Source organism: Acinetobacter sp. P37, assembly GCF_057480965.1.
Window position 1 is genome coordinate 57,672 of the sequence record NZ_JBLIYY010000011.1, and the last position, 57,671, is coordinate 115,342.

The window sequence follows — 57,671 nt, forward strand, 5'->3', positions numbered from 1 at the left end:
ATGTGTGATATGGATCCAATCATGCGGTTGGCTGAGGAAAAAGGCTTTTTTGTGATTGAGGATTGTGCCCAAGCGCATGGTGCAATGTACAAAGGCAAATCAGCAGGTTCAATCGGGCATATTGGTGCATGGTCTTTCTGCCAAGACAAAATCATGACCACGGGTGGTGAAGGCGGCATGGTCACTACCAATGACGAAAGTCTGTGGAAAAAAATGTGGTCGTATAAAGATCACGGTAAAAACTTTGATAGCGTCTATAACAAACAACATCCGCCGGGATTCCGCTGGCTGCATGACTCATTTGGCACCAACTGGCGCATGATGGAAATGCAGGCGGTGATTGGCCGTTTACAGCTCAAACAAATGCCCGAATGGACGGCAAAACGTAATGCCAATATGGCGCGTATCCAAGCGGCGTTTGAAAATAGTCCGTATTTTACTGTAGCCAAACCATCTGTTGAATATGTGCATGCAGCCTATAAATGCTATGTGCAAGTGAATATTTCAGCCTTGCCTGAAGATTGGTCGCGTGATCGAATCATGGCAGAAATCAATGCATTGAATGTGCCTTGTTTTAGTGGCTCGTGTTCAGAAGTGTATTTAGAAAAAGCATTTGATGATACGCCTTGGCGTCCTGCGCAGTCTTTACCGCAAGCTAAACAGCTCGGTACAACAAGTTTAATGTTCCTTGTACACCCAACATTATCTGAGCACAGCTTGCAGAAAACCGTGGATGCGATCCAAGCGGTGATCGCAAAAATCTAAACCTGAAAAGAGCGTATAATATGCGCTCTCATTCGCCTTATTGACCCCACTTGAGCATCTTGTGAAAGACTTTATCCGTTCTATAGCATCATTACCGCGTCGCCAAAAACAAATCGTTTTGGTGCTGATGGATATCTGTATTTTACCGTTAATGATGTGGCTGGCTTATGCCATACGTTTGGCACGTCCCAATGTTCAGGTCATGCAAGGACTGGATGCTTGGTACATGTATGTCGGTGTGGTTGGCATTCTGATTTTTGCTTTGCTCGGTATTTACCGTGCAATTGTGCGTTCATTTAATGAAGACTATTTGCTGCGGATTTTAATCGGGACATTTATTCAGATTGTGGCGCTGTACAGCATCAAAAAGTTAGGTCTTGCCTTCATTCCGATGAGTATTCCACTGATGTATGGCTTTATGCTGTTTTCATACATGTGGTGGAGCCGTGCCGTCATTCGCTATGCAACCCTCAAAACCTTTGCTAAAAAACAAAGCCGTAAACGCGTGGCGATTTATGGCGCAGGGCTGGCAGGTCAGCAAATTGCCGCAGCTTTAAACCGTTCAGATGATTATTTGCCTGTGTGTTTTATTGACGATAAGCGCTCCTTACAAGGTCAGTCACTGAGTGGTTTAAAAATTTATGCACCACAACGTGCAGCAGCTAAATTGGGTAAATTTGGTATTGAAGAAGTCTTACTTGCCATGCCTTCCGTTGGTCGTGCACGGAAAAAAGAGATTATTGAATCCTTTGAAGCCACCGACGTCAAAATCATGGAATTACCGGGTGTCACACAACTGGTCGATGGTAAAGTTAAAGTCTCTGATATTCGAGAAGTCGATATTATTGATTTGCTTGGACGTGATCCTGTGCCACCGAAGCCAGAGCTATTAGAGAAAAATATTAAAAATAAAGTGGTCATGGTGACAGGAGCAGGCGGGTCGATCGGCTCTGAACTTTGCCGTCAGATTGTGAAGCATCAGCCGAAATTGCTGGTGCTGTTTGAAATGTCTGAATTTGCTTTGTATTCAATTGATCGTGAATTGCAGACTTCGGGTGTACAAGTTATACCAGTATTGGGTTCTGTCACCAATCAGCAAAAATTAGAACGTATATTGCAACAGTATGCGGTACAAACGGTTTATCATGCAGCAGCCTATAAGCATGTGCCTTTAGTCGAGGCCAATCCTTTTGAGGGGATTTACAATACTTCGATTGGTACGCAGCGTAGTGTTGATGCAGCTGTAGCCCAAGGTGTAGAAACCTTTGTTTTAATTTCGACAGATAAAGCCGTACGCCCGACCAATGTCATGGGCGCTTCGAAACGGATGGCGGAACTCTACTGTCAGGGCCTAGCGTCGACGAATCCAAAAACGCAAATTAGTATTGTACGCTTTGGTAATGTACTTGGTTCGTCAGGTTCTGTCGTCCCTTTGTTTAAAAAGCAGATTGCTCAAGGCGGGCCTGTTACAGTAACGCACCCAGAAGTCACGCGTTATTTTATGACGATTCCTGAAGCAGCTCAGCTCGTGATTCAAGCAGGTGCGATGGGGACAGGCGGTGATGTATTTCTGCTTGATATGGGCGAGCCAGTTAAAATAGTAGACTTAGCTAAACAAATGATTCGTTTGAGTGGTTTTCGAGCAATCGATGAAAATGGTATAGGTGATATTGAGATACAATTTACAGGTTTACGTCCGGGTGAAAAGCTATATGAAGAGTTGTTGATTGATGAAGAAGGTATTGAAAAAACCGAGCATGAACGGATTTTAAAATCTTTTGAGAGATTTTACAGTTATGCTCAGCTATGCCAAGTATTTATTCAGCTTGATAAAGAATGCGAAAATGAAGATGCGGTTGTACTATTGAATATTCTGAAAAATCATGTGGATGGTTATAGGGATAAAATATAAAACATAATGAATTTTAAATTATGCAATTTTATATAAAAGCTTTAATTTAATAATTTTTTTACTAGAGTAAACACCATTTAAATATTTATAATTTGATAGGGAACTATGGAAAATAAGGAAATAAAAGTAATTAAGAATACCTTGTTTATGTTCTTGCGAATGTTCTTCGTTATGTTTTTAACATTATATTCAACAAGGTTATTACTTAAGATCTTAGGTTTTGAAAATTATGGAATTTATGATCTAATTTTTGGGGTTGTACTTCTATTTAATATTCTAACTGGATCTATAGCTACATCGCTGCAAAGATTTTATAATGTTACACAGGGTGATAGCTTCAAGCAAAGTTATATATATAGTGTTTCATTACAGATATTCGTTATTGTAAGTTTATTGGTTTTGGGTTTAGGATTGCTTTCTGCAGAAAGCATAGTTTATTCTTTGCATATTCCGCAAAATAAAATTTATATATCAGTTTTTTTCTTTAAATTATGTGTGCTAAATTTGTTTTTTATGATACTTAGACTGCCATATATAGCATTGCTAATATCAAATGAAAAAATGGGATTGTATGCTTTAGTATCTGTTATTGAGGCAATTCTAAAATTTATAGGAATATATGTACTTACATTCTGGTCCGGTGCTAATGATTTGTTAAGTATCTATGGACTAATTTTAAATATAGTTACATTGGTCGTAACAGTTTTATTTGTGCTGGCTTGTTTTATCAAAATTGATATGCCTAATTTTTATATAAAAAATGATAAGCAATATTACAAAGATGTTTTATTATTCTCAGGTTGGTCGTTGTTCGGGGGGAGTGCGGTATTATTATCACAGCAAGGCTTATCAATTTTATTAAATAAGTTTTTTGGGGTATTGATTAATGCATCAAATGCGATAACACAACAAGTTTATAGCGCAGTATATCAATTCGTAAATAGTTTTCAGACAGCATATAGTCCTTATTTAATGAAGACTTATGCTGATGGAGACTTTGAAAAGCTAAAAAAATTAATAATACTATTTTCGAAATTTTCAATTTTTCTATATTTGTTGATAGCAATTCCACTTTTCACTTTTACAGAACAGATTTTACGTATCTGGTTGCATGACATACCTTTACATACAGTAATTTTTGTACGGTTGACCATAGTAGTAGTATTGTTAGAAGTGATGTCTGGGCCGTTGTGGCTCACAATACAAGCATCAGGTATCATACATCGTTATCAGGTTGTAGTTTCATTGATTATGATTCTAAATTTACCAATAGCATACTTCTGTTTTATATACCTCAATAATCCAGTACTAGCATTTGTTGTAAAAATATTTACAGCTTTATTGGCATATGTATATAGGATGTATAAAGTTCGTGATCTGAATTGCTTAAATTTAAAAAAATATTCTAAAGCAATTATTTTACGAATGGTTTTGTTAATTTTTATTCTTTCGCCACTAATATATTATTTAAGTTTAAAAGATTTGAATATTTTTGAAATTTTTCTTAATATTGCAGCATTAATGTGCTTTCTTATAATAATGTCATACTTGTTATTAGTAGATAAGGTTGAGCATCAAAAAATGCGTGCTTTAGCATCTAAATATTTAAAAAGGGTAAAGTTGTGAATTCAAATGAGACTATCAAGCTCCTAAAATCTACAATTGATTCTAAGCTATCACCGCTGATTGACGCAGATTACGTTTATTGGGATTTACCATATCATATCAATATTGGTGACACATTAATTTGGCAAGGAACACTAGATTTTTTGGCTGATAAGCCTTACAAAATGTTGGATTTTGGCTCATCGTCAACTGCATCTTTAGAAGAGTTATCAGAAAAAACAGTTATTTTACTTCATGGCGGAGGTAACTTTGGTGATATTTATGCATCTAGCCAAGATTTTAGAAAACATGTTGTTAAAACGTATGAAAAAAACAAAATAATTATTTTGCCGCAAACAATTTATTTTGAAGATAAAGAAAAAGAAAAAAACGATTTTCAAATTTTTTCTAAGCATGAGAATTTATATCTCTGTGTCCGTGATCACGAATCCTACGAACTTGCTTTAAAGTATCTAAATAAAGAAAAAGTTTTACTGCTGCCAGATATGGCATTTTGCATTAAAGAAGAGACCTTGAAAAAAGGTGTGAGTACAGGCAAAAAATTATTAATGAAGCGCGTAGATTTAGAAGCGATTGAAGTTAATGATAAATATTTAAAGGAAGTTGATAAGCAGTCTGACTGGCCAACTTTTGAAAAACATACATTAAAAAGCTTGTATTTACGACTTTTATTAAGGATGAATAGAAAGGAATTTAATGCTGGATATGGGAAGAAAACACAGCTTTCTAAATATATAGATGACTACGCAATGAATTATTTTAGAAAGTATTTGCTTAAAACAGGTATTGGATTTATCAATAGTTATGATGTTATTTATACGACAAGATTACATGGCTGTATTTTGTCATTATTATTAAATAAAGAAATTATTTTGTTAGATAATTCATATGGAAAAAATAAGGCATACTATAATGTATGGCTGAAAGGCAGTGAAAATATTAAAGTGGAAAAGTCATGTTAGTTAGTGTTGTTCTACCAGCTTATAATGCTGAATTATACTTAAAAGAAGCTATTGACAGTATTTTAGTACAAACTTTCACTGATTTTGAACTGATTGTACTTAATGATGGATCAAGTGACTCGACCGAAGATATTATTTTATCTTACACAGATAGTCGTATTATTTATGTTAAAAACCAAGAAAATTTAGGTCTAATCGGAACTCTGAATAAAGGTATATCGTTGGCAAAAGGAAAATATATTGCACGTATGGATGCGGATGATATTGCCCTTCCAGAAAGATTATTTAAACAAGTAACTTTTTTAGAATCTAATACACAGTATGGTGTAGTAGGTTCCTTTGCACAAATTATCGATTCTAAGAATATTTATAAAGTACCTGTAACAAATGAAGCTATAAAAGCCTTTTTATATATTGATTCACCTTTTATTCATCCATCAATTGTCATACGCAAAGATTTGCTTATTAATAATTTGTACGATCATCAATACCATAGAATAGAAGATTATGAGTTATGGGTGAGATTATCTGTACAAACTAAGTTTTATAATATTCCAGAAGTATTACTCAATTACAGAGTGTTAGAAGGCAGTGAAAGTTCATTATTAAAGTCCAATTTAGAAAGAAAGCTACAATTGACTAAAGAAGTTATACGAAATCTTTTTTTGATAAATAAGATTGATATAGACGTCATGGAAATTGAAAATTATTGTATGTTGTTAAATAAAAATTTCTTTAATAATATTAATTATCCACTTTTATCTCAGACTTTAAGAAAAATAACCTCTCAAAATTCACATTCAGTTTCGTATTTATCCCGACGTTGGTTGGGGAGTTTGCTTATTAACCCCCAATTAATTAATATACGTTTTCTCCTTTTTTATAAGTGGTCGTATATTGGGGGAGCTGTATTGTTAAAAAAATAGGAAGTCTAATGAGAGATATTTATTTTGTCGTGCATTCATTGGATGAAAAAAATTCTGGTGGTGTTTTGAAGGCTACGACTGAAATAGCTAATAAATTATCAGAAGAAGATATAAGTGTTAAAATTGTATCTTTAGGTAATGTTGAAAAATTAGCTTTTGATACTGTTCCAGAAGTTGAAATAATTACTCTAGCGCAAAAAAAATATAATACGCTTTTTTATCAAAGTATATTTAAGTTAATTTGGTTTTTTCAAACCTTTATCTTACTTCTTGCTTTTACAAGGAAAATTGATAAATCAATTTTTATTGCTACATCTCCTCCATTGTGCATGTTGTTCGGTTTGATAAGAATCTATCACAGCCAGAATAAAATGTTTGGTTGGGATCACACAAGCACAGCTTATAAGTCTAAAGGCTTAGTCTCGATATTTAAGCTGTATTTATATAGTAAATTAGATGTTTTTGTTGCCTTAACACCTCAAGATCAGCAGTATTATCAGAATAAATCAGTTAAGGCTGTTTATATTCCTAATGGAATAAAGTTTATAGATGTTGATAGCTTAGTTAACAATCGCAAATATTTATTATACGTTGGACGTTTTTCTTCAGAAAAAAGACCATTACTTGCTTTAGATATATATAATCAATCTAAATTGTGGGAAAAAAATATTAAATTTAGAATGTTTGGTAGTGGTCCATTATTGGATGATATTTTGGATTATATAGAGGTTCATAATTTAAAATCATTTGTAGAAATTATTTCTGGAATAAATAACCCAGATGTTATATATCGTGATGGATATGGATTGATTTTAACCTCAAGTATCGAAGGTTTTGGCTTGGTTTTATTAGAAGCAGTAAGTAGGAATATTCCTTGTATAGCATTTGATGTGCCATATGGACCAAGAAGTATTATTAATAATGGTCTTAATGGGTTCTTGATCCCTGATAACTCGACAGAGAGTGCTGTTGAATTAATATCAAATAGTCTATTCAAAGATTTGTTAAATAAAGATTTAAGTTTATCGATTAAGGGTTATGAATTAAGTGGTATAAAGTCGAAATGGATGGAGGTTTTATCAAAAGATTTCTTGGAGATTTCAGAGTGAATAAAATTGTAATACTTTGGATTTTATTTTTATTTTTAACTTTTCCATTTTCACCATTTGTTTTTTTTATAGCAACAGTTTTTACTCTTATATTTTTACCTTTACATGATTATCCATTTTTAAGACCGTTGTTGTTAATATTTGGTGCATTTTCTCAGTTGTTTATATTTTATTCTATTGATTTTAGTGCCTCTACAATCATTGACTATCGTGTATATTCTGAGGCTAATGAAATTATTAAGAGTATGAGTCTATCGGAAGTTTTTTACGAGCCTTTTGGAATTGAATTTGGATGGGGGTTGATTTATTGGATATTAAACAAAATCGGAATTGAAATTAATGGTGTCAGTGTTTCATATTATAATTCGATAATATGTATTATGTTATTTATAACATGGTTTGAAAAGTATGGATTAAAAGATATAGATAAAAAATATCATGGTCTTGTTTCTGCATCAACACTAATATTTCTATCTTTTTTTACAATTACATTTTTACAACGACAAGCTATATCTGTAGCAATATTGCTTTTTGCAATAAGTAATCAAAATAATAGGAAATTTTATTTTTTCTTGTTAATTTCATCTTTATTCCATATCACAAGTTTGATTGTAGGTATTTTATATAAATATATAAGTAAAATTAATTTTACACCCAGAAGAATTTTTTATTTTATGGTTTGTATTTTAATTTTTAGATTGTTTTTTAGGCAAGTTATTCTATTTCTTGATCAGTTTTCGTTTTTGACTTATAAAACAAGTTTTTATCTTTCTTTAACAAGTTTTGAGATTGTTTCATTTAGGTTGGCACTATATAGTGTAATGTTATTTGTTATAGTTTTAATTTTTGGGAAGAATATTAATTCTCAATTTAAGAATATTATATATTTTACTTCTATTTGTTCGGTTTCATTGCTTGGCATCAATCTTGCTTCTGAGCGGCTTAATTTTATTCTAATATATCTTTATGGATATTTTTTATTTTTAATATTATACAGAAAACACCTCAATTTACTAATTTTTTTAAATGTGATTTTTCTGATAATTTTTGCTATAGAAAAGAGCTCCTTAATTAATGAGACTGCTAATCATTGGGTTTTATATCCTCCATTATCCAATGTTCCATTTTATTTTTTATTTAACTAAAGAGTTTTTGATATGTCTTTCTCAGTATTATTATCTTTATACTTTAAAGAAAGCCCAATATTTCTTAATAAATGTTTTCAAAGTATTTGGGATGAACAGTCATTACAGCCATCCCAAATTGTATTGGTGATTGATGGACCTGTAGGAAATGATTTACAGGAAGTTGTCAAACAATGGCAAGATAAATTGGGTGATATATTATTGATGTTGCCACTTAAAGAAAATGTCGGTTTAGGTAAGGCTTTAAATGAAGGCTTAAAACATTGTACTTATGAGTGGGTGTTTCGTATGGATACAGATGATATCTGTAAACCTGATCGCTTTGAAAAACAAATTCAATTTATTGGAGAAAATCCAGAAGTAGTTTTATTCAGTGGACAAATTTTAGAGTTTAAGGAAAATCCTTTAGATGCAGAGATCTTAAAGTGTGTTCCAACTAAATATACTGATATTGTTAAATTTTCTCAAAAAAGAAGTCCTTTTAATCACATGACTGTGGCATATAAAAAATCAGTCATTGAGGCTGTTGGTGGATATCAACATCATTTATTTATGGAAGATTATAATTTATGGTTACGTGTGATTGGTGCAGGATATATGGTAGGAAATCACCCAGATATTTTGCTTTATGCACGTGTTGGTAATGGTATGCATGCGCGACGTAAAGGTTTCGAATATGTTAAAAGTGAATTAAAATTACTAAAATTAAAAAAAGAACTTAAACTACAAAACTCAATACATGCTAACATATTTTTCTTATTACGGTCTTCATCTAGACTTTTACCTAGTGCGTTATTGGGTAAAATTTATAATACTTTTCTTCGAAAAAAAGTTCATAAATAAGAGTGGTAATTTTAGTAATGAAACGTTTCGTTGATGTTGTCATCTCACTAATAGCTTTAATCCTTCTCTCACCAATTTTTTGTGTTGTGGCCTTAAAAGTTCGTAAAAATTTAGGTTCACCTATTTTTTATCTTCAAGAACGCCCTGGAAAAGATAGTAAATTATTTAAAATGATTAAGTTTCGATCGATGAAAGATGCATTTGATAAAGAAGGAAATCCTTTACCAGACGATCAACGAATTACACCATTTGGGCATAAATTACGAGCAACAACATTAGATGAAATGCCACAACTTTTAAATGTACTAAAAGGTGACATGAGTATTGTTGGACCACGTCCACAAATGAAAGACTTTTTGGAACACTATACTTCTGAGCAAATGCGAAGACATGACGTAAAGCCAGGTATGACAGGGCTTGCTCAAGTCAGTGGACGCAATAATCTCTCATGGGAAGAAAAATTTGAGTTAGATGTACAATATGTTGATACGCATACGATATGGCTTGATTTTAAAATTATGTTTAAAACAGTCGAAGTCATGTTAAAGAAAGAAGGTATTAATGCTCCTGACCAAGAGGTTGGAGCTGTCCGTTTTTCAAGCCAAAATAATTCTCAGTCCGAATCAATTCGTAAATAATTTATTTTTATCACAATGAATCATATGATCAAAAAAGCCATTCTCCCTGTCGCAGGCCTTGGTACACGGTTTCTACCTGCCAGTAAATCTATTCCCAAAGAAATGGTCACCGTGGTTGACCGACCAGCGATTGAATATGTAGTTAAAGAAGCAGTTGCTGCTGGCATTGAACAGATTATTCTTGTTACCCATTCCTCAAAAGCATCCATTGAAAACTATTTTGATCGTAACTTTGAGCTGGAAACCACTCTAGAATATAAAAAGAAATTTGATTTACTCAAAGAAATCACTGAAATTTTACCGCGACATGTCAGTGTGATTAGCGTACGTCAACCACAGCCTCTAGGTTTAGGCCATGCGGTTTTATGCGCTAAAGCGGTTGTTGGTGATGATGATTTTGCTGTGCTATTACCAGATGTTCTTGTAAAAGATTCATCAGAGCGTAATGATTTAAGTTTAATGATTCAACGTTTCGATGAAACCCATGCATCACAAATTATGGTGGAAGCTGTACCTGATCATCTAGTGGACCAATATGGAATTGTGGATGTAGCTTCTACACCTGCCGAAGGGCATAGCATCGTCATGCAAGGTATTGTCGAAAAACCTGCTGTCGACGCTGCACCATCAAATTTATCAGTCGTTGGTCGCTATATTTTACCTGCCAAAATTATGCAATTACTTGAGAACACGCCTAAAGGGGCAGGTAATGAGATTCAGTTGACCGATGCAATTGCAGCTTTGCAAGCGACCGATACGGTGGAAGCCTATCGGATGAAAGGTCAAACTTTTGATTGTGGCAGTAAACTGGGCTATCTCAAAGCAGTTTTACATTATGGCGTAGACCATCCAAAATTAGGTGAGGAATTTAAAGCGCTGATCAAAGAACTAAAACTATAAAAAGAGATTGATATGAAGGTTGCAGTTTTTGGACAAACACTCTTTTCAGGTGTATTTGCTGCTTTGCTAGCAGAATGCGGTCATCACGTTTTTTGGTATGAACCACTGAAAACGTATGAAAGCGAACATGTGTATATGCAAGATGAAGCTGTAAAAAATCTACTCAATAAACAACAAAGTAGTTTTTTAAAATACTGCGACTTTAATGATATTCCATTAGATGCAGATGCCTATTTCTTCAGTTTTAACCCGGCCGAAGAAAAGCAATGTATTGAAATTCTTCAAAACATCAAACAACGTCCCATTATTCACTCTAAACTGATGATCAATGCGTCTACTTTAGGACTACATGGGACAGAAAAATTTGCAAAAATTTTGCATGAAGATGAGTGGGTCTATTTACCCGACATGATTCAGGAAGGAAACGCTTTACAAAGCTTTGCCCAAGCCAAGCAGTTGATTGTTGGAACTGCATCGGATATTGCTCAAATTAAAATTAAGGAACTCTTACGCCCTTTATTCCCACGTCAGCAGCAATATTTATTTATGCACATTTTAGATGCTGAATTTACCAAGTTGAGTATCTCTGGCATGTTGGCGACACGAATTAGTTATATCAATGACTTGGCAATGGTTGCTGAGAAATTAGGTATTGATATTGAGTCAGTTCGTCAGGGGATGGCTGCGGATAATCGTATTGGAGGATCTTATCTCTATCCGGGTGCAGGCTTTGGTGGAGAAAACTTTTCACATGATATTCAGACCTTGACGCATACGGTGTCTGGTGTGGGTGCAAATAGTCAATTGCTTGCTCAAGTGTGGGATATTAATGAGCAGCAAAAAGAAGTTTTATTCCGTAAATTGTGGAATTATTATCATGGTGATTTAAAAGGGAAAACTGTTGCAATTTGGGGCGCTGCATTTAAAGAAAAAACCTCCAGTACGCGACAATCTCCTATTCATGCCATGTTGGCAGCACTATGGGCTCAAGGTGTAAAAGTTAAATTACACGACCCTCAAGCCTTGGATGAAATTAAAAAAATATATGGTGAGCGACCTAATCTTATATATTGCACAGAGCAATATGAGGCAGTGCAAGATGCACATGCTTTGTGTTTATTGACTGCATGGAAACAATATTGGAGTCCAAATTATACCGAACTGCTTAAAACCATGCAGCATCCGCTTATTTTGGATGGGCGCAATATTTATGATCCAGCATATGTGAAGTCTCAAGGTTTTGTATATATGGGGGTAGGACGTTAATGGCTATGAAAACTCAACCCTATATGGTCGAACATTTAGATTCAGTTTTAGGCAGTCTTCATAGTTTGAAAACTGAATTTGAAAATAAGCATTTAACAGAACTCTTTGCTGAAGACCCTCAGCGATTCGAAAAATTCTCTGTAACTTTAGAGCCGGTGGTTTTTGATTTTAGTAAACATAGAGTCAATCAGCCCGTTGTCAAAAATCTAGTCCAGTGGGCACAGACACAAGATTTAACCTCGTGGATAAAGCGTTTATTTTCTACTGAAGAAATTAACTATACCGAACAGCGTGCAGCCATGCATTGGGCGCTACGGTTACCTAAAGATGATCAGTCTCATCCTGAATTAGCAGAACAAGTGCATACACAACTTGAGCGTATGTATGCTTTGGTAGAAAAAATTCATGCCGGTCAATGCCGCGGTGCAACGGGTGAAGTCATTCAAGACGTGGTCAATATTGGTGTCGGAGGGTCAGACTTAGGACCACTGATGGTGAGTCATGCCTTATCTGATTTCAAAAAATCCACACATAAGCCACTCAATGTGCATTTTGTGTCGACTATTGATGGTAGCCAGCTTTCAGATTTATTGCATCAACTTCGCCCCGAAACCACGCTATTTATTATTTCTTCAAAATCGTTCGGGACCATTGATACCTTATCCAATGCGCAAACAGTGCGGTTATGGCTTGAAAAAGCACTTGGGCAAGAATCACAAATTTTAAAGCATCATTTTGTTGGCGTATCTACCAAAGCAAATAAAATGACAGAATGGGGTATTGCAGCCGAAAACCAATTTTTGCTCTGGGATTGGGTTGGCGGTCGCTATTCACTTTGGTCATGTATTGGTTTACCGATTGCACTGACGATTGGAGTTGATGGCTTTAAACAACTGTTAGCTGGCGCATATGCGGTAGACCAGCATTTTCAGACGGCACCTTTCGAACACAATATTCCTGTATTAATGGGCTTATTGGGTGCGTGGAATAATAATTTCCTTGATATTCAGACCCATGCAGTACTGCCATATGATGGGCGTTTGAAATATTTCGCCTCTTATTTGCAGCAGTTGGAAATGGAGTCGAATGGTAAATCGATTCAGCGTAATGGTCAAAAAGTGGATTGGGATACTTGCCCGATTATATGGGGGGAAGTGGGACCAAATGCGCAACATGCTTTTTATCAATTACTGCATCAAGGCAGTCAAGCAGTGAGTTGTGATTTCATTGCGCCAGTGCAGCGTTATCAGGCACAACAATTTACCTATGTCGATAATGCAGAGGCGCTGGTGGAACAGCATCATTTGGCCTTATCCAATTGTTTGGCTCAATCGCGCTTACTGGCATTTGGTAATCAAGCTTTAAATCAACAAGAAGTACAAGATTTGCCGGAATATAAACAATATGAAGGCAATCAACCAAGTTCAACCATTTTATTGCAAGAGCTAAATCCATATAGTTTGGGCATGTTGATCGCAATGTATGAACATAAAGTTTTTGTACAGTCGGTGCTTTGGAACATTAACCCGTTTGATCAATGGGGTGTAGAAAAAGGCAAAGAAATTGCCAATCAGCTACTTCCAATATTAAATGGTAATCGAAAGGATATTGCGGATTTAGATGGTTCAACGCAAGGCTTACTACAAATATTATTAGGAAAAACCAATGGCTAAAATTTTAGTAACAGGTGGTGCAGGTTATATTGGTTCACATACTTGTATTCAACTTTTGAGCGCAGGGCATGACGTTGTTGTACTGGACAATTTATCCAACAGTTCTGTCGAATCTTTGGCCCGTGTTCAAGCGTTGGCAGCTAAAAAATTAGATTTTGTTGAAGGTGATATTCTCGATCAGCAAATTTTAGATCAAATTTTTCAGCATCATTCTATTGATGCAGTGATTCACTTTGCAGGCTTAAAAGCTGTGGGTGAAAGCCAAAAAGAGCCACTAAAATATTTTGAAAATAATATCTCAGGTTCTATTAGCTTAGTTAAAGCGATGGAGCGTGCTCAAGTCTTTAAGTTAGTCTTTAGTTCATCGGCAACAGTCTATGATGAAGCCAATATTTCACCCTTGAATGAAACCATGCCTACAGGTATGCCAAGTAATAACTATGGCTATACCAAACTGATTGTCGAGCAATTACTAGAGAAATTATCGGCTGCAGATGAGCGCTGGTCAATTGCATTGCTGCGTTATTTTAACCCTGTAGGCGCACATAAAAGTGGCCAAATGGGTGAAGACCCACAAGGGATACCCAATAATTTGATGCCTTATGTCACACAGGTGGCAGTCGGCCGTCGTGATAAGTTGTCAATTTTTGGCAATGATTATGACACGGTAGATGGTACAGGTGTGCGTGATTATATCCATGTAGTTGATTTGGCCAATGCACATTTATGCGCATTGAATCATCGTTTAAAAACGCAAGGATGCCGCGCTTGGAATATTGGTACAGGCAATGGAATTTCAGTAAAACAAATTCGGGATACTTTTGAGAAGGTAAATGGTGTTGAGATACCCTTTGAATATGTACCTCGTCGAGAAGGTGATGTTGCAACCTCATTTGCTGATAATGCCCGTGCTGTCGCAGAGTTAGATTGGCAGCCTCAATATAGTTTAGAAGATATGTTAAAGGATAGCTGGAACTGGCAAAAGCAAAATCCAAATGGATACAACTAAGATTTAAATTTAGTGTGTAAATTCATTAAAGACAGTATGGCGAATTTTGTATTTGCCATACTTCTCACTACTTAACTTAAGTCGTGAGTCGTGTATTGATTGTGCAAAAATGATGATAGATCTTATCTTTTGTTTGAAAAAAATCGTTATCATATGTGAAAGATAAATTGATTGAAATAACATATGAAATATCAAGCTCTTAGGGTTTTGTCATTTGCGATTTTTTCTTCTCTAGCTCTGCCGGTTTGCGCTCAAGGGATCATTTTGAATAATAATGATCTACGTACAGATCTAAATTGGCTGAATCAGCAAGGTGTGATTCAAATCAGCACTTCGACTTGGCCATTGAGTGGTGAAGAAATTCAGCGTGCATTATCTACTGCCAAAATTGAAAATAATGCTCAGCAGAAAGTTGTCAATTCGGTTATGGCAAATTTAGAAGCAGAAAATACCTCTATTAAGCTCGCTTTATTTGCTGAAACAGATCCACAAAACATCCCGCAAAAATTTGCAGATGAGCAAAAATCGCAATATCAAGCGGCACTTGAATTGAATGCAGGTGGAACGCAGTGGGATGCAAGACTGCGAGTCAATGCTGAAAAAGATCCAATCATTGACCATGGACATGATGTCAATTTAGAAGGTTCTTATATTGCAGGAAAATTGTGGAATCAATGGTTGATTGCGGGACAAATCCCAACCTATTGGGGACCTGGACATGAAGGAAGCCTAATCCGTGGTGATGCAAGCCGCCCAGTTTATGGTTTGACCATGCAGCGCGCTGAACAACAAGCATTTGAAACAAAGTGGCTGTCATGGATTGGTCCTTGGCAATATCAAGCTTTTGCTGGCCGATTAGATGATTATAAAGCCGTTCCTGATACGAATTTATTAGGCCTACGCTTAACTGCACAGCCATTGCCTTATCTTGAGCTCGGTGCCTCAAGAACTTTTCAAATTGATGGTCAAGGGCAACCAGGTAGCTTAAAAGCATATTGGAATGCTTTTGTTGGGAAAGATAATGGATGTAATGATGGTGTATGTGTTGGTGAAGACAATGCATCGAATCAAATAGCAGGTTTTGATGCGCGCTTGAATCTGAATCATTTTACAGGCATCCCCATGAGTATGTATGCTCAATATGTGGGTGAGGATGAGGCAGGACTTCTACCTTCTAAGAAAATGTATTTGGCTGGAGTTGATTATTCCTCTCAACTGAATAGCATGCCTTATCAAATTTATGCAGAGTGGGCAGATACACGAACCAATGGTGATGCGCTTGGTATTTCTTACGATCATCATATATATACAGATGGCTATTACCAACACGGCTTCCCGTTAGGGCATACCATGGGTGGGGATGGTCAAATGCTAAGTCTCGGTGGAGACATTCGCTTTGATGTTATGAATCGCTTAAATGGGCGAGTAATGGTGGCAAAAGTTAATCAGTCTAATTCAAGTACCAATCATGCATTTGCGCAAAAAGATGAAATTAAAGCTTTAGATCTTACTTGGACACATTACTTAAAACCAAATGCGCCATTGAAACTGAGTGGTTGGGTGAGTGATTCTGATGTCTATGGTCAAGATGCGGGAGTGTCTATCGGAGTCGAAATTCCATTGGATCGTTCACTATTTTAATCAGTCGTCAGCTTGGATAGAATTTCTTTCTAATTGAGCTAAAAAATAAACCATTCAACTTATTGAATAAGTTGAATGGTTTTTTAATAGCATGCAAAAAAATTTACCCTTGAATCAACTGCGTTAATTCATCGACATAATCTTGCATTGGTTTTGGATTTTGATCTTTTCGACTCTCAATATTTAAGCGCAATAATGGCTCTGTATTTGATGCTCGAACATTGAAGCGCCATGCACCAAAATTTAGACTGACACCATCCGTTTCATCAATCGCAGGATTTTGATCGGCAAAGTGATCAAAAATCTTTTGAATGGTGGCTTGAGTATCCGCAACTTTAAAATTGATTTCACCCGAACAAGGGAACTTTTCAATCATTACTTCAACCAGTGAAGACAATGTTTGCTGGGTTTCTGAGAGTACAGAAATTGCCAATAACCAAGGAATCATACCGCTATCACAATAAGAGAAATCACGGAAGTAATGATGTGCTGACATTTCACCGCCATACACTGCATTGTGCTCACGCATTTTTTCTTTAATGTATGAATGTCCTGATTTTGATTGAATCGCTTCACCTTGGTACTGTTCAATGACATCAAAGGTGTTCCAGACAAGGCGAGGGTCATGCACAATTTTCTCACCAGATTGTTTCAGTAAGAACGCTTGTGCCAATAGACCGACAATATAATAGCCTTCAATGAATTGACCTTTTTCATCAAATAAGAAGCAGCGGTCAAAGTCACCATCCCACGCGATACCCATATCTGCATGATGGTCAATCACCGCATTACGGGTGCTGTCACGGTTTTCAACTAAAATCGGGTTGGGAATACCATTCGGGAAGGTGCCATCGGCATCGTTGTGAATTTTGACAAATTCAACAGGCATATTGAACTGTTTAAATTTTGCTTCAATGGCATCAACCACATGACCAGCAGCGCCGTTACCCGCATTCATGACCAATTTGAGTGGGCGAATTTTAGCAGGATCAATATAAGACATTAAATGATCAATATATTCAGGCAGAATATTGTATTTTTCAGTTTTGCCTTTTGTGGTAACTTCATTAAAGTTGCCTGATTCAGCCAATAAACGAATTTCTTTTAAACCTGAATCCGCTCCAATCGGACGTGCATTTTCGCGGACCAATTTCATACCGTTATAGTCCATCGGGTTATGACTTGCCGTGATTTCGATCCCACCTTGAACATCTAGATGAAAGGCACCGAAATAGACCTCTTCAGTCCCGGTCATACCTAAATCTAATACATCAACACCCGCATCATTCAGACCTTTGATGGTGGCTTGTTTTAAATCTTCACTGCTGAGACGGATGTCGCAGCCCACCACAATCTTGTTTGGTTGATAAATTTGCCCATAAGCACGACCGATTTTATAAGCAATTTCTTCGTTCAGTTCTGTACCGAGTTTGCCGCGGATGTCATAGGCTTTAAAACAAGTAAGCTTTGTCATGTTATTTCCAACTATAGAAAAAAGGGCTGGAAATTCCAGCCCTTGATCAAAAATTATTATTCCACCGTCACAGACTTCGCCAAGTTACGTGGCTGATCGACATCAGTACCACGTAATACTGCAACATGATAAGAGAGCAGTTGTACTGGAATGCTATACACAATCGGCGCCAAGATTTCATTCACACTTGGCACATACACAACATGTTGACGATCTTTGGCTTTGATCCCGCTATTTTCATCAGCGAAAACAAATAACTCACCACCACGTGCTTGCACTTCTTCCATGTTCGATTTGAGTTTGTCCAACATGTCATCTTGTGGAGCTAGAATCACCACAGGCATATCATTATCAACCAGTGCCAATGGACCATGTTTTAATTCACCAGCCGCGTAGCCTTCTGCATGGATGTATGAAATCTCTTTAAGTTTTAAAGCACCTTCAAGTGCGATAGGGAACTCAGTTCCACGACCCAAGAATAGGCAGTGATTTTTTTCAACAAATAATTCTGATAGACGTAGAATCTCAGCATTATTTTGTAAAGTATCTAAAATCACTTTTGGTGTATGCCAAAGCGCTGCAATAATTTCAGAGACACGGTCAGTTGAAATGCTTTGCTTAATTTGACCAATTTTCAATACCAATAGCATCAATGCCGCAAGCTGTGTGGTAAATGCTTTGGTCGAAGCAACACCAATTTCAGGGCCTGCAAGCGTCAACAAACTGTAGTTGGTTTCACGTACCATCGACGAAGTTGCGACGTTACAAATGGTCATGGTGGTGATATTTAAACTTTTCGCTGCTGCGCGTTTTTGCGTATCACGCAGTGCAGCTAAAGTATCGGCTGTTTCACCTGATTGAGAAATACAAACATATAGTGTGTTATTCACAATCACAGGCGAGCGATAACGGAATTCACTGGCAATTTCGACTTGGCAAGGTACATCGATCAGTTGTTCAAACCAATATTTGGCAATCATGCCGGCATGGTAGCTGGTACCACATGCGATGATTTGCACTTGTTGAATTTGGCTGAAATCTTGAGCTGCATTGGCAAGGAAATCATCACGAAGCGCATTACCATTTAATGCTTGTGAAATCGTTTGCTTAATCGCTTCAGGCTGCTCATAAATTTCTTTGAGCATATAGTGTTTATATTCACCTTTTGAAGCATTGCTTACAGTCGCATCAAGCTCTTTGACTGGACGATTCACCAATTTACCATCGACGAATACTTCAATAGTATTACGTGTCAAACGTGCAATATCACCTTCTTCAAGGTAGATAAAACGGTTGGTAATTGGTAAAAGTGCCAATTGATCCGAGCTAATAAAGTTCTCGCCAATACCGACACCAATCACGAGAGGTGAACCTTCACGCACCGTGATTAATTCATCAGGATGGTCTGTATGTACGATACCCAGTGCATAAGCACCTTTGAGTTGAGGCACCACACTTTTAACCGCTTCTAAAAGACTCGGGGTGCTTTTTAAAGCGTCATTGACTAAATGTGCAACAACTTCTGTATCTGTTTGTGAGGTAAAAACATAACCAAGCGCTTCAAGATCATCTTTAAGCTCTTGATAGTTTTCAATAATACCATTATGAACAACAGCCACATTGCCTGAAATATGCGGATGGGCATTATTTTCAGTTGGTTTACCATGGGTTGCCCAGCGCGTATGTGCAATACCGACCGAACCTGCGATATCTGCTTCTTCAACGGCTTGTTCAAGATTTGCAACTTTACCTACGCGACGTTCACGTAGAACATGGCCTTTATTAATCAGCGCTAAACCCGCAGAGTCATAGCCACGATATTCAAGACGCTTTAAGCCTTCAATTAAAATATTGGTAATACTACGTTCTGCAACGCCACCGACAATACCGCACATAATTTAATCCTCTTATTTCTTCAATTTTTGGGGACGTTGATAGTTTTCTTTGGCAAATTGCTTCGAACGTTCTACCGCAAGGCTATTGTCTGCCACGTCACGTGTAATGGTTGAGCCAGCACCCACTGTTGCACCATGACCAATAGTGACAGGAGCGACTAATGAGCTATTTGAGCCGATAAAGGCTGAGTCACCAATGATGGTTTTAAATTTGTTTGCGCCATCATAGTTGCAGGTAATGGTGCCTGCGCCAATGTTTGAACCTGCACCGACTTCTGCATCACCTAAATAGGTAAAGTGGTTGGCTTTTGAGCCTAACCCGACAGTGGTATTTTTAACTTCAACAAAGTTACCAATATGTACTTCTGCAGCTAATTTTGCGCCAGGGCGTAAACGTGCAAATGGACCGATTTGAGCGTCTTCACCAACAATGGCACTGTCAAAAACGCTATATGGTTGAACTTTAGTGCCTGCCGCAATCTTGGAGTTTTTAATGATACAACCTGCACCAATTTCAACGTTATCACCGAGTTCAACATCACCTTCAATAATCACGTTGATATCGATACGGACATCTTGACCAACAGTCAGTGTGCCACGTAAGTCGAAACGTGCAGGATCAATCAGGTGAACGCCTTGTTGCATCAGTTGTTTAGCTTGGAATGCTTGAAATTCACGCTCAAGGGCTGCCAATTGTACGCGGTCATTGACACCTTCCACTTCGAAAGCGCGTTCTGGTTCAACAGATGCCACTTCGAGACCGTCAGCAATTGCCATTGCCACGATATCGGTCAGGTAATATTCACCTTGTGCATTATTATTGCTTAATTTTGGCAGCCATTCATGCAATTTGGCATTGCTCACTGCATAAATACCGGTATTAAATTCTTTGATCTTACGTTGTTCTTCAGAAGCATCTTTATGTTCAACAATGGCTTGAATTTTGCCATTTTCACGTACAATACGACCATAACCTGTCGCATCATTAACCGTTAAAGTTACTAAGCCAATACCTGTTTGAGTAGATGCATCTAATAGTTTTTGTAATGTTGCTTCAGTGATACAAGGCACATCACCTGAGAGAATCAAAGAAATCCCAGTTTTTGCTAGGACAGGGAGAGTCACTTTGACTGCATGGCCTGTACCCAATTGTTCTGCTTGTTCAACCCATTTGACATTTTCATGTGCAAACGCGTTTTGAACCAATTCACCGCCATGCCCATAGATGGTAATTATTTCTTCTGCATTTAATTTTTTCGCAGTGTTGATGACATGGCCGAGTAGAGGTTGTCCTGCGAGTGGTTGTAATACTTTGGGTAAACGAGAACGCATACGTGTCCCTTTACCTGCAGCAAGAATAATAACGCTAGTAGACATGTTTAATCCTAGGTGTTTCTATTACATAGACAAAATATAAAAATAAATACAGATGCAAAGCGCGGCCCAAAGACCTGCAATAATGTCGTCGAACATGATGCCAAAGCCACCACCGACTTGACGGTCAATGACACGAATAGGCCACGGTTTCCAGACATCAAATAAACGGAATAAAGCAAAACCAATCAATGCCCAAGTCCAGTTCATTTGCCCAAGATATAAAATTGGGAGGAAGGTAATGGACTGACCGGCAAATTCATCCCATACGATGCGGCCATCATCATGAACACCCATGACTTTGGCGGTTTGACCACAAATATAGATCCCAATAATCGACATGATGATCATGACTATAATGGAGTTAATAAATCCAATTGCAAGCCAACCAGGAATAAACAATAAAGCAAACGCAGAGCCAAATGTTCCCGGTGCTTTGGGAGCAAGACCAGAACCAAAGCCCACGCCACAGAATGCGATTATTCTGTTGGCCCAAGACATTTGTTTGAAGTTAATGGCTGGTTTATGCAAAATGCTGATATCCCTGAAATTTTAGTATATGGTCAACGCCGTAGTTTTTGTAACGCAGCCCGAGTGGCTCAGTAATTTTACCAATTTTATGAATGTTTACATCTAATTCTAGTTGCAGAATTTTTTGATAATTCTGCGGGCTTATTGTAAAGCATAACTCATAGTCATCACCACCCGCGAGTGCGTACTGCCATTGGGATTCTTGTTGTAATTGTTTTACATGGTCGTCGATAGGAAGTTGATCTAACTCGATTTCTGCACCCACTTTAGAGGCATGCAAAATATGTCCTAAGTCCTGAGCCAAGCCGTCAGAGACATCGATCATGCTATGAGCTAAGCCTTTGAGCTGTTGACCAAGTTGGCAACGTGGTGTTGGATAATCTAAACGCTTTTGCAGTGGGTGTCCTAAATGCTGTAATCCATACGCAGCATCGCCAACTTGACCGCTGACACAAATGAAATCACCAACTTGAGCGCCTGAGCGGGTTACTGCTTTGCCTATATCGACCCAGCCTAATGCTGTGACTGAAATCGTCAGATGTGGACTTTGAGTGGTATCCCCACCGATTAAACTCACACCAAATTGATCGCAACAATCATATAAACCCTGACTAAAGCCTTTGAGCCATTCATGATCAATTTGGGGTAGGCTTAATGCCAGTAAAATACTATGCGGTTTGGCACCCATTGCAGCAATGTCAGAAAGGTTGACGGCTACAGATTTCCAGCCAATGGCATGTGGGTTGGTGTCGAGAGGAAAATGACGTCCAGCAACGAGAGTATCGGCACAGATGACCAATTGTTGCTGTGGAGGAGGGGTGAGCAAGGCTGAGTCATCACCGACCCCTAAATCGACAGCACTACTGCTGTGACGATTAAAATAGGTATCAATGATAGAGAACTCAGCCATACAACGTACTACTTAATAAATTAATTAGCTTGTTGCTTTTCTGCTGCACGCAATGTAGTCGCTAAACGATCCAATACACCATTGATGTACTTATGGCTGTCTGCACCGCCAAAATGTTTAGCTAACTCGATCGCTTCATCGAGTACGACACGGTAAGGAATCTCAAGGTGTTCTTTGAGTTCATACGCGCCTAAACGAAGGGTTGCAAGTTCAACGCCATCTAAGGCTTCAACTTCGCGATCGAGTACAGGGATTAAAAGCGCATCCAATGCTTCATGATTGGCAACAACCTCGGTCAATAACTCGTGGTAATAGCCGAGATCTACCTTGTGCATGGCATTTTCCACACGCGTACGTGCTTCAATCTCATGCACAGGATTGCGGCTCATTTGCCATTCATAAATTCCTTGTACAGCAAAGCGACGTGCTTTACGTTTTGCTGCATAAGTTGCTTGAAGTGTTTGCGACATAGCGTTAAATAGCCTTTAACAAGTTAACCATTTCAATAGCAGTTAAGGCAGCTTCACTACCTTTATTGCCTGCTTTTGTACCTGAGCGTTCAATCGCTTGTTCAATACTATCCGTAGTCAATACACCATTAATTACTGGTAAGCCAGTGTCTAGACCAACAACGCCTAAACCTTTGGCACATTCGCCAGCAACAAAATCGAAGTGAGGCGTGCTACCACGAATCACTGCGCCAAGCGCGATGATGGCATCGAAACGATCTGAAGCTGCAAGTTTCTTCGCAACCACAGGAAGTTCCCAAGCACCCGGTGCATGAACAACAGTGATATTATCCTCTGATACGCCATGACGTTTCAATGTATCAACGGCACCTTCTAGCAAATGTTCAACAACAAAGCTATTAAAACGACCAACTAAAATCGCATAACGGTCTTCGTTCGCGAGATGTAACATACCTTCAATACGGCGAACTGCCATAGCAACCTCGATTATTTCTCTGATGTTTGATTTGCGGTGATGTATTCCACCACTTCTAAGTTAAAACCTGATAATGCATTAAAACGTAATGGCGAGCTAAGAAGCTTCATTTTTTCCACGCCTAAATCACGTAAAATTTGTGCGCCGACACCAATGGTTTGATACTGCTGAGACAGTGCTGCATTGGATTTAACATTTTTCGGTGCAGTTAAATTTTCTAAAGCAGGACCTAAGTCCTGTAAATGACGCTGACCAATCCATACTAAAACACCACGATCGCTTGATGCGATTTCTTTCAGTGCTTTATCGAGATTCCACGCCGGAGCGCCATCTTGTTTATTCAGTTTTAATAAGTCACGAACTGGGCTGAAACCGTGTACACGTACAGTGGTCACGCCTTGCTTTGGTTCGCCTTTCACAAGGGCTAAATGAATGTCTGGATTACCAATTTCACGGTAACGGAACAATTCAAATGTACCGTATTCTGTATCTAGTGTTTGCTGGTCTAGACGTTCAACCGTTTGTTCATTGGTCATGCGGTAGTGAATCAGATCTGCAATGGTTCCCATTTTTAAGCCATGCTTTTCAGCAAAGACTTCAAGATCAGGGCGACGTGCCATGGTGCCGTCTTCATTGATGATTTCACAAATCACAGATGCGGGTTCTAGGCCGGCTAAACGCGATAAATCACAGCCTGCTTCAGTATGACCTGCACGGTGAAGGACGCCACCAGGCTGTGCCATCAGCGGGAAAATATGGCCTGGCTGTACGATGTCAGCTGGTTTAGCATGTGCAGCTACCGCTGTTTGAATGGTGTGCGCACGTTCAGCAGGTGAGATGCCTGTTGAAATGCCATTTGCTGCTTCAATAGACAAGGTAAAGTTGGTACCGTGCTGCGCACCATTGGCATCAACCATGAGTGGTAAATTTAACTGTTGGCAACGCTCTTTGCTGAGCGTTAAGCACACAAGACCACGCGCATGCGTAATCATGAAGTTGATATCTTCAGGGCGTACGTGGGTCGCAGCGATAACAAGGTCGCCTTCATTTTCACGATCTTCATCATCCATGAGGATGACCATTTTACCTGCACGAATATCAGCTACGAGCTCTTCAACAGTATTGAGCGGCATCAATCTTCACCTTTTTTTGTCTCGAATGACATTTACTTGCATTGATTGTTGCATAGTCTAACGTTTTTTTGCGTTCTTTGCCTATGCTTATCATTTTCCTTTAATGGCTCATTGTTATACACAGTCGTCAGAACCTTGAAAAGAGGACTTTATTTGAATTGTGCCATTTATGCCCAATCTTTAAGCGATTGAAAAGCATAAAAATTGGCAACCTTATACGGATATTGAATAATTAAGCCATAGGGAGCTGACAGTTTATCGGAAGCATTTAATCGCATAACTACATGAAGGATCACATAAAATAATCGTCACTTATGCAGCTGAGTGAGCAGCTAAATAATCTTGAATGATCATTTTATTGGCCTGCAAAATGCTTTTTTGTAATTCGGGATCATGCATTGCCCGTGCAATTAAAACCGCACCGACCAATTGGGACATCATGGCCCAAGCTTTTTCTTCACTCGCCAAATGTGCGCTAAATAAAGCATGACCGCGCAGTAATTCCTTTTCATAGGCCTGTTTAATCGTGTCATCTGCACGAGCTACTTCGGTCGCAAGTGTCGGCAAAACACAGCCTTGTTCAGGATGTTCAAGGTGGGAAGGGGTTAAGTAACGGTCTAATTCAAAATTAATCCAGTCGGCTGCATTGTGATGCGGGTTGCTTTGCCACATGTTAAAGCTTTGCTGCAATTCATATTCAACCAATGCTTTGAGTAAATCCTGTTTTGACGAAAAATGTGAATAGAATGCGCCACTAGTTACACCTGCAGCTTTCATTAAGCCGTCAACACCTGTTGCAGCAAAGCCATTTTTTTTCGCAATTTGTCCCGTAATGTTGAGTAGTTCTTGTCGTTTTTGTTGTTTGTATGCGGGTTTGTAACGCATCTGCAACCCCCTTGAAAATAATATTGACGATAAATTAACCATAACATAGTATTCGTTATAGTAACGATCGTTATTCAATAAAATTGATCGCACATGGAATATAAAAACTATCCAGCACGAGGGGATTGTTATGGAAAATAATCATATATCTAAGCCTGTCAAAGGTGTGGCATTGATCATTGGTGCAGGAGATGCCACCGGCGGTGAAATAGCCAAACGTTTTGCCCGGGAGGGTTATATTGCTTGTATGACACGACGAAATGCAGACAAATTAAAGCCTTTAATTGCTGAAATTCAAACACAGGGAGGGACTGCTTTTGGCTTTGGTTCGGATGCTCGAAAAGAAGAGCAAGTGATTGAACTCATCGAGCATATCGAATCAAGCATTGGCCCGATTGAGGTCATGGTCTTTAATATCGGTGCCAATGTGCCATGTAGTATTTTGGAAGAAACAGCACGTAAATATTTCAAAATATGGGAGATGGCATGTTTCTCGGCTTTTTTAACTGGTCGGGAAGTGGCAAAACGCATGGTGACACGTGAACGAGGCACGATTATTTTTACTGGCGCAACAGCAGGTGTGCGCGGTGCGGCTGGCTTTGCCGCTTTTGCTGGAGCAAAACATGCGCTTCGTGCCTTGGCACAAAGTATGGCACGGGAACTAGGTCCACGTAATATTCATGTAGCGCATGTGGTGGTTGATGGTGCAATTGATACCGATTTTATCAAAGATACATTCCCTGATCTTTATGCTAAAAAAGAGCAAGATGGTATTTTAAATCCAGTACATATTGCAGAAAATTATTGGCATCTCTCACAGCAACCACGAGATGCATGGACGCATGAATTAGATCTGCGACCGTGGATGGAGCGCTGGTAAGCACTGATTTAAAAATATTAGGAAAAACAAGCAAAAAAAGGACGAAAAAAATGAAAGTCATTGAATTTTATTTTGATGTCGGCAGTCCATATAGCTACATTGGATTTCACCGTATTCAACAGATTGCGCAGCAGTATCAAGCCGAGCTGATTTGGAAGCCAATGCTTCTCGGTGGAGTGTTTAAAGCCACAGGCAATAGTAGCCCAATGGCGGTACCTGCGAAGGCACGTTATTCCATGATTGATCTTCAACGTTGGGGAAAGTTATGGCAGATACCCGTACAGATGAATCCGTATTTTCCAATCAATACTTTGCAGTTGATGCGTTTGATAACCGCAGTCCAATTATTTCAGCCTGAAGTATTTCTCAATGTACTGACGGGTATTTTTAACGCAATGTTTGGTCAGCCACGCAATTTAAATGATCTCACCACCTTCATGCAACTCTTGCAAGAACTGGGGCTAGGTGCAGAACAAGTGAAACAGTGGTTGGATGATGAAAAAGTCAAATCTGAGCTGAAAGTGGTGACCGAAGAAGCTATTGAACGTGGTGTGTTTGGGGCGCCAAGTTGGTTTGTCGATGATGAGTTATATTGGGGTGTTGATCATTTACATTTTGTTGAGGCGGCTTTACAGGCTTCATCACGATCAGCCTAATTGGACGAATACTTGAGTGAATGCTACTGAATATGAGCACCAGTTTTAGGGCGGGAATGCAGAAGTCATTGTAGATGTAAGTGGAATTATAGAATGGATCATGGCTGATTGTCTTACTTACATCTACTTTTACTCAGCTTTCATTTGTATTGAGTCTTATTTTTGGGGTACTAACTTAAAAAACTTAAGCTTTATTCCGTATATAAATAATGCTGACATTTGGTGCAATTTACGGTGCATGAATCGCTTGCATAAATACCTTTACGAAAGAATCGTTTATTGCCGCAAAAGATACAGATAAATTCATCTTTATGATTTTTAGCGCTTGGTAGCTCTTGGTAAACGAGTCTTAATCCATTGTCTTTATAACGATAATTTCGACCATAAATTTGTTTAGCAAGCCAATAGTCCAAACTTGTAAATTTTATGGCAATACAACTGATGATACAAAAAGGAAATAGCCATATAGATTCAAATGCTTTGGAAACAGACGCCCAACCTGAAAATACACTTGTGAAAGTAAAAAACATGACCGCGAAAGCACCAAAGAAGAAAAGATAGAATACTTTGCTTTGGAAAGAGCTTAATTTGTTTAAGTATTTGAGATGATGTTCATAGGTCGAAATATCATCTTGGTTGGGCACAAATGCGGGATAACGTGCTTGCTTAGGTTTGTCTGACACTTGATCACCAAATGAATGACCACAGGCACTACAAAAGTGATGTTGTACTAATGCTTTTTCTCCACAGGAGACACAATATTTCATAGCTATTTAAATATTTTTAATTAATAAAGTTATTTGTTTAGCAAGCATAAGAAAATTTGCAGCTTTTTAAAAGAAATTTCAATGAATTCTTTGAAGAGGCTTCTAACAAAAAAGCGAACCGAAGTTCGCTTTTTATCTCATGTATTGTTCAACGCTGCTTAGAAGAAGCCCATTGGCTTGGTGTCATAGCTCACCAAGAGGTTTTTGGTTTGTTGATAATGATCAAGCATCATTTTGTGATTTTCACGGCCGATCCCTGATTTTTTGTAGCCGCCGAATGCAGCGTGTGCAGGATAGATGTGATAACAGTTGGTCCATACACGGCCCGCCTGAATGGCACGACCCGCACGATATGAAGTATGTGCTGAACGCGACCAAACCCCTGCACCTAGACCATAAATCGTGTCATTGGCAATTTTAATGGCATCGTCGAAGTCTTTAAAGGTGGCAACTGAAAGCACAGGGCCGAAGATTTCTTCTTGGAAAATCTTCATGTCATTGGTGCCTTTGAAAATGGTTGGTTCAATATAGAAACCTGTACCGACTTCATTGCGTGGATCACCACCAGTAATGAGCTGTGCACCTTCATTTTTACCTGTCGCAATACAGCCCAAGATTTTATCTTGCTGCTCTTGCGATGCCTGTGCACCAATCATGGTATCGGTATCGAGTGGATGACCCGTCTTAATACGTTTCACACGTTCTACTGCCATTTCCAAGAATCGATCTGCAATGCTTTCTTGTACCAATGCACGTGATGGACATGTGCAAATTTCACCTTGGTTGAGCGCAAACATGGCAAAACCTTCGAGTGTTTTATCTAAGAACTCATCATCTTTGTCCATGATGTCTTCAAAGAAGATATTTGGTGATTTTCCACCAAGTTCTAAAGTCACAGGAATGATATTTTCAGTCGCATATTGCATGATCATTTGACCCACAGCGGTTGAACCGGTGAAGGCGATTTTTGAGATGCGTGGATTGGTCGCCAATGGACGACCGACTTCAACACCATAACCATTCACAATATTCAGCACGCCCGGTGGGAGTAGGTCTTGAATGAGTTCAGCCAAGACTAAGATGCTGACAGGCGTTTGCTCCGCAGGTTTCAACACGATGCAGTTACCCGCAGCCAATGCTGGAGCTAGTTTCCAAGCCGCCATCAAGATTGGAAAATTCCACGGAATAATTTGACCGACCACACCAAGTGGTTCATGGAAATGGTAAGCAATAGTATTTTCATCAATTTCAGAAATGCCGCCTTCTTGGGCACGGATACAGCCGGCAAAATAACGGAAGTGATCGATACAAAGTGGAATATCAGCGGCTAAGGTTTCACGAATCGGTTTACCGTTGTCCCATGTTTCTGCGACCGCAAGGAGCTCTAGGTTTTCTTCAAGTCGATCGGCAATTTTTAATAAAATATTTGAGCGTGTGGTTGGGGAAGAGGCGTTCCATTGGGCTTTGGCTTTATGCGCTGCATCCAAAGCCAATTCAATATCTTCAGCAGAAGAACGTGGCACTTTGGTAAAAACTTTACCGTCTACAGGGGAGATATTTTCAAAGTATTCACCTTTCACTGGCGCGACCCATTGGCCACCAATCAGGTTTTCATACTGAGCTTTAAACTGAACTTTTGAACCGGGTTGATTAGGATCGACATAACGCATATGAATTTTCCTTTGCTTGTTTATTATGATCTTGTTGGGCTGCCCATCTGTGGCAATCTACAGCTTTGGTATAAGGTACTTTTGTACATTATTTGATTAGCATAGCCTGTATAAGGTTGGAAAAAGGTTGGAGACAAGAAGGTTTACAATATTTTTTTTCAGTCTTAAAAACAAAAGCCGGGAAACGGATTTTTAGTCATGAATTGTTGTGAGAATAATGAATGATGATACAGAAGGATTTATCTGAAAAACGACAGAATGTCGAACGGTTAAGGCAGGGCATGAGTCTGTCAAAGCAGCAAACCTCGCAATTGAATGAGAGCATTGCGAGCTCTTGGCAGCGATCGGCGCAGGCGGAAATTCCGGAAAATCGGAGTGCTGCGCCTTTGGTGAATTTGAACCCTCAAAGTCAACAACAGTCGGCATTGCATCATGCCTTACAACATTGTGCAGAAGATTTAAAACACATAGCCGAACAGTCGTCGATGGTACTTGCCGTGGGCGATGTAGGTAGCACGATTATTTGGAGTGCGTCGAGTCGGCAAATGCAAAGTGCTGCGGAAAGTGTGCATTTTATTGCAGGTGGGCAATGGCGCGAAGAATTGGTCGGCACCAATGCATTAGCGTTGTCTTTAAAAACTCAGCAGTCGAGTTGTGTGTTTTCAAATGAACATTACATGCCATCAGTACATGAATGGGTCTGCTATGCAGCACCAATTATCGATCCACATACGCAGCAAATTTTGGGCGTGGTTGATTTATCTACCGTGTGGAAAAACCACAATAGTTTAGGGCTACTTGCGGCTGAACGCTGCGCTTCGATTATTCAATCGGCTTTACTCGATTTTCAAAAACAGCATTTGTATATTCGGGCCTTTGCTGTGCCGCAAGTGTTATTTAATGGCAAAGTGATGGTGCTGACCCCGCGGCAAATAGAAATTTTGACCATCTTGGCGCTATGTCCGCAAGGCATGACCTTAGATACTTTGCATCAAGCCTTATATGGTGAACGCAAGGTGAGTGTTGGGACTTTAAAAGCGGAAATGTCGCAGCTACGCGATATTTTGGGCGGCATGCTAGGCTCACGTCCCTATCGTTTACTGGCACAAGTCGAAGCCGATTTTTTGCAAGCCGAGCAAGCTTTAGATGCAGGTTATATCGATTCGGCCTTAAAACTGTGTTCAGGGGTTTTCTTGGCTAAAACTGAAAGCCCATTTTTAGGGGCATGGCGTGATTGTCTTGAGTCACGCTTGAGCCAAGCGATTTTTAATGCCAAAGAAACGGATGTTCTGCTCAAGCATGTCGCGCGTTTTCCTGAAGCCATTGATGCGGTTGAACGCCTGATTGAGCTGATGCCGAGATCACATCCCGTACATCAGACCTTGTTGAAATTAAAACAGTAAGTTGCAATGTCATACAGGCTATTAAAGGCCTTTATTGGCCAGCCATTGAAAGAGCTGGGTATAGACTTGTTCGCGTGCTGATTTCTCAGAAAGGACTAAGTCATGTAAACCATTTTGGATACTTTGAATGGTGACATCGCCTTGAATTTTTTTGGCATATTTTTGGATATCTTTTACACCCAAAATCACATCACTGGTCTGCGCTGCTTTACCCCATTTTTTGGGATTTTTAGTTTGATGTGAATGCATCACTAATACCGGTACATCAATCGTCACACCTTGATGAATTTCCTTTTGAGCCTCATAAATTGTCCGTACAAAACTTAAATACACCATTGGATAGCGGGTCTTTTTCCAGTCTAAATTGAAGCTCCATTCACCCTTGAGTTCACGGTGTAAGCTGGCGGTGTACCATTTATTTAGTTCACTTGGGAATTTTAGATTTGGAAAAGTCTTTGCCAATTTACTCAGCTGTGGAATACCCAGTGCGCGTTTCACTGGATTCATGTTGAAATCATAAAATGGGCTGTTAACCCAAAGGGCTTGAATTAAAGGATGATTTTGATGATGCGCCGCATACAAAGTGGTGGTTAAGCCACCGGTAGAATGACCACAGAGCAGCAAGGCATCATGACCTTCATCAGCAATGATCGTTAGGGCTTGATCTATTTCGGCATCGTATTCAGACAGTGCATGCACATTATAGTATTTTTGATGCGGGCGGATGGAGCGACCATATTTTCTTAAATCTAGTGCGTAAAAGTCGAAGCCATGCTGATTGAAGCGTTCCGCCATTTCGGTTTGGAAAAAATAATCAATAAAGCCATGGATATAGAGCACCGCTTTGGAGGTTGGAGCCGCTGCTTTTTTGCGAACCAGTGTGGCAACCACAGGGCCTTCATAATCATCAGGGAAGGTCAGCGTGGCTTGTTCATAGCCTGCGCCCAAAATGTCAGGCTGATACTGAATATGTGAATGGCTCATTATTATACTCATCAATATTATTGGACATTATGCTTTATCCTTGATGAGCCATAAGCTTTTGTCAAATGAATAATCGATGCTGTTATGCGGACTAAAAAAGAGTGACCTCAGTATGAAAGCGACCAATCTATAGTCGCTTTCCTGAAATAAAAGGTGAAATGGATTCAGTTGAGCCTACATCACCAGACTCAAAGGATAATGTAGGCACTTAGGTCACTTAAACATGAAGACCTTTAAGGGCTTAACTTAAACGGCCGCTTTGAAGTCGACCACAGAGGTATTGGCTTTAAGCGCTGCCTTGAAAATATCAACCACTTGAGCATGAGTCGCTTTACGTGGGTTGGTGAGCATACAGGCATCTTTTTGTGCATTTTCAGACATGATGCTGAGGTCTTGTTCTTTCACACCGAGTTCAGAAAGGCTCGATGGAATGCCAATCGAAGCAGACAGTTCACGGATTGCTGCAATCGCTGCATAAGCCGCTTCAGTCACCGTTAAACCATCGGTTGGCACACCCATGAGCTGTGCGATACGTGCATAGCGGTCAGGGCAGGCGATCAGGTTAAATTCGCAAACGTGTGGTAGCAGCACGGCATTACATACGCCATGTGGCAAGTTGTAGAAGCCACCCAGTTGGTGTGCCATTGCGTGAACATAACCTAAAGATGCATTGTTAAATGCCATCCCTGCTAAGTACTGTGCATAGCTCATCGCATCACGTGCTTCTAGGTTTTCGCCATTGGCTACGGCAGGGCTAAGCCATTCACTGATCATTGAAATGGCCTTTTCAGCACAAGCATCGGTAATGGGATTGGCTGCTGTAGAAACATAAGCTTCGACCGCATGCGTTAATGCATCCATACCGGTTGCTGCAGTGAGCGCCGCAGGTTTTGCAATCATCAGTTTCGGGTCATCAATGGCGATAAGAGGGGTACAACGCCAGTCGACAATCGCCATTTTAACGTGGGTGTCAGTATTGGTAATGATACAGAAACGGGTCATTTCTGATGCCGTACCTGCGGTGGTATTAATCGCAATGAGTGGAGTCATTGGGACTGTACTTTTATCAATACCTTCATAGTCACGAATATGACCACCACCTGCGGTGACTAAGCCAATGCCTTTGGCACAGTCATGAGAAGAGCCACCACCGAGAGAGACAATAAAATCACAGCCATTGTCATTGTAGGCATCTACACCGCTATGCACGTTGGTGTCAGTTGGGTTGGGTTCTGCGCCCGGGAATATATGACTTTCTACGCCAGCTTCAGTTAAATATGAGGCAATGGTGTCTGCCACACCAAATTTGTATAGACCGGCATCGGTCACGATGAGCGCTTTTTTAGCGCCAAGATTTTGCGCCTTTGCGCCAATTTCTTTAGCGCAGCCGGGACCAAAAAGTGAAACACAAGGGATATAAAAACCGTTTGTTTGATCTGCAATATTTTTAAAAGCCATGGTGCGATTCCTTCTACCATTCATTGTCATTTGTTATGGGTGATACTCACCTAAACTGAGTATTGCGAGGGATGTTTTAAATTCACACCTACCAAAGACCTACCAAAATTAAGGCTTTGTTTTGAATTTATTTAATTGATTGAAATTTAATCATTAATTATTTTTGTTATTTTCTAAGATTCGCTAAAAGTCGTATACATTTAAGCCAAAATAGGCGTTGCGATGATTGGATGCATGATCGAGTTATCAGATTATAAAATCTAACTAAAACTACTATCAATTTACTAAATGCCCCAAAGCGCTCGAATCAGGATAGGCTATAACAAATAACGAGATAGTCACTTTTGTGCATTTCGCTTTTTGCAGTGCGAAACAAAAGATTAATTAAACGAGTTAAATAATGCCTAGTGAAAATTTGAAAACGAAACGTCCTTTATATATTCCTTATGCCGGAAATACACTTTTAGAACTCCCACTTTTAAATAAAGGCTCTGCGTTTAATGAAGATGAACGTAAGAGCTTTAATTTGCACGGTTTAATTCCACACGTCACAGAAAGCATTGAAGAGCAAAGTCAGCGTTCTTATCAGCAATATTGTGCATTTAATAGTGATATCAATAAGCATATTTACCTGCGTAATATTCAAGACACCAACGAGACGCTGTTCTATCACTTAATTGAAAACCACCTCAGTGAGATGATGCCGATCATCTATACACCAACAGTGGGGGAGGCTTGTCAGCGCTTCTCGGACATTTATCGTCGTCATCGTGGGATCTTTATTTCATATCCTGACCGTGATCATATTGACCAAATTATTCATAACGTGAATAAAAAGAACGTGAAAGTGATCGTGATTACGGACGGTGAACGTATTCTTGGACTTGGTGACCAAGGCATTGGCGGGATGGGGATTCCAATTGGTAAGTTGTCGCTCTACACCGCATGTGGTGGGATCAGTCCAGCTTATACATTGCCGATTACTTTAGATGTCGGAACCAATAACCAACAGCTGTTGAATGACCCGATTTATATGGGATGGAGTCAGCCTCGCATCAGTGGTGAAGAATATTATCAATTTGTCGATGACGTGATTAAAGCCATTCAACAACGTTGGCCTAAAGCACTGATTCAATTTGAAGACTTTGCACAAAAAAATGCGATGCCTTTATTGGAAAAATATCGCGATAAAATTTGCTGCTTTAATGATGATATTCAAGGAACAGCAGCGGTGTCTGTCGGAAGTTTAATTGCGGCATCACGTGCAGCAGGCAAGCAGCTCAAAGATCAAATCGTCACATTCTTAGGTGCAGGTTCAGCAGGTTGCGGGATTGCAGAACAGATCATCAAGCAAATGGTGGCGGAAGGTTTAACCGATGCTCAAGCGCGTGCGCGGGTGTTTATGGTCGATCGCTTTGGTTTAATTACTGAAAATCAGCCGAATCTTTTAGATTTCCAACGCAAACTTGCGCAAGCACCGGATAACGTTGCTCATTGGGCAAATGCAGATTCAGTCATTTCGCTATTGGATGTAGTTACACATGCTAAACCGACTGTATTGATTGGCGTTTCGGGACAACCGGGACTGTTTAGCCAAGAGGTCATTGAAACGATGGCTGCGAATTGTGAACAGCCTATTGTGTTGCCACTGTCTAATCCAACATCGCGTGTCGAAGCGGTGCCTGCAGATATTATCGAGTGGACCAAAGGTAAGGCCCTGATTGCGACTGGCAGTCCATTTGCACCAGTGAATTATCATGGCAAGATTCATCAGATTTCACAGTGTAATAACTCCTATATTTTCCCGGGGATTGGTCTCGGTGTGATTGCATCTGGGGCGAAACGTGTGACGGAAAATATGCTGATGGCATCGAGTACGGCGTTGGCAGACTGTTCACCAAAATTGGCAGATCCAAATGCCGATTTATTGCCAAGTTTGGATTATTTACAGGATATTTCGAAGAAAATCGCATTGAAAGTGGCATTAGCTGCGATTGCTGATGGTGTTGCGCCAAATGTCAGCATTGAAGTGCTCGAACAGGCGATTGAAGAGAATTTCTGGAAACCTGAATATCGTGATTATGTCCGTGTGACTTATTAATTTGGTCTAAAGATGCTGATTGAACAGAATCGATTTTGCATCTAATCGAAAAATACCCTAATCCAGATTAGGGTATTTTTTTATGTATAGAGGCATATTTTTTTTAAAGAAATACGAAAAATTATCGAGCGGGGCGCTTTAAATATTTAAATTTTGCGTTTATCGAGCTGGTTGGAAATGTGATCTCCACAGGCTTGAACCAGCATCACGATCGCGACCAAGACCACTATCACTGCCAGCATGATTTGCATATCAAAGCGTTGATAACCCTAACGGTAAGCAATATCCCCCAAACCACCTGCACCGATCGCTCCTGCAATGGCAGAAGAATTAATCATGGTCACCAAAGTCACAGTAAAGCCCGCGACGATGCCAGGAAGCGCTTCAGGGAGCAGCACATGGCAAATGATTTGTTTGCGATTACAGCCGATGGCTTGAGCGGCCTCAATCAGACCTTGATCGACTTCACGTAAACTCACTTCTGCAATGCGTGCAAAAAAAGGCGTGGCCGCAAGGGTTAAAGGCACGACGGCAGCCCAAACGCCATAACTGGTGCCCACGATTAAGCGCGTGAGCGGAATGAGCGCCACCATTAAAATCAGAAAAGGCACCGAACGGGTAATATTGACCAGCCAACCTAGGGTGTGGTTTAGGCTTTTTGAAGGATAAATCCCGTGTTCAGCACTACACACCAATACGACCGCTAAAGGCAGGCCGATCAGAAAGGCCACAAAGGCTGAAACGCCGACCATCAGTAAAGTATCAATGGTTCCACTAATCAGTAAATCAATGAGTTGGTCGTGCATAGCCGAGTACCTCAATCTGTGCGATATGGTGTTTAAGTTGTTCAGATAAGGCGTTGATCTCTAAATGGCTGTGGTCTACAGCAACAATCAACGAGCCAATTAAATGCCCTTGAATACTATCGATATGACTTTGATACAGATGTACTGGCGCCTGAAATTGATCAAAAATAAACTTTAAGTCAGGCGACTGTTGTAGTGTCGATTCATATCGTAATTTTAAAATGATTTGATCATTTGAATCTGACGGTTGTGGCTGAATGTCGCTTGGTAAATCAAGTTGTTCAAGGTTGAGTAACTCTTGTGTGATCTGCTGTTGAGGCGTAGAAAACACTTTCCAAACCTGTCCTGCTTCTACAATTTCGCCTTGATCGATCACCACAACTTGATCGCAAATCTCGCGAATGACCTGCATTTCATGGGTAATCAACACAATGGTGATACCGAGCTTTTGATTAATTTCTTTAAGCAAAGACAGCACAACAGAAGTACTTTCAGGATCGAGTGCAGAAGTCGCTTCATCACAGAGTAAAATTTCCGGATGATGAACTAACGCTCGTGCAATCCCAACACGTTGTTTTTGCCCGCCCGAAAGTTGAGAAGGGTAGTGCGCTGCTTTATTTTCAAGACCGACCAACTTCAACACTTCATTCACTCGCTGAGCGATATCGGCTTGACTGAAATTGGCGATTTTAAGGGGCAGCGCGATATTGTCATACACGGTTTTGGCAGACATCAAATTAAAATGCTGAAAAATCATCCCAATACGCTGACGTAGGGCTATCAACTCTGCGTGATTTAAGCTTGATAATTCCTGTTGATGGATGTGAATACTGCCATCACTGATTTGTTCTAAGCCATTCAGCGTTCGAATCAGTGAGGATTTACCCGCGCCACTTTTTCCAATAATGCCGAATATTTTGCCTTGTGGAATATTCAGATTGATATCTTTTAAGGCATGAACCTGCTGTCCTTGCACATCATAAAATTTATTTAAATTTTTAATTTGGATATGGGGGACGGCAAATTCAACCGATGAACCGAAACTCACCATGAGTGACTCCTTATTTCCAACCAGGGAACCACAGTTTTGCACCAAAATCCGCGTCCAATGCCTGTTTAACTTTAGGTGAGTTTTGATAAATATCGACAAATTTACGCAGTTTATCGTCGCGATCTACATAGTCATCACGTACGGCAAATAAGATGGCAAAACGCTTGTCGGTATTGGAGTCAAACAGTAAGGCATTTTCAGGATCGGCAGTTTTTGCTAGACGTAAATAATGTGGATAGCCAAAAGCCAGATCGACATCATCAATCGCACGTGCCGTTTGAGGGCCTTCCACCTCAATAAATTGAAGCTGTTTAGGATTCGCTGCAATGTCATTTAAAGTCGATAAAAAGTTATCTGGTTGTTTCAGTTCAATGAGCTTGGCTTGCTGTAGCAGTTGTAAGGCACGGCCCTGATTGACCGGATCATTTGGAACCACCACTTTGGCTTTATGGGGTAAATCAGCAAAGTTTTTATACTTTTTTGAATACAGTCCGACATGGGTTGCAGCACCGACATCAAAGGCTTTGATTTTAAAATCCGTTTCTTTTTTTGCATTGTCTAGAAACGGCTGATGTTGGAAAAAGTTCGCATCAATATCGCCGTGGTTTAGAGTGATATTTGGGGTATTCCAGTCTGAAAATTCCACCAATTTAACATTCAGCCCTTGCTGCTTGGCTTCATCTGCAGCGACTTGTAAGGGTTTAGCAAAAGATGGGCTAATCCCAATCACCAATTCACTTTGATGACTTTTCTTTTGTTGATTCCAAATAACTAAGCCAATCACCAAGATGGCCACGATTACACCAATCAGTGTGAATTTAGATTTTGCTGTTTGTGCCATGGCACACCTCTATATTTCCAAATAATTAAATTTTTTGTCTAACATGTTGTTTTATAAATGCAGCTTATGCTGTCTCAACGTTTTTAAGTGCTGCCTGAGATGATGTGTCGGAAGTGCGACATCGGTAGCGATGAGCGGGATGTGTCATTGCTAAATGGTCACCTTGTTGAAACAGTTTTTGCCTTAAACTGCCAGTGTCATACGCAGTTTTATAGCGACCACGTTGCTGTAATTCAGGAATGACCAAACGGATAAAATCTTGATGTGACTCAGGTGCAACGGTGCGAGTCAGATTAAATCCATCGATGCCAGTTTCATCCAAATAATCAATCAACTGTTCTGCAACGTTGGCGCCACTCCCAACAAAGAGCGGATAACGCCCACCTAGAACGTGCTGATCACGCAAATCTTGGCGAGTGATTTTTTGCTCTTTAAATTTTTGATTGACCGATGCGATGCTATTGGTCTGCTGATATGGAATGGCTTCATCTTCTGCAAAGTTGGCGAGGTTCATACCAATCGAGCTGGAAAAGTGTGCTAGTCCCGCTTCAGGGTTGGCATAGCGAATGTATTCAGCCAATTTCTCTTGGGCGAGCTCATCGGTCTCTGCAGTCACTACCGTAATGCCTACAAAGAGTTTGATGGCTTGTGGGTCACGACCATGCGCTGCGGTTTGGCTGCGAATTTTTTGTACCTGATTTTTAACTTTTTCTGCGCTGTCTGCACCGATAAACATGCCTTCTGCATGTTGCGTAGCAAAAGCTAAACCACGTGGTGAAGCACCGGCCTGATACAACACAGGGGTGCGCTGTATTGAAGGGGAAACTTGAAATACCCCTTGGCTTTGATAGAACTTGCCTTGGTGTTGAATGGCATGTACTTTTTTGGGGTCGCTAAAGATGCGATGAGCTTTATCTTTTTGAACCGCATCATTTTCCCAAGAACCTTCCCAAAACTTATAGCAAAGCTGCAAAAATTCTTCGGCTTGTTCATAGCGTAGATCATGATCTTTCAAGCCTTTTTGCCCAATCAAGCGTTCTGCACTGTCTAGATATCCAGTCACGATATTCCAGCCGATTCGACCTTGGGTCAGGTGGTCTAGGCTGGCAAATCGACGTGCAAATTGATAAGGCGTTTCATAGCTCAAATTGACTGTTACACCAAAACCTAAGTTTTCAGTGACCGCAGCCATTGCAGAAATCAGAGTGCTGGGGTCATGGCTCGGCAGTTGGATCGACTCTTTAAGTGTGAGATCAATATTGCCTTCATAAACATCATAGACCCCGGTTATATCCGCAATAAATAGCCCGTCAAACAGCCCTTGCTCCAAGGTTTTGGCAAGATCGGTCCAATAGCTTAGTTCATTAAAGCGGTGTGACTCATCGCGTGGATGGGTCCATAAGCCATGATTGATATGGCCGACACAGTTCATGTCGAAGGCATTCAGTAAAATTTTCTTGGCAGAATGTGATTGGGTATCTGCTGTGGTGATTTGGCTCATTACAAGGTCCCTCGACGTGGGGGCAATACGCCATTTAGGAGGTAATTGGCAATGAAGAAATATTTCCAACGCCCTGCATCATGCAAGGTATGGACACGTGCATTACGCCAAAATCGATCTAGACCATCTTCACGCTGACTGCCACGGCTGCCTGCAAGCTCAATCAATTTTGAAGCAGCTTTAAGTGCGGTTTCAGTACTATGCGCACGCACTTTCGCGACATCTAGAGAAGCTTTTGCGATGTTTTCAGCATTGGGCTGTGGGCGAGCATCATCGATGGCACGAGCAGCTTGTTTCAGCAAGACCTCACTGGCGCGAACATCTGCGGCAATGCGACCGAGTTCGTATTTGGTTAAAGGATCTTCGCTTGCAAGATCAAGACCTGAATCAATCCATGGTCGAGCTTGGTGTACGCGGCTCAAACTTTCTTCAAAGGCTGCGCGGGCTATACCGACTTCAATCGCAGCATGCATAATTTGCGCAAATGGCCCAACCAATGTCGGCTCCGTAAATGCACGATCAAAGGGAATGACATCTATGGCAGGAACTGCAACTTGGTGAAATTTTACAGAGCCGCTACCCGTGGTGCGCTGTCCAAACCCTGTCCAATCATCGATCAACTCTAGACCTGCACTTTCACGTGCAATAAAGGCTAAATATTCACGACCATCAGGATCTTTGACCAATGTGGGAATACGATGCGCAAATAAACTGCCGGTGCAATAAAACTTTTCACCATTCACTACAAAACCATTGTCATGAGGGCGAATCGACGTTTGTTTTTGCGCAGCGGTTTTGGTTTTAAACTCGGCTAAGGCATTCCCAAAACGAGCGCCAGCAAGCACTTCGGCATAAAGCTTTTGCTTTTGTTCAGTTGTGCCGGTGTTTCGTAATACTTCCAATGCATAAAAATGGTTTTGTGGAATTTGCCCAATTGAGCCATCTACACCACTCATAAGCGCAATCACTTGCGCCACGGTATAACTTGAAACTTCGGCACCGCCAAATGCCTTGGGAACCGTGATTGCCCAGAGACCAGATTGGCTATAGGCCTCAATTTCATCAAACGGCAGTATGCGTTCGGCATCACGTTGCACCGCATTTTTTCTAAATTGTTCGGCTAATTGTTTTGCAATTTCAAGTGCTTCTGCATCGGACTGAATAATATGCGCAGGTGTTGTTGATGCGGCCTGTAGCGAATTAATATTTGGAAATGAGGTCATCAGAATTCTCCTTAAATCCACGCATGGCGTGCAGGTAATTTATGATTTAAGTAATAGTCGCCTAAGGTATGCAGCTTCCAGCGCACAGGATCATGTAAGGTGTGTACTCGGGCATTGCGCCAGTGTTGATCAAGGTTATGGGCACTCAAACTTGCACGGCTGCCGCCTAATTCAAGGAGTTTTTCAGAGATCTGTAAGGCTGCATCATTGGCATAGATTTTGGCTTCTGCGACACGAATCGAAGCCAGAGCAGCTTGTTGTTCACTCACCTGATCAAGCTGATCTAATTCATCGAGATAATCTGCGGCTTCATCTAAAAGTAAAATCGCAGCATCCAATAAAACTGCAGATTTACCCACCTCTTGTAGGGTGTAGGGCTCAAAACTGGCTTTCTCAACTTGTGCATCCACAATCGGACGGGCTTTTTGTACCGCAGAAAGGGTGTCTGCAAAGGCAGCTTCTGCAATCCCGACATCGATCGCGACTTGCATCAATTGTGAAAAGGCACCGCGATACGTTGGCCCTGCAGAAAGCTTACGTTCATCAAAAATTAATAGGGGGTCTACTGCCACATGGTTTAGTTTGACGGTGCCACTAGACGTTGTGCGCTGACCAAAACCATTCCAGTTATCAATCACTTCTACGCCTGTAGCGTGTCGATCAATGATGGTCAGGACAACATGACCTTCAGGGTGAACGGCTTTAATCGCCAACCAATCTGCAAAACTACTGCCGGTTGAATAGAACTTTTCACCATTAACAACATACTTTCCATTTTCAATGCGCAGCGTTGTGTTTAAGGTTTTAGTGTCTTTGGTGTTGCGCTCTGGCCCACCATTAGCTAAACGTTTTCCCTGTAAAATTTCATTAAAAATAAAGGCTTTTTGCTCATCCGTTCCCATGAGGTCAATCATATACAGCAAGGCAATTTGGTTTTGTGGAATTTGGCCCACGCTAGAATCTGCTTTATTGATAATGCGAAAAACCTGCGCCAGTGTCTTGTTGGACACGTAGGCACCGCCAAATTGCTTGGGTATACGAATGCCACCTAAACCTTTTTGACTGAATAAGTCGATTTCTGCAAAAGGCAGCAGGCGGTTCTGATCACGTTCATTTCGACCTTCCAAAGCAAAATCTGCAACATGATACGCTGCATGGATTGCTTCTAAGTCATTTTCAATAACATGAATATTTTCAGAGATTAAATGAGACATAATGACACCTTTAATAGATATCAAAACGCTACTCGTAAATCCGTGATTCTTTAAATGATGGATTATTCTTAACTTAGCAAAATGTCTGTTTAGCATTTAATCTGCATAAAAAATATGCAAATTTGATAAAATAAGTGTTTGATTTAAAACAATAGATGTAGGAAAAACAACAAGAGGATTGATGATGAAAATCTGGTGTTAGCAACTTTGTAGATATTCAACTTTAAAAATAATATATCTAAGACAGGGGCTTAGCTGTTTTTTTAATACTTTTTATTAATGGTGATCAATCAGCTTGAACTCCAATAGATGCTCAATATCATAGAGCTATGCAAAGATTAAAAAAGGGCTATAAATTGATTCAAATGTTTTTCATTCTGCAATAAAAAAGCCCCCATCTTTCGATGAAGGCTTTTTGAATTTGGAGCGGGAAAGGAGACTCGAACTCCCGACCCCAACCTTGGCAAGGTTATGCTCTACCAACTGAGCTATTCCCGCGGAGTCTATCCTGTTTTTTTACTAAAAAACTGAATCGAAAAAAATTTGGAGCGGGAAAGGAGACTCGAACTCCCGACCCCAACCTTGGCAAGGTTATGCTCTACCAACTGAGCTATTCCCGCGGAGTCTATCCAATTTTTTAAATGAAAAAACCGAATGAAAAAATTTTGAGCGGGAAAGGAGACTCGAACTCCCGACCCCAACCTTGGCAAGGTTATGCTCTACCAACTGAGCTATTCCCGCATAGCCACGTATAATACATTAAGGATTTTTCAGGTCAATAACTTTATGAAAATCTGTGCATCGTTTGCATAAAATAAAAACAATTTGTTTGAAAATTGGAAGATTTTTGCAGGTCGAAGGCTTCCATTTTGGTGAAATCATGCAATTCAGATGGTTTCTGCAACTTTGCGACACAAGAACTTGAACAAATACAGGCTATACTAAGACCAGTTGAACCTTTATTGAATTTGGGAGAGCCGTTTTGAGTTTAGAACAGCAATTAATTGAGCGTCTACAGACATTAGCTCCTACACATCTTGAAGTGGTGAATGAGTCCGCAGGTCATGGTGGTTATTTCCCAGGTAAAGAGTCGCATTTTAAAGCGGTGATTGTGAGTGAGGCTTTTGCAGGCTTACGTTTGGTGCAACGTCATCAAAAAGTCTATGCCGCAGCAGGTGATTTACTTAGTCCGGGGCAAATTCATGCCTTGGCCATTCATGCGTTTTTACCTGAAGAGTGGAAAGGTCAAGACACCACTAGCCCTGAATGTGCGCATGCACCAAAGTCATCTTAAGGTAAACCATGGAAACGCAATTAATCATTAAAATCATTCATATGTGTGGCGTGGCTTTAGGCTGTGCCGCCATTTTCATTCGTGCTTTTACGCTATTTAAAGGGACGCAGGGCAATTTACCGAATCCATCAGGTCGTAAGTTTTTTGTTGCATTGCAACATGGCTCAATGGCTTTAATTGCTGTAACAGGAATTATCTTATTGTTTATGAAGAACTTTGACGTGCAGCCATGGTTCTATGCCAAAGTTGTACTGTTTTTGGCCTTGCTGTCTTCTTTATCTAAAGCGTATAAAAAAGATGACAGTGTTTTATTGGTTCAGCGCCGTGCGGGCTTATTTATTGCAGCTGTTGCACTTATTTTCATCATTACATTGGTTATAATCAAACCAGTTTTTGGATAAATGGCTTATCCACATGGTCGATTTCAAGGCTTGAGTAGAAAAACAAAGATTAGAGGGTTTTGAATGCGTACGCGTGTGGTATTTAACCAAAAAGGTGGTGTGGGGAAATCGAGTATTACGGTCAATTTAGCGGCGATAAGCGCGCACCAAGGTTTAAAAACTTTGGTGATTGACCTCGACCCTCAAGCCAATTCAAGTCAATATTTGTTGGGGGATGATGCGACGTACTCAGCAGATAAGCCCGCACTTGAACCCAATATTGAAAATTATTTTGAAGAAGTCTTGGGGACGCAACAAAGTAAAGGTTTGTTGGGAAATGCCATTGGTTCGATTTTAAAAAATCGTACTAAAGGTCTAGAAAGCTATGTACATCAATCACCGTTTAAAAATTTAGATGTAATTCCTGCAAGCCCAAATTTGGGTGCGTTGGCACATGCCTTAGAATCTAAGCATAAAATTTACAAACTGCGTGATGCTTTGCAGCAGATGAGCGGTCAATATGATCGAGTGTTTATTGATACACCGCCGGCCTTTAACTTTTTTACTTTATCTGCGCTGATTGCGGCAGATCGCGTGCTGATCCCATTTGACTGCGATGTGTTTTCAAAACGTGCCTTACAGACCCTGATCGAAAATGTGTTAGAAACGCAGGATGATCATAATGATCATTTAGAAATTGAAGGCATTGTGGTCAATCAATTTCAGGCACAGGCGAAGTTGCCGCGCGAAGTTGTACAACAACTCAAAGATGAAGGTCTTCCTGTATTGGACAGCATGTTACCGCCTTCAGTGCTGATGAAAGAATCTCATCATAAAAATCAACCTTTAATCCATTTGGCTGCAGATCATAAATTGACGCAAGCCTATCAATCATTGTTCAATGAAATTGAGCAAAAGTAGTATCGAGAAAAGTATGAATGCACTTAAATGTGGTCTAGTTGCTTTCACTGCTGTTGTATTGGGTGCATGTGCAAGTACGCCTAAACCTAGCTATGTTTCACCTACACAGTATCAGTCTTTGAGTTGCCAGCAATTGCAAAGCGAATACAACCGAATCCACGACTATATTCAAAATGGTGTAGAAACGCCGAAGCGCACAGGCGTTGGTGTGGGTGTTGGCCTCGGTGGTGGCTGGGGCAGCCGTGGAGGTTGGGGAATTGGTCCGAGTATTTCGGTCAATATGGGACAATCTTCAAATACTAAACGTACCGAACTTTCACGTGTTTTAGGTGAGCAAGAAGCGATCGTACAGGCAGCAAAATTTAAAGGTTGTCCGATTATCGTTCGCACAAATTCGGCTAACGCAGCAAAATCATAAGCGGATCATGAGCAGGGGCTCAGGCCTGTGCTATGAGAAAAGTGTAATAAAATTTGTCAGTAGGCGAGGCGTCTACTGGCATTTTTTTTGAGTCAAATAAACTGCACTATTTAGAGCCAATAAAATATTTAAATCTATGAAAAAATTAAATTAAATATTATTGGCGTATTTCAATACCTCCTTCTGGTCTTGAACATTCAGCGTGAGTGCATTGACTTGTACAAGGATAAAACTGACCTAGCGCGTACTTGTTTTTTTAAATTCATTTCGGCTAAGGTGTGCGCTTTGAAATATTGTCTGGGTATTTATGATTGAGAGTTGGCTTTTTGTATTGGCAATGATTGCGGTGATGATGACGCCGGGACCTAGCAATGCACTAATGGCAAGCTCTGCACATCAACAAGGCATTGCAAAGACCTGCATGCTGATTCCTGCAGAATTATTGGGCTATTTCTATGCTATTAATTTGTGGGCGTTGATTATTCATTTAAGTGCCCCAGTGTGGCCGAATTTAATTCACTTGCTACATTTTCTCAGTATTGCCTATGTTTTATGGTTGGCTTTTCATTTGTGGAAATCGACGCATTTACATCAGTACAATCAAAAACATCCTTCAATTCAACCACGTGAATTATTCATTTCCTCCTTAAAAAATCCGAAAGCGTTGCTTTTTGCTGCAGGTATTTTCCCGATTGAAACTTGGGCTAGCCCATTAAATTTTATTTTGGTTTTCGCTGTATTTAGTGTGGTTTTGCTGCCTGTTGCGTTGTTTTGGATGTCATTTGGACGGACGATTTTGGCCGGTAAGACCCAAAAAATTAAGGCCGATCTTCTGTATAAAGGATCGGCCCTGATGCTGATTTTATGTATGTTCCCTGTGGTTTTGCGCTTTTTTGCTTAAAGGTGTTCACCACATCGGTTTATTTCTTTAATTTTGCTCGAATAAAACCAATTACACCCGGTAAAACACTAATAATAATGATGCCGAAGATCAGATGGGTGAAGTTATCTTTCACGATTGGCATATTGCCAAATAAATAACCCAAAGTGATAAATGAGCCAACCCAGCAAATCGCACCAATCATGTTAAAAGTCAGGAAGTACTTGTAGTTCATGCTGCCTGCACCTGCGACAAAAGGCGCGAAGGTTCGTGCAAAAGGAATAAAGCGGGCAAAAATAATGGTTTTACCACCATGTTTTTCAAAGAATTTTTGCGTATTCACCAAATGTTGACGGTTAATAAAGCGTGATTCAATTTCAAAGACACGAGGGCCAATATATTTACCAATATGGTAATTCAGCGTGTCGCCCAAGACTGCCGCGATAAACAGCAAAATCACCAAAACCCACGGATCCATGGCACCTGTCGACGCAGCGAGAGCACCTGCAGCAAACAGAAGACTGTCACCCGGTAAAAAGGGCATGACCACCAAACCGGTTTCAACAAAAATAATCAGGAACAGAATTGCATAAATCCATACGCCATAATTGGTAATGAACTCGAGTAAATGGTCATCAACATGTAGTATAAAATCAATCAGTTCCATGGGGCTTATATGCGTAAAATAGTGGTCTGATGCTATCAGTCTGGGGCAGCAAAGTCAGTATTAAAACGTAATTAATTATCAGTAAAATCGTTCTATATATGGAATGATGAGTATTATAAAAGCATATTTAAAGAGAATAAGAAACGACCTAATCTAAGCACATCTTTTGAACAGTATTAAAAATAGGTTTCAGTATGTTTAATCCAAATCTTATAGTGAAAAATCTGAGTCAACAGCCTCAAATCAATGCAGTAATCAGTCTCGTTGCACGTATATTAATGGCTTATATTTTTATTGTGGCAGGTTGGGGCAAAATTACCGCTTACACTGCAACCGCAGGTTATATGGAGTCAATGGGTGTACCGGCAGGGCTACTTCCGATCACCATTTTAGTTGAGTTGGGTGGTGGCTTAGCTTTATTGTTTGGTTTTCAAGCACGTTTTGCGGCATTGGGTCTAACCGTATTTAGTTTAATCACTGCATTTTTATTCCATGGTGGTGCTGAAGATGGCATTAACTTTATGAAAAACTTGGCGATGTCTGGCGGCTTATTATTTCTCATGCTGCATGGTGCTGGTAAATTCAGTTTTGATCATTGGATTGAAAAATCAAAATAAAGTTGTCATGAGTCCGAGCATCCATCAAAGCGGCGTTCTGCTGCTTTTTTCATGTCTACCGCTGATTGAAAGCGGATGGGTAAAGTCCTGAAATGTGTTGTAAAAAACACCGTTTGGCTTGGGATTTTTGCCCCTGTCCGAATAGTGTGCGAAAGTCCAAGAAAAATGTTAGAATACGGCGCTTATATTCGTTGCCTGCATAGTTGTTTGCCATGACTACCAATACCCAAATTACTGAAGACCGTATCCTGATTTTGGATTTCGGTTCTCAATATAGTCAGCTTATTGCACGTCGTGTACGTGAAGCTGGTGTTTATTCAGAAATGTACGCATTTGATATGTCTGAAGAAGACATTCGTGCATTTAACCCAAACGGGATCATTCTTTCAGGTGGTCCAGAAAGTGTTCATGAAGAAGGTAGTCCGCGCGCACCACAAGTTGTATTTGAACTTGGTGTACCTGTTTTAGGTATTTGCTATGGTCTACAAACCATGTCAGAACAGCTTGGCGGTAAAGTTGAGCCAGGTACTGTACATGAATTCGGTTATGCAGAAGTTGATATTAAAGTCCGTGATGCTTTAATTGGTGATCTTGAAGATACCAAAGACCAATTAAAAGTATGGATGAGTCATGGCGATAAAGTGACTCAAATTCCTGAAGGTTTCCAAATCACTGCCAGCACACCAAGCTGCCCAGTGGCGATGGTTTCTGATGAAAAACGTCGTTTCTACGGTATCCAATTCCACCCTGAAGTGACACACACTGCGAAAGGTGCTGAGTTATTGTCTAACTTCGTACATGGCGTATGTGGTTGCCGTAACTTGTGGAACTCAGAAAACATCATCGATCTTCGCGTAGAACAACTTCGTGAGCAAATTGGTGATCAAAAAGTTCTATTGGGTCTTTCAGGCGGCGTCGATTCATCTGTTGTAGCTGCACTTTTACACCGTGCGATTGGCGACCAATTGACTTGTGTATTTGTAGATAACGGTTTACTTCGTTTGAACGAAGGCGAACAAGTGATGGACATGTTTGCGAAAAACATGGGTATCCGCGTGATTCGTGCCGACGCTGAAAATCGCTTCTTAACAGCACTTGCTGGTGAAGTTGATCCAGAGAAAAAACGTAAAATCATCGGTCGTGAATTCATTGAAGTGTTTGCTGAAGAAGCACGTAAGCTTGACGGTGTGAACTTCCTTGCTCAAGGTACTATTTACCCAGACGTAATTGAATCTGCGGCAAGCAAACAAGGTAAAGCACATGTGATTAAATCACATCACAACGTGGGTGGTTTACCAGAAGATTTAGCATTCGAATTGGTTGAGCCAATCCGTGATTTGTTCAAAGACGAAGTACGCCGTTTAGGTACAACTCTTGGTCTTCCATTTGAAATGCTTTACCGTCATCCATTCCCAGGCCCAGGTCTAGGTGTACGTATTCTTGGTGAAGTGAAAAAAGAATATGCTGACATCCTTCGTCTAGCAGATGACATCTTCATGCAAGAACTTCGCGCAAGCGGCTGGTATGACAAAACTGCACAAGCATTTGCCGTATTCCAACCTGTGAAATCTGTGGGTGTCGTAGGTGATGGCCGTCGTTATGCATGGGTAATCGCGCTTCGTGCTGTAGAAACTGTGGACTTTATGACTGCACGTTTTGCACACCTTCCTTATGATCTTGTAGACAAGATTTCTACACGTATCATGAACGAAATTGCTGAAGTTTCTCGTGTTGTTTATGACGTATCGTCTAAACCACCTGCTACGATTGAATGGGAGTAATTTAGGGATTTCAAGAAGCGAAGCTTCTTGCCTAAATTACGCCAAGAGCTATGCTCGCGGCAGTTTTGGATTTCAAGAAACAACGTTTCTTGCCTAAATTACACCGAGAGCTATGCTCGCGGCGATCTAGGGAAACCTAGATATTTCTAAGAAAAAAGGACGCCTCGGCGTCCTTTTTTATATCTCAACATTCTATTTATAAACAATTGACCAACTACTATCGCTTTCATTATTCGGTTCAGCTTTAGGCTTCGCTTTATGGGTAAAGCTTTGCCATGACTTTGTCGATTTACGTTCGGGTTTCATGCTTGAATCATAGCGCTCTACACGGTTACGGCCATTTTCTTTTGCCTGATATAGTGCAATATCCGCTTGCTTAATCAGTTCAGTTAAATTTTGTTTATGTGATTTAAGCTGTGAAACACCAATGGAGACGGTAAATTGGATCGGGTGATTTGCGACATTTAGCAATGATTGATTTTGAAGCGTTAAACGAATACGTTCTGCGATTAACATTGCATCCTGTATTTGCGTTTCCGACAGCAGCACAATAAATTCTTCACCACCAAAGCGAGCCAAGACATCTTTTTGGCGCATTTCTTTGCGGGTGGTTTCAGCGATACATTGCAGTACTTGGTCACCAACATCATGCCCGTAATTATCATTAATATGTTTAAAATGATCGACATCAAACATCAATAAGCAAGTACTTGCAGGCGTTGGCCATTCATGGATACGGTGCTCAGCCAACTGAACAAACTGACGACGGTTGTATAACTGGGTGAGCTCATCTGTATGCGCTAAATTTTTCAGTGTATGCATATTCCAGTCGTCAAGTAGGGTACGTAAAAAATGACGACGTGCATTGAGTGTATTGTTCCAACTCATATGCAGGCTGATCATCCAAACAGGAATAGACACCACCACAAAAATCAGTGCTTCTTGCCATGATAAAAGCTGACTCACCGCAAAATACACCAATAGCGAAATGAGGCCCGAACAATACAAGGCTGGCTTAAATTGTGTTTGTACGCAGACATTGGCAATTAAAATAAAGATCGACGCACCATAGATATAGGACGAGACCATTGGGCTATTTGAAGCCAGTAATAAGCCAATCCAAATCGCGGTACTGCAGACTGTCCCAATCGGTAAGATCATGTCGAGCACACGAATATCTTTTTTGTATTTAAACAGATAGAAGCTGACCAATAGGGCAGCAATAATCATGGCCACTCGAGAAAGACCTGACCAAAAGAACATGTCAGGGATAATAAAAATGTCAGCAAAGAAATAAAGAAGAAACGTAATCTGCGCCATGTAATTCACTTGACGTAAATAAGGTAACTGATGGGCATACTGATGTTGTAGAAAATAGTTTCTAAACTGCGTAGGAATACGTGCAAAAGGATCTGCAATGGCTTGTTCAATCTCGGCACGATTGGCAAGATCACACTCAGAAAGTTTCAAAGTATGAGTATGATTTTTACGAACTTCCTGAGCAGACGAATTAGTCCGAGAACTCATTCGTACATCAACAGACATGTCCCTTCTCCATAAATGGCTTAGGAAAATTATGAATAAAAAACATACAAAAATATCTACCTGAAACTTGGGATTTTTCGAATGAATGATAAAAAATCGTCTGTTGAATGTTACAAAATATATTATTAACTTGCTGTTTTATAAGTTGATATTTGATTTCTTCCTGCAGATTTTGCTTGGTAAAGTGCCTGATCGGCCATGCGAATTACACTTTGTAAATCTCGGTTTTTTTGACCAAATTCGGCAACACCAATTGAAACGGTAAATTTAAGTTTTTGTAGTGTATCAAGTTCTAAATAATCATCGGCTATTGCCCGTCGCAGACGTTCGGCAATATCTTGAGCCTGACGCAGGTGTGTCTGCGGTAAAAGGATAATAAATTCTTCACCACCGAAGCGGGCAATGATGTCTTGGCTACGTAAAGTATGTCGGCACGTTTCGGCAATTTGTTGTAAAACATGATCACCAATATAGTGCCCAAACTGATCATTAATATTTTTAAATTTGTCGACATCAAAAATCAGTAATGAAAGTGGCTGTAACGGTTTGGACTGATGCTGAATATGATAATTGGCAAGTTGAATAAATTGACGTCGATTGTTTAAGCCGGTCAGCACGTCGGTATGCGCCATAATATTGAGCGCTTCTCGGTTCAACTGATCGAGTTTACTGTGTAAAAACACAATTCTGGATTTTTGTGTTGAATTCCAACTGATATACAAACTAAATAACAATACGGGCGAATAGATCAAGATAAACAGTTGCAGTTGATGGATATTGCCAGAAATGGCGAAATACACCCCAATCAGTAAAATTAGACTGATACATAGAGAAATGAGCACAGCAGCCTTAAAGCGGATTTGCACACATAAATTGGCTAACACAATAAAAACCAAAGATGCATATAAATAGATCGGCACATCGGGGCTATTGGATAAATTGAGTAGGCTAAACCACAGCGCAGAAGCGCCAACGATCGATAGGGGAAGCATCAAGTCAAAGAGTAAAATGCTCTTGCTATATGTATAAATGACCCATGTGATGCCCATCATCAGTAAGGTATAGGCCGTTTTTAAGCCTATCGCGAGCAAACCCACATCGGGCAACATAAACCAATCCGCTATGGCATAAGAGAGATAGGCCAATTGTGCAACGATGTTGACTTGGAAAAAGAATTTAAAAAGTTGACGACGATGGTAGTGGAAAAATTCTTGACGAAATTGAGCAGGAACGCGAACAACGGTTCCTTTCAAGGCTTTTTGGATCAGTGCACGTGATTCTTTCTTATACTCATTGATCATGCAAGATTACCGACGGGTGAGCATGGTTTGTATGTAATTTTATGTAACTCAAATAATCTATATCATTTTTGTTTAAAATTAAACACGTTATTTCAATGATTTGTGAATTATTTGGTATTGTTTGGTCAAAAGTGAGTGTTAATTTATGTTACTTAAATTTACATTTCACGTGATTTGAACAAGTAATTTCGCATTGGATGTTGTCTAAATAAGCATCGAAAACTGTTATGCTGTATGTCATATTAGGCAACAAAAAAACGATTGTCCTATCTCTGTGATTCAGCGTATTAATGACAGCTGAAGAAGATTGAGTTAATGCAGATATAATGGAAAAAATGCATAGCTCTAGCCGATAGTCCTTGCATCGGCTTAGCCAAATTTAGGGTAAGAATATGACCAATACCAATTACACAGAAATATCTCATTCCGACGATTGTGAAAAATACGTCAATCAGTTCATTCAAGAATTTCCACTGCGCCGTGCTGAAATTGGTCAAGGCACAGTGATTAAACGTGCTTTACCAAGTCGTCATAAACGGATGATTGGTGCATGGTGTTTCCTTGACCATGCCGGTCCAGTGCATTTCCCTCAAGGTGATGGCTTAGATGTTGGGCCGCATCCACATATTGGTTTGCAAACATTTACCTGGATGATTGATGGCACCATGATGCATACCGACAGTTTGGGCACACATCAGTTAATTCAGCCCAAACAAGTCAATCTCATGACAGCGGGTTATGGTATTTCGCATACTGAGGTTGCTCCAGAGTCTGAAACGCAAATGCATGCTGCGCAGCTTTGGATTGCATTGCCAGATGACAAAATCAATATGGCGCCCCAGTTTGACCATTACCCAGAGTTGCCTGTGGTGACACAAGAGGGGATTGAATTGACGGTATTGGTGGGTGAATTTTTACAGACTAAATCGCCGGTAAAAGTACATAGTGAATTATTGGGTGTCGATCTGCGTAGTTCGGAAAGTCAAAGTACCGTCCTGCCGCTCAATCCAAAATTTGAATATGGCTTTATGGCCCTCGAAGGGACTGCCAGTATCAATGGTCACGAGCTAAATGAAGACAATATGGTGGTACTTGAGCCGGGCTTAACCCAAGTCAAAATTGACCTACATGCAGGTGGCCGTGTTTTATTATTAGGAGGCGAACCTTTTGAATCACCGATTCTGCTGTGGTGGAATTTTGTGGGGCGCACACAAGAAGAATTGAATATTGCCCGTGAGCAGTGGATTAATCAGGACGAACGCTTTGGCTCTATTCCAGACTATGATGGTCCACGACTAGAAGCACCGGCTTTCCCTGATAAAATGCGTCCATCACGTTAACTTAAAAATAAAAATGAACAGCCGTACCTGTGGTGAAAATGGTGCGGCATAACCATGAGGGAGTCATTATGGGTATCGTCGCAACGGCAACAGTAAACACCTTACAAGCACCGTGGTCAGGTGAAATTCAGAGTGGAAAACATCAACTTATTACCGATAAGCCCGAATCATTTGGCGGCGGGGACTTAGGTTTAGCACCGTATGATTTACTGTGCGCATCTTTAATCTCATGCACCATGATTACCTTGCGCATGTATGCAGCACATAAACAAATCCAATTGGGTGAGTTTCGTGTCGAGGCAGACTTTTGTGCGAACCGTGAAGGAGCTGAATGGGTTGAGCGACGCCTGCATTTTCAAACGTCCTTGGATGCAGAATTAGAGCAAAAAATCTTGTCCATTTGTGAAAAAACCCCAGTGACAAAAACTTTATTGCGCAGTGTAGACATTAAAACTACTCTAGTTTAATTTAAAAGCAGGTCGCTGCTGTACTGTGCAAAATTTAGTTTTGATATAGCCCTAAGCAGTGATCTGACACTTTTTATGATTTAAGTACTTCAAAATAATAATGGCTTGCCAGAAATAAGAAAATTTTAGACTTCATATAGGAGATGAACCCATGCGGGTGCTACATCATCTAGAAAAATCTCGTTCATTTCGTATTTTATGGGCAATGCAGGAATTAGGACTGGATTATCAGGTTCAGTTTTATCTGCGCCAGCCAAATTTGTCTGCTCCCCCTGAGCTTAAAGCCATCCATCCTTTAGGGAAGTCGCCCATATTGCAGGATGATGGACTGGTCTTGGTAGAATCTGCAGCGATCTTGGAGTATTTACAAGAGAAGTATGATCGGCATGATTTTTTTGCAGCCAAGGCGGAACATTCAAAACAACAATATCGCTTTTGGATGCATTATGCCGAAGGTTCTCTAATGCCGTTGTTGGTGATGCAGTTGGTCATGAGCAATGTGCCACGCCATGTACCTTGGGTCATCAAACCCGTAGCTAATCGCATTTGTGATGGGGTCAAAAAAGGTTTTGTACGACCTCGCTTAAAAGAACATATCGAGTTTTTAGAAAACCATTTAGCGGAAAATGAATATTTTGCGGGACCGTTTAGCTTTGCGGATATTCAGATGACGTTTCCATTAGAAGCCGTCATGACCAGAACTCAAGGGCGATATCCACAAATTCAGGCTTTCTTACAACGGATGCAACAGCGTCCTGCATATCGCCGTGCCAAACAACAAGAACAACAGTTGGAAGCACAGCAAGACCGGCAGGATAATTCCGCTTAGCTCACATGATACAAGCGTTCTTTAGGGAAGACGACTTTAAACAGCGAACCACGGTTTTCTTTGGACTCAATTTCAAGGTGTGCCTGATGTTGCATCAAAACGTGTTTCACGATGGCAAGACCTAAACCTGTTCCTCCCGTTTGGCGACTACGTGCGCTATCCACACGGTAAAACCGTTCCGTTAAACGGGGTAAGTGTTTCGGGTCAATCCCGATACCTGTATCTTCAACGGTAAAATAACCATGCGTACCATCATCATGCCACCCAATGGTCACAGTACCGCCTTTCGGGGTGTATTTAATTGCATTGGTGATGAGGTTACTAAAGGCACTTGCCAATTCCATATCTGATCCGATCAGGTCACAGTGACTATCAATCTCGAGATTCAGTGTATGTCCATAATCCACATTGTAAGCATGTGCATCGTCATATAGTTGGTTCATTAGGCTGGGCATTTCAATGATTTGATTTTTAGCAACTTTTTTATCATTTTCCAGACGAGATAATAATAACAAGTCATTAACCAAAGCATTCATACGGCGGGTTTGAGACTGCATTTGATCGAATGCGCGTTTCCAGCGTGGATTTAAATCTTCCTGATCGGTAAAGGTTTCGATATAACCACTTAAAACCGTGAGCGGTGTGCGTAACTCATGTGAAATATTATCGACAAAGTCTTTACGCATCTGCTCAAGGTTATGCATACGTGTGACGTCATAGGCCACTAGTAAACGACTTTCTCGACCAAAACGGGTCAATTTGACTTGCACATAATGGTCTTCGAGCACTGATGATTTCATTTTCAAACCATCGGGGGCTAAATCGATATTGGTAAAGTATTCGATAAAACTGGGCTGTCTTAAAATGCTTAAAATATTGCGGCCTTGATCAAGCTGTTGAATCCCTAAAAGCTTTTCTGCGGCAGGGTTCCACCATTCGATTTGGTGTAATTCATCAATCAATACCACAGCTTCAGCAAGCGCCACCAAGGAAGATTGAGCGCGGTCAATTAGGCCGACCATTTCAGCTTGTACGATGCGTTCTTGACGCTGCGCACGGTATACATTAAAGAGTAAAGCCCCCCAAATACCGTCTAAATTTGGCGGGACATCATAGGGACGATTTGAAATCCATTCGTTAACCAAGTACAGCGAACGCATTTGCAATGCAAAGAACACTGCAAAGGCGATTAAGATGCAGATCCATAAGTACCCGATACCAAAGCCGATGAGTGCAGCAATGAGTAGGAAAAAAGCCAGAAGTCTCAAATCCTGCTTGGCAAAAGTCCATAAACTGCTGTAACGGAATTTTTTATGTTCACTGGCAAGTTCAGGGACGGGATACGGTTCGTACATAGAAAATTAAAGACCTAAAATGACTAACCCATCACAGCGTCTGCACGGGTAGAGAAACGGTAACCTGTACCACGAACAGTTTGCACATAACGATCGGCTTGGAAAGGTTCAAGAACTTTACGCAAACGACGAATATGCACGTCAATGGTACGGTCCTCAATATACACGTTTCCACCCCAAACCTGATCTAATAATTGAGCACGGGTATAGGCACGTTCAGGATGAGTCATGAAGAAGGCCAGTAGACGATATTCAGTCGGTCCCATATCTAAAATGGTGTTACCAAAGCTGACACGTTGGCTGACTGGATCGAGGATTAAACCATTGGCATCAATGGTTTTTTCACCACCCAATGCATTTGAGCGACGCAGCACAGCTTTAATGCGTGACACCAACTCACGGGTGGAAAAGGGTTTGGTCATGTAGTCATCTGCACCCGCGTCCAGACCTTGGACTTTATGGTCTTCTTCGCCGCGCGCAGTGAGCATGATGACTGGAATTTCTGACAAATTTTCATCGCGTTTTAAACGACGACATAGGTCTACACCACTCACGCCACCAGGCATCATCCAATCTAATAAAATCAGTGCAGGGCGCTGATCTACAATCATTTGGTGCGCTTGTTTGGCATCTTCAGCTTGCTGACATTGAAAACCAGCCATATCCAGTGAAGTATGGATCATTTCCCGAATCGGGAGTTCGTCGTCGACGATTAAAATATAGTCATCTTTCACAGCGCAATACCCTATTTTATGTAAACGGTAGACCGTTTTATATTTATGACAGGCTTATTACAAAGATTAATTATGACAGTATCATTGCAAAAATGATCTTTCATTGGGGTTTAGAAAGAAATTGTGACAATTTAAATCCTGAAATATTCAACAACATGGGCTTTGCATCATGTTGTTGTCACAAAAAAATCATTCAAAAAATTGTAAAGATCAGTGTTGAGCTCAGAATTTATTTCCTGGGTTTTTCAGAAAAAGCATCCAACAAGGCCAAAAAGACCACGCTACATGACGATAAAACTTCGTCAATCGGTTGTTTATAACCACTCATGACCCAGCGAATCGCGATTTGGGTGACATAACCATTGAGACCTGTTGCGACCATTGAAATTTCGCGTTCTGAACGATCAATATTCGGCATCATGAGCATGACAAAGGCATGAATCATACGGTCAAAGCGCATCATGGTTTCATGAATTGTGGCTTGGTTATGTAGCTCTTGTACCAACATGGCATCGATGTAAATGATGCGCGCCATACGGGGATTATTTTTTAAAGTTAACAATAGGGCGGTTAAACCCGCTTCAATCATTTTTTTAGAATCGGTAGATGCTTGCATGATGGCTTGCATCACGTTTTGTTGCAGTTCATCGATTAATTTTAAAAAGATGGTCTGGAACAGTTGCTCACTTTTCTTAAATGATTCATAAAAATAGCGTTCGGTCAGCTTGGCTTCCAAACAAATATCTTTCACAGTCACTGAAAAAAAGCCATGTGTTCCATAGGCTTCTATACCGGCTTCAATCAGTTTTTCACGTCGTGCTTGCTTACGTTCACTGAGAGAAAGCCCTTTAAATTGACGTTCCTTCACATTTTTTGCCTGTTGTTGTTCTGTGTGATTTGTTGCATCTGTCATGAAAATATACGCTGAACTAAAGCAGAATTTTGTCTTATTTTAGCAATAATTTCAGTTTAAACCTATGTTTAAGCATTGGCGATTTCAACAGCTTAGCACGTCCTAAGATGAC

General features: G+C 40.3%; 52 protein-coding genes, 3 tRNA genes and 1 pseudogene (1 of these 56 only partly in view). 28 read left to right on the top strand and 28 right to left on the bottom strand.

Translation table 11 applies throughout. The features are described from left to right. The 14 genes from AC25JC_RS11325 to AC25JC_RS11390 all read left to right on the top strand — a co-directional run. A protein-coding gene (locus tag AC25JC_RS11325; protein WP_486924054.1) for a DegT/DnrJ/EryC1/StrS family aminotransferase crosses the window boundary here: on the top strand, positions 1 to 765 show its 3' portion. It extends 405 nt beyond the left edge of the window; only the last 765 of its 1,170 coding nucleotides appear in the window; its start codon lies beyond the left edge, outside the window; the stop codon is at positions 763 to 765. 61 nt (positions 766 to 826) lie between these two features. Then, a complete protein-coding gene (locus tag AC25JC_RS11330) occupies positions 827 to 2,677 on the top strand; it encodes a polysaccharide biosynthesis protein (protein ID WP_486924055.1) in 1,851 nt (616 codons plus the stop codon). A 105-nt stretch (positions 2,678 to 2,782) separates the two neighbouring features. After that, on the top strand, positions 2,783 to 4,303 hold the full coding sequence (locus AC25JC_RS11335) for a lipopolysaccharide biosynthesis protein (protein ID WP_486924056.1): 1,521 nt from the start codon (positions 2,783 to 2,785) through the stop codon (positions 4,301 to 4,303). Next, positions 4,300 to 5,265 carry a polysaccharide pyruvyl transferase family protein gene (locus tag AC25JC_RS11340; RefSeq protein WP_486924057.1) on the top strand — a complete coding sequence of 322 codons (966 nt, stop codon included), beginning with the start codon at positions 4,300 to 4,302 and terminating at the stop codon, positions 5,263 to 5,265. The genes AC25JC_RS11335 and AC25JC_RS11340 overlap by 4 nt, the downstream gene beginning before the upstream one ends. Continuing rightward, the gene (locus AC25JC_RS11345) at positions 5,259 to 6,191 is read left to right on the top strand and encodes a glycosyltransferase family 2 protein (protein WP_486924058.1); all 933 of its coding nucleotides are present in this window, start codon (positions 5,259 to 5,261) and stop codon (positions 6,189 to 6,191) included. The genes AC25JC_RS11340 and AC25JC_RS11345 overlap by 7 nt, the downstream gene beginning before the upstream one ends. 8 nt (positions 6,192 to 6,199) lie before the next feature. Next, the gene (locus AC25JC_RS11350; RefSeq protein ID WP_486924059.1) at positions 6,200 to 7,300 is read left to right on the top strand and encodes a glycosyltransferase; all 1,101 of its coding nucleotides are present in this window, start codon (positions 6,200 to 6,202) and stop codon (positions 7,298 to 7,300) included. Next, positions 7,297 to 8,445 carry an EpsG family protein gene (locus tag AC25JC_RS11355; protein WP_419282503.1) on the top strand — a complete coding sequence of 383 codons (1,149 nt, stop codon included), beginning with the start codon at positions 7,297 to 7,299 and terminating at the stop codon, positions 8,443 to 8,445. Before AC25JC_RS11350 ends, AC25JC_RS11355 begins: the two co-directional genes overlap by 4 nt. Positions 8,446 to 8,457: 12 nt before the next feature. Next, positions 8,458 to 9,288 (top strand): glycosyltransferase, encoded by an 831-nt coding sequence (locus AC25JC_RS11360; RefSeq protein WP_486924060.1) that lies wholly within the window; start codon positions 8,458 to 8,460, stop codon positions 9,286 to 9,288. A gap of 17 nt (positions 9,289 to 9,305) precedes the next feature. Further along, entirely contained in the window at positions 9,306 to 9,926 is a 621-nt protein-coding gene (locus AC25JC_RS11365; RefSeq protein WP_486924061.1) for a sugar transferase, read from the top strand. Positions 9,927 to 9,950: 24 nt separating this feature from the next. Then, positions 9,951 to 10,826, top strand: coding sequence for a UTP--glucose-1-phosphate uridylyltransferase GalU (gene galU, locus AC25JC_RS11370; RefSeq protein ID WP_439736952.1), 876 nt, complete (start codon positions 9,951 to 9,953; stop codon positions 10,824 to 10,826). 12 nt (positions 10,827 to 10,838) lie between these two features. After that, on the top strand, positions 10,839 to 12,092 hold the full coding sequence (locus AC25JC_RS11375) for a nucleotide sugar dehydrogenase (RefSeq protein WP_486924062.1): 1,254 nt from the start codon (positions 10,839 to 10,841) through the stop codon (positions 12,090 to 12,092). A gap of 5 nt (positions 12,093 to 12,097) precedes the next feature. After that, positions 12,098 to 13,765, top strand: coding sequence for a glucose-6-phosphate isomerase (gene pgi, locus AC25JC_RS11380; RefSeq protein ID WP_486924083.1), 1,668 nt, complete (start codon positions 12,098 to 12,100; stop codon positions 13,763 to 13,765). After that, complete coding sequence (gene galE / locus AC25JC_RS11385; protein WP_486924063.1) at positions 13,758 to 14,774, top strand: UDP-glucose 4-epimerase GalE; 1,017 nt, start codon at positions 13,758 to 13,760, stop codon at positions 14,772 to 14,774. Before pgi ends, galE begins: the two co-directional genes overlap by 8 nt. Positions 14,775 to 14,957: 183 nt before the next feature. Continuing rightward, positions 14,958 to 16,415 (top strand): capsule assembly Wzi family protein, encoded by a 1,458-nt coding sequence (locus AC25JC_RS11390; protein WP_486924064.1) that lies wholly within the window; start codon positions 14,958 to 14,960, stop codon positions 16,413 to 16,415. Positions 16,416 to 16,518: 103 nt separating this feature from the next. On the opposite strand, the gene AC25JC_RS11395 is transcribed toward AC25JC_RS11390, so the two are convergent. From AC25JC_RS11395 to AC25JC_RS11435, 9 genes are all read right to left on the bottom strand, one after another. Then, on the bottom strand, positions 16,519 to 17,889 hold the full coding sequence (locus AC25JC_RS11395; protein ID WP_486924065.1) for a phosphohexomutase domain-containing protein: 1,371 nt from the start codon (positions 17,887 to 17,889) through the stop codon (positions 16,519 to 16,521). Positions 17,890 to 17,945: 56 nt separating this feature from the next. After that, entirely contained in the window at positions 17,946 to 19,784 is a 1,839-nt protein-coding gene (gene glmS, locus AC25JC_RS11400; protein ID WP_427987671.1) for a glutamine--fructose-6-phosphate transaminase (isomerizing), read from the bottom strand. A gap of 12 nt (positions 19,785 to 19,796) precedes the next feature. Then, positions 19,797 to 21,161 (bottom strand): bifunctional UDP-N-acetylglucosamine diphosphorylase/glucosamine-1-phosphate N-acetyltransferase GlmU, encoded by a 1,365-nt coding sequence (gene glmU / locus AC25JC_RS11405; RefSeq protein WP_486924066.1) that lies wholly within the window; start codon positions 21,159 to 21,161, stop codon positions 19,797 to 19,799. A 21-nt stretch (positions 21,162 to 21,182) separates the two neighbouring features. Beyond that, positions 21,183 to 21,659 carry a phosphatidylglycerophosphatase A family protein gene (locus tag AC25JC_RS11410; protein WP_486924084.1) on the bottom strand — a complete coding sequence of 159 codons (477 nt, stop codon included), beginning with the start codon at positions 21,657 to 21,659 and terminating at the stop codon, positions 21,183 to 21,185. A 22-nt stretch (positions 21,660 to 21,681) separates the two neighbouring features. Then, complete coding sequence (gene thiL, locus AC25JC_RS11415; protein WP_486924067.1) at positions 21,682 to 22,599, bottom strand: thiamine-phosphate kinase; 918 nt, start codon at positions 22,597 to 22,599, stop codon at positions 21,682 to 21,684. 20 nt (positions 22,600 to 22,619) lie between these two features. Next, positions 22,620 to 23,069 (bottom strand): transcription antitermination factor NusB, encoded by a 450-nt coding sequence (nusB, locus tag AC25JC_RS11420; RefSeq protein ID WP_067765594.1) that lies wholly within the window; start codon positions 23,067 to 23,069, stop codon positions 22,620 to 22,622. Positions 23,070 to 23,073: 4 nt separating this feature from the next. Then, a complete protein-coding gene (ribH, locus tag AC25JC_RS11425) occupies positions 23,074 to 23,544 on the bottom strand; it encodes a 6,7-dimethyl-8-ribityllumazine synthase (protein WP_067765591.1) in 471 nt (156 codons plus the stop codon). An 11-nt stretch (positions 23,545 to 23,555) separates the two neighbouring features. After that, complete coding sequence (ribBA, locus tag AC25JC_RS11430) at positions 23,556 to 24,677, bottom strand: bifunctional 3,4-dihydroxy-2-butanone-4-phosphate synthase/GTP cyclohydrolase II (RefSeq protein ID WP_067765588.1); 1,122 nt, start codon at positions 24,675 to 24,677, stop codon at positions 23,556 to 23,558. Positions 24,678 to 24,989: 312 nt separating this feature from the next. After that, the gene (locus tag AC25JC_RS11435; RefSeq protein ID WP_486924068.1) at positions 24,990 to 25,562 is read right to left on the bottom strand and encodes a TetR/AcrR family transcriptional regulator; all 573 of its coding nucleotides are present in this window, start codon (positions 25,560 to 25,562) and stop codon (positions 24,990 to 24,992) included. Positions 25,563 to 25,692: 130 nt separating this feature from the next. On the opposite strand from AC25JC_RS11435, the gene AC25JC_RS11440 reads away from it, so the two are divergent. Together AC25JC_RS11440 and AC25JC_RS11445 are read left to right on the top strand one after the other, a co-directional pair. Beyond that, a complete protein-coding gene (locus AC25JC_RS11440; protein ID WP_486924069.1) occupies positions 25,693 to 26,442 on the top strand; it encodes an SDR family oxidoreductase in 750 nt (249 codons plus the stop codon). A 50-nt stretch (positions 26,443 to 26,492) separates the two neighbouring features. After that, positions 26,493 to 27,098, top strand: coding sequence for a 2-hydroxychromene-2-carboxylate isomerase (locus AC25JC_RS11445; protein ID WP_486924070.1), 606 nt, complete (start codon positions 26,493 to 26,495; stop codon positions 27,096 to 27,098). Between the two features lie 191 nt (positions 27,099 to 27,289). Here the strand turns inward: AC25JC_RS11445 and AC25JC_RS11450 are convergent, their stop codons facing one another. Next, positions 27,290 to 27,781 (bottom strand): hypothetical protein, encoded by a 492-nt coding sequence (locus tag AC25JC_RS11450; RefSeq protein ID WP_180024783.1) that lies wholly within the window; start codon positions 27,779 to 27,781, stop codon positions 27,290 to 27,292. 242 nt (positions 27,782 to 28,023) lie between these two features. After that, complete coding sequence (gene exaC / locus AC25JC_RS11455) at positions 28,024 to 29,535, bottom strand: acetaldehyde dehydrogenase ExaC (protein ID WP_078194071.1); 1,512 nt, start codon at positions 29,533 to 29,535, stop codon at positions 28,024 to 28,026. A 221-nt stretch (positions 29,536 to 29,756) separates the two neighbouring features. Here exaC and AC25JC_RS11460 point away from each other — a divergent pair, with 221 nt between their 5' ends. After that, positions 29,757 to 30,938, top strand: coding sequence for a helix-turn-helix domain-containing protein (locus AC25JC_RS11460; RefSeq protein WP_486924071.1), 1,182 nt, complete (start codon positions 29,757 to 29,759; stop codon positions 30,936 to 30,938). A gap of 21 nt (positions 30,939 to 30,959) precedes the next feature. On the opposite strand, the gene AC25JC_RS11465 is transcribed toward AC25JC_RS11460, so the two are convergent. Together AC25JC_RS11465 and mdh are read right to left on the bottom strand one after the other, a co-directional pair. Then, positions 30,960 to 31,922: an alpha/beta hydrolase gene (locus tag AC25JC_RS11465; protein WP_486924072.1), complete on the bottom strand. Its 963-nt coding sequence runs from the start codon at positions 31,920 to 31,922 to the stop codon at positions 30,960 to 30,962. Between the two features lie 246 nt (positions 31,923 to 32,168). Continuing rightward, on the bottom strand, positions 32,169 to 33,380 hold the full coding sequence (gene mdh / locus AC25JC_RS11470; RefSeq protein ID WP_486924073.1) for an iron-dependent methanol dehydrogenase: 1,212 nt from the start codon (positions 33,378 to 33,380) through the stop codon (positions 32,169 to 32,171). Between the two features lie 400 nt (positions 33,381 to 33,780). Between mdh and AC25JC_RS11475 the strand changes: the two genes are divergently transcribed. Beyond that, entirely contained in the window at positions 33,781 to 35,481 is a 1,701-nt protein-coding gene (locus AC25JC_RS11475) for an NAD-dependent malic enzyme (protein ID WP_078194067.1), read from the top strand. Between the two features lie 146 nt (positions 35,482 to 35,627). On the opposite strand, the pseudogene AC25JC_RS11480 reads toward AC25JC_RS11475, so the two are convergent. From AC25JC_RS11480 to AC25JC_RS11520, 9 genes and pseudogenes are all read right to left on the bottom strand, one after another. Beyond that, positions 35,628 to 36,287: pseudogene (locus AC25JC_RS11480) on the bottom strand (methionine ABC transporter permease). After that, entirely contained in the window at positions 36,268 to 37,338 is a 1,071-nt protein-coding gene (locus AC25JC_RS11485) for a methionine ABC transporter ATP-binding protein (protein WP_486924074.1), read from the bottom strand. Before AC25JC_RS11485 ends, AC25JC_RS11480 begins: the two are co-directional and overlap by 20 nt. A gap of 10 nt (positions 37,339 to 37,348) precedes the next feature. Beyond that, on the bottom strand, positions 37,349 to 38,179 hold the full coding sequence (locus AC25JC_RS11490) for a MetQ/NlpA family ABC transporter substrate-binding protein (RefSeq protein WP_180024776.1): 831 nt from the start codon (positions 38,177 to 38,179) through the stop codon (positions 37,349 to 37,351). 64 nt (positions 38,180 to 38,243) lie between these two features. Next, a complete protein-coding gene (locus tag AC25JC_RS11495) occupies positions 38,244 to 39,680 on the bottom strand; it encodes an LLM class flavin-dependent oxidoreductase (RefSeq protein ID WP_486924075.1) in 1,437 nt (478 codons plus the stop codon). Beyond that, on the bottom strand, positions 39,680 to 40,903 hold the full coding sequence (locus AC25JC_RS11500) for an SfnB family sulfur acquisition oxidoreductase (protein ID WP_486924076.1): 1,224 nt from the start codon (positions 40,901 to 40,903) through the stop codon (positions 39,680 to 39,682). Before AC25JC_RS11500 ends, AC25JC_RS11495 begins: the two co-directional genes overlap by 1 nt. Before the next feature lie 11 nt (positions 40,904 to 40,914). Beyond that, the gene (locus tag AC25JC_RS11505; protein WP_180078997.1) at positions 40,915 to 42,141 is read right to left on the bottom strand and encodes an SfnB family sulfur acquisition oxidoreductase; all 1,227 of its coding nucleotides are present in this window, start codon (positions 42,139 to 42,141) and stop codon (positions 40,915 to 40,917) included. A 398-nt stretch (positions 42,142 to 42,539) separates the two neighbouring features. Continuing rightward, positions 42,540 to 42,615: transfer RNA gene (locus AC25JC_RS11510), tRNA-Gly, on the bottom strand. Between the two features lie 46 nt (positions 42,616 to 42,661). Further along, a tRNA-Gly gene (locus AC25JC_RS11515) sits at positions 42,662 to 42,737 on the bottom strand. Between the two features lie 48 nt (positions 42,738 to 42,785). Beyond that, a tRNA-Gly gene (locus tag AC25JC_RS11520) sits at positions 42,786 to 42,858 on the bottom strand. 241 nt (positions 42,859 to 43,099) lie between these two features. Between AC25JC_RS11520 and AC25JC_RS11525 the strand changes: the two genes are divergently transcribed. The 5 genes from AC25JC_RS11525 (at position 43,100) to AC25JC_RS11545 (ending at position 46,031) form a co-directional block, all read left to right on the top strand. After that, positions 43,100 to 43,411 carry a BolA family protein gene (locus tag AC25JC_RS11525; protein WP_078191519.1) on the top strand — a complete coding sequence of 104 codons (312 nt, stop codon included), beginning with the start codon at positions 43,100 to 43,102 and terminating at the stop codon, positions 43,409 to 43,411. An 8-nt stretch (positions 43,412 to 43,419) separates the two neighbouring features. After that, on the top strand, positions 43,420 to 43,812 hold the full coding sequence (locus AC25JC_RS11530) for a SirB2 family protein (RefSeq protein WP_180024727.1): 393 nt from the start codon (positions 43,420 to 43,422) through the stop codon (positions 43,810 to 43,812). Positions 43,813 to 43,875: 63 nt separating this feature from the next. After that, positions 43,876 to 44,712, top strand: a complete 837-nt coding sequence (locus AC25JC_RS11535) for a ParA family protein (RefSeq protein ID WP_486924077.1) — start codon at positions 43,876 to 43,878, stop codon at positions 44,710 to 44,712. Between the two features lie 13 nt (positions 44,713 to 44,725). Next, positions 44,726 to 45,130, top strand: a complete 405-nt coding sequence (locus AC25JC_RS11540; RefSeq protein ID WP_486924078.1) for a hypothetical protein — start codon at positions 44,726 to 44,728, stop codon at positions 45,128 to 45,130. A gap of 307 nt (positions 45,131 to 45,437) precedes the next feature. Next, positions 45,438 to 46,031: a LysE family translocator gene (locus AC25JC_RS11545; RefSeq protein ID WP_168378830.1), complete on the top strand. Its 594-nt coding sequence runs from the start codon at positions 45,438 to 45,440 to the stop codon at positions 46,029 to 46,031. A gap of 19 nt (positions 46,032 to 46,050) precedes the next feature. On the opposite strand, the gene AC25JC_RS11550 is transcribed toward AC25JC_RS11545, so the two are convergent. Next, positions 46,051 to 46,677, bottom strand: coding sequence for a DedA family protein (locus AC25JC_RS11550; RefSeq protein ID WP_078191514.1), 627 nt, complete (start codon positions 46,675 to 46,677; stop codon positions 46,051 to 46,053). 194 nt (positions 46,678 to 46,871) lie between these two features. Here AC25JC_RS11550 and AC25JC_RS11555 point away from each other — a divergent pair, with 194 nt between their 5' ends. Both AC25JC_RS11555 and guaA read left to right on the top strand, forming a co-directional pair. Continuing rightward, entirely contained in the window at positions 46,872 to 47,294 is a 423-nt protein-coding gene (locus AC25JC_RS11555) for a DoxX family protein (RefSeq protein WP_180022191.1), read from the top strand. 212 nt (positions 47,295 to 47,506) lie between these two features. Then, positions 47,507 to 49,075 (top strand): glutamine-hydrolyzing GMP synthase, encoded by a 1,569-nt coding sequence (guaA, locus tag AC25JC_RS11560; protein ID WP_078194056.1) that lies wholly within the window; start codon positions 47,507 to 47,509, stop codon positions 49,073 to 49,075. Between the two features lie 192 nt (positions 49,076 to 49,267). Here guaA and AC25JC_RS11565 read toward each other — a convergent pair whose 3' ends face one another. After that, positions 49,268 to 50,602, bottom strand: a complete 1,335-nt coding sequence (locus AC25JC_RS11565; RefSeq protein ID WP_180130849.1) for a GGDEF domain-containing protein — start codon at positions 50,600 to 50,602, stop codon at positions 49,268 to 49,270. Between the two features lie 143 nt (positions 50,603 to 50,745). Next, positions 50,746 to 51,921: a GGDEF domain-containing protein gene (locus AC25JC_RS11570; protein WP_180010806.1), complete on the bottom strand. Its 1,176-nt coding sequence runs from the start codon at positions 51,919 to 51,921 to the stop codon at positions 50,746 to 50,748. Between the two features lie 392 nt (positions 51,922 to 52,313). Here AC25JC_RS11570 and AC25JC_RS11575 point away from each other — a divergent pair, with 392 nt between their 5' ends. From AC25JC_RS11575 to AC25JC_RS11585, 3 genes are all read left to right on the top strand, one after another. After that, a complete protein-coding gene (locus tag AC25JC_RS11575) occupies positions 52,314 to 53,261 on the top strand; it encodes a pirin family protein (protein ID WP_249733261.1) in 948 nt (315 codons plus the stop codon). A gap of 68 nt (positions 53,262 to 53,329) precedes the next feature. Further along, positions 53,330 to 53,728: an OsmC family protein gene (locus tag AC25JC_RS11580; protein ID WP_180133304.1), complete on the top strand. Its 399-nt coding sequence runs from the start codon at positions 53,330 to 53,332 to the stop codon at positions 53,726 to 53,728. A 151-nt stretch (positions 53,729 to 53,879) separates the two neighbouring features. After that, a complete protein-coding gene (locus AC25JC_RS11585) occupies positions 53,880 to 54,557 on the top strand; it encodes a glutathione S-transferase family protein (RefSeq protein WP_249733262.1) in 678 nt (225 codons plus the stop codon). On the opposite strand, the gene phoR is transcribed toward AC25JC_RS11585, so the two are convergent. From phoR to AC25JC_RS11600, 3 genes are all read right to left on the bottom strand, one after another. Further along, positions 54,554 to 55,912 carry a phosphate regulon sensor histidine kinase PhoR gene (gene phoR, locus AC25JC_RS11590; RefSeq protein ID WP_078191505.1) on the bottom strand — a complete coding sequence of 453 codons (1,359 nt, stop codon included), beginning with the start codon at positions 55,910 to 55,912 and terminating at the stop codon, positions 54,554 to 54,556. The two genes, AC25JC_RS11585 and phoR, sit on opposite strands and share 4 nt — an antisense overlap. 23 nt (positions 55,913 to 55,935) lie before the next feature. Beyond that, on the bottom strand, positions 55,936 to 56,646 hold the full coding sequence (phoB, locus tag AC25JC_RS11595; protein ID WP_078194048.1) for a phosphate regulon transcriptional regulator PhoB: 711 nt from the start codon (positions 56,644 to 56,646) through the stop codon (positions 55,936 to 55,938). A gap of 229 nt (positions 56,647 to 56,875) precedes the next feature. Then, positions 56,876 to 57,559: a TetR/AcrR family transcriptional regulator gene (locus AC25JC_RS11600; RefSeq protein ID WP_111885789.1), complete on the bottom strand. Its 684-nt coding sequence runs from the start codon at positions 57,557 to 57,559 to the stop codon at positions 56,876 to 56,878. Positions 57,560 to 57,671: the final 112 nt, after the last annotated feature.

Excerpts from the sequence above, each read along its gene's own strand:
- AC25JC_RS11460 (WP_486924071.1), top strand. The coding sequence starts at position 29,757 with ATGATGATACAGAAGGATTTATCTGAAAAACGACAGAATGTCGAACGG.
- AC25JC_RS11365 (WP_486924061.1), top strand. The coding sequence starts at position 9,306 with ATGAAACGTTTCGTTGATGTTGTCATCTCACTAATAGCTTTAATCCTT.
- guaA (WP_078194056.1), top strand. The coding sequence starts at position 47,507 with ATGACTACCAATACCCAAATTACTGAAGACCGTATCCTGATTTTGGAT.
- AC25JC_RS11445 (WP_486924070.1), top strand. The coding sequence starts at position 26,493 with ATGAAAGTCATTGAATTTTATTTTGATGTCGGCAGTCCATATAGCTAC.
- AC25JC_RS11360 (WP_486924060.1), top strand. The coding sequence starts at position 8,458 with ATGTCTTTCTCAGTATTATTATCTTTATACTTTAAAGAAAGCCCAATA.
- AC25JC_RS11585 (WP_249733262.1), top strand. The coding sequence starts at position 53,880 with ATGCGGGTGCTACATCATCTAGAAAAATCTCGTTCATTTCGTATTTTA.
- pgi (WP_486924083.1), top strand. The coding sequence starts at position 12,098 with ATGAAAACTCAACCCTATATGGTCGAACATTTAGATTCAGTTTTAGGC.
- AC25JC_RS11565 (WP_180130849.1), bottom strand. The coding sequence starts at position 50,602 with ATGAGTTCTCGGACTAATTCGTCTGCTCAGGAAGTTCGTAAAAATCAT.
- mdh (WP_486924073.1), bottom strand. The coding sequence starts at position 33,380 with ATGGCTTTTAAAAATATTGCAGATCAAACAAACGGTTTTTATATCCCT.
- glmS (WP_427987671.1), bottom strand. The coding sequence starts at position 19,784 with ATGTGCGGTATTGTCGGTGGCGTTGCAGAACGTAGTATTACCAATATT.
- AC25JC_RS11490 (WP_180024776.1), bottom strand. The coding sequence starts at position 38,179 with ATGGCACAAACAGCAAAATCTAAATTCACACTGATTGGTGTAATCGTG.
- ribH (WP_067765591.1), bottom strand. The coding sequence starts at position 23,544 with ATGGCAGTTCGCCGTATTGAAGGTATGTTACATCTCGCGAACGAAGAC.
- AC25JC_RS11545 (WP_168378830.1), top strand. The coding sequence starts at position 45,438 with ATGATTGAGAGTTGGCTTTTTGTATTGGCAATGATTGCGGTGATGATG.
- AC25JC_RS11600 (WP_111885789.1), bottom strand. The coding sequence starts at position 57,559 with ATGACAGATGCAACAAATCACACAGAACAACAACAGGCAAAAAATGTG.
- AC25JC_RS11350 (WP_486924059.1), top strand. The coding sequence starts at position 6,200 with ATGAGAGATATTTATTTTGTCGTGCATTCATTGGATGAAAAAAATTCT.
- galE (WP_486924063.1), top strand. The coding sequence starts at position 13,758 with ATGGCTAAAATTTTAGTAACAGGTGGTGCAGGTTATATTGGTTCACAT.
- AC25JC_RS11335 (WP_486924056.1), top strand. The coding sequence starts at position 2,783 with ATGGAAAATAAGGAAATAAAAGTAATTAAGAATACCTTGTTTATGTTC.
- AC25JC_RS11575 (WP_249733261.1), top strand. The coding sequence starts at position 52,314 with ATGACCAATACCAATTACACAGAAATATCTCATTCCGACGATTGTGAA.
- glmU (WP_486924066.1), bottom strand. The coding sequence starts at position 21,161 with ATGTCTACTAGCGTTATTATTCTTGCTGCAGGTAAAGGGACACGTATG.
- AC25JC_RS11540 (WP_486924078.1), top strand. The coding sequence starts at position 44,726 with ATGAATGCACTTAAATGTGGTCTAGTTGCTTTCACTGCTGTTGTATTG.
- AC25JC_RS11435 (WP_486924068.1), bottom strand. The coding sequence starts at position 25,562 with ATGCGTTACAAACCCGCATACAAACAACAAAAACGACAAGAACTACTC.
- AC25JC_RS11475 (WP_078194067.1), top strand. The coding sequence starts at position 33,781 with ATGCCTAGTGAAAATTTGAAAACGAAACGTCCTTTATATATTCCTTAT.
- phoR (WP_078191505.1), bottom strand. The coding sequence starts at position 55,912 with ATGTACGAACCGTATCCCGTCCCTGAACTTGCCAGTGAACATAAAAAA.
- AC25JC_RS11550 (WP_078191514.1), bottom strand. The coding sequence starts at position 46,677 with ATGGAACTGATTGATTTTATACTACATGTTGATGACCATTTACTCGAG.
- AC25JC_RS11345 (WP_486924058.1), top strand. The coding sequence starts at position 5,259 with ATGTTAGTTAGTGTTGTTCTACCAGCTTATAATGCTGAATTATACTTA.
- AC25JC_RS11440 (WP_486924069.1), top strand. The coding sequence starts at position 25,693 with ATGGAAAATAATCATATATCTAAGCCTGTCAAAGGTGTGGCATTGATC.
- AC25JC_RS11375 (WP_486924062.1), top strand. The coding sequence starts at position 10,839 with ATGAAGGTTGCAGTTTTTGGACAAACACTCTTTTCAGGTGTATTTGCT.
- exaC (WP_078194071.1), bottom strand. The coding sequence starts at position 29,535 with ATGCGTTATGTCGATCCTAATCAACCCGGTTCAAAAGTTCAGTTTAAA.
- AC25JC_RS11535 (WP_486924077.1), top strand. The coding sequence starts at position 43,876 with ATGCGTACGCGTGTGGTATTTAACCAAAAAGGTGGTGTGGGGAAATCG.
- AC25JC_RS11390 (WP_486924064.1), top strand. The coding sequence starts at position 14,958 with ATGAAATATCAAGCTCTTAGGGTTTTGTCATTTGCGATTTTTTCTTCT.
- galU (WP_439736952.1), top strand. The coding sequence starts at position 9,951 with ATGATCAAAAAAGCCATTCTCCCTGTCGCAGGCCTTGGTACACGGTTT.
- AC25JC_RS11500 (WP_486924076.1), bottom strand. The coding sequence starts at position 40,903 with ATGACCTCATTTCCAAATATTAATTCGCTACAGGCCGCATCAACAACA.
- AC25JC_RS11395 (WP_486924065.1), bottom strand. The coding sequence starts at position 17,889 with ATGACAAAGCTTACTTGTTTTAAAGCCTATGACATCCGCGGCAAACTC.
- AC25JC_RS11465 (WP_486924072.1), bottom strand. The coding sequence starts at position 31,922 with ATGAGCCATTCACATATTCAGTATCAGCCTGACATTTTGGGCGCAGGC.
- ribBA (WP_067765588.1), bottom strand. The coding sequence starts at position 24,677 with ATGCCGCTCAATACTGTTGAAGAGCTCGTAGCTGATATTCGTGCAGGT.
- AC25JC_RS11580 (WP_180133304.1), top strand. The coding sequence starts at position 53,330 with ATGGGTATCGTCGCAACGGCAACAGTAAACACCTTACAAGCACCGTGG.
- thiL (WP_486924067.1), bottom strand. The coding sequence starts at position 22,599 with ATGGCTGAGTTCTCTATCATTGATACCTATTTTAATCGTCACAGCAGT.
- AC25JC_RS11530 (WP_180024727.1), top strand. The coding sequence starts at position 43,420 with ATGGAAACGCAATTAATCATTAAAATCATTCATATGTGTGGCGTGGCT.
- nusB (WP_067765594.1), bottom strand. The coding sequence starts at position 23,069 with ATGTCGCAAACACTTCAAGCAACTTATGCAGCAAAACGTAAAGCACGT.
- AC25JC_RS11570 (WP_180010806.1), bottom strand. The coding sequence starts at position 51,921 with ATGATCAATGAGTATAAGAAAGAATCACGTGCACTGATCCAAAAAGCC.
- AC25JC_RS11555 (WP_180022191.1), top strand. The coding sequence starts at position 46,872 with ATGTTTAATCCAAATCTTATAGTGAAAAATCTGAGTCAACAGCCTCAA.
- AC25JC_RS11485 (WP_486924074.1), bottom strand. The coding sequence starts at position 37,338 with ATGGTGAGTTTCGGTTCATCGGTTGAATTTGCCGTCCCCCATATCCAA.
- AC25JC_RS11410 (WP_486924084.1), bottom strand. The coding sequence starts at position 21,659 with ATGTCTTGGGCCAACAGAATAATCGCATTCTGTGGCGTGGGCTTTGGT.
- AC25JC_RS11495 (WP_486924075.1), bottom strand. The coding sequence starts at position 39,680 with ATGAGCCAAATCACCACAGCAGATACCCAATCACATTCTGCCAAGAAA.